Genomic DNA, 57,671 nt, shown 5'->3' on the forward strand with positions numbered 1-57,671 from the left:
AGGGGGTAAACCTTCATTACTATTGTAATATTATGTTCAATTATGACATTCCCTGGTCTTTAATTACTCTGGAGCAGCGGAATGGTAGAATAGATAGATACGGGCAGACCAAAACGCCGTATATCTATTATCTCCTGGGAACTTCAGAAACAGAAGGCTTAAAAACCGATTTACATATCATTGAAAACCTCACCAAAAAAGAGGAGGAGGTTCATAAAACTCTCGGAGATGTCGGTTCGGTCATGAATCTATATGATTCCAATGCGGAAGAGAAGCGAACAGAGAAAGCTATAGCAGAACAAAATGAAAAATTCCTCGAAGATGAGTTTGATCTTGATGTACTTTTTGGCGGGGAGTCTGATGTTACTGATTCCAAAATAGAAGAAGATCCTATTGAGGAAGAATATTCCCTGTATAAAAATGATTCAGATTATTACAGAGACCTGATAGATCAGTTGAAATCTGAACAATTAATGCAGTCTAATGATGCCACTTTTGTTGATGATACTTATCTGGAAATAAAAAATACGAAGGAACTACATCGTGTTTTATTTGATCTTCCCAAAACCGCGAAACCAGGCCTGAATGATATTTATCGGCTTTCCCTGGATAAAGACAAGGTTCAGAAATCTATCGAAGAGGCCCGAAAGAAAAAAGGGGAATGGTCAAAATTCCAAATGTTGTATGATCTGCATCCGGTAATGAAATATTTGATGACCAAACTGGAGGCCAGTGTAGATAAAGACGTAGCTCTTGCTGCACGAATTTCCAGGCTTCCTGAAAAGTCGGCGTGGTTTATAGTACACGGCCAGGTTGCTAATAATATTGGGCAATCGGTGATTTCAGACTTCTTTGTGATACCTGTCAACTTTGAAGGTGGGCTCCTTAAAAAGCCTATGCCGCTGAAGGATTTCATCGCGGAATATCAAATAGACAAGGAGCTCGCAACACAACATATTTCAGAAGAGATTTTACATCAGCTGGAAGGGTTGCTTCCTGACGTGATTGACTTTGCCAATGAGATGCATATGCACCAACTTCAACAGGTAAGGCAACTGGAAATGGAAAGGCATATCGCGGTTTATGAAGAAAATCTTAAGCATTGGACCAAAACTGCCAAAGATCAATTACAGGCAGATCTTGATGAAAAAGGAGAAAGTAATTACTGGAAAGGAAAGCTCAGAGAACGCGAAAGAGAAATAGATACGATTATCAGCGATACCAGTCAGTTTTATAAAGACCTTAAATCACTGGACCAGGACCCATATCTGAAGGTGATTTCAGTTTTTTACAATTAAAAGCAATAGCAGGGAATGATTAAATTCATACAGAATACAGGCGATTTTTTTTCTTCCAATTATTTCGATGAGGATTTTCCGAAGAAGGTGCTTGAGAAAACCGGTTATGCGGCAGAAGATCAGAAATTTTTTCAGAAAAGAATCAGCGGATTAAAGGATAAATATTTTCGCTATAAACAACTTCTTATTGACGGGAAATTACGGACAAAAGACCGGATTACCGAAACTCATAATTTTCATACTTCAGTTTTAAATGCTTTGGGGTATCCCGGAGATCATCCGGAGTACGATAGTCTTTTTCACGTAAATGAAACTGTCGTGCTGCCTGTTCGAAATACACTTTACCGTGGGGAGCAGCCTCACCTGATGGTTATGGAAATGCAGCCTTTGTTTAAGGATGGAGATGAAGATCCTGATGGACTTTTTGAACAGCAATACCACTCTGAGGAGGAGAGCAGCCAGAATCCTCCGCAGAAATATCACCGCTCTCAATGGAGTAATGTTTTTAAAGTTCCTGAAGGCCTGAAGATCTCTCCTATGGTGGTGAATGAAGCTGTTTCTAAACTGTTTCTAATGGAAATGCACCAGCGGCCAAAATTTATCTTGCTGATGGCCGGGAACCGCTATTTTCTTTTAGAACAGGAGAAATGGTTTAGAGGAAGTTACCTGGAGTTTGATCTGGAAGAACTTTTTAATGAAACTGTAGTAAAAAAGGATTATTACGCATTGTTTTATGCCCTGCTTGCCAAAGAAACTCTTGCCCCCGGAAGTGAGATTGTTTTGATGGAACAATTAGAGGAAGATTCGCATAAGAGTGCCTATGAGGTTACTAAAGATCTTAAGGAAGGAGTTATTCACGCTGTAGAGGCTTTGGCCAATGAAGCGGTGTTCTCCTGGAAAGATCAAAATCTTGACCTGGAAGAGATAGATGCCGATACCCTTAAAAATGAATGCCTGAATTATGTGTACAGGCTGTTGTTTTTGTTTTATGCCGAGTCCCGCAGTGATCTTGATATACTTCCGGCCGATGATGCCGTTTATCAACACGGATATTCCCTAGAAATGCTCAGGGACCTGGAACAGGTACCCCTCAATACCGCCAGTAGTCAGAATGGCTATTTCTTCCACGAATCGCTTAGCCGTCTTTTTTATCTCTTAAGTACGGGATATCGCGAGAAAGATGGACAAAACCGGAGTTTTAAAGTAAGGCATTTAGATTCGCCATTATTTGATGAGAGTAAATTAAGCATTCTTCCCAGGGTACAGATTAGAAATGTGATCTGGCAGGATATTATTTTGCAACTATCGCTTTCCCGAAAGAAAAAAGGTAAAACCAGGGGACGTATTTCTTATGCTAACCTTGGGATTAACCAGTTGGGGAGTGTTTATGAGAGCTTGCTAGCTTTTAGAGGGTTCTTTGCAGATTCCGATTATATAGAGGTGCATCGGAAGCGTAAAGGAAATGAGACTTCAGCGAGAGTCGCGCAGAAAGATGGATCTTACCTGGTGCCCCGTTCCCGACGGGACGATTTTCACGAAGATGAGGTTTATATAGAGAAAACGGGAGAGATGAAGGTTATTAAAAAGGGAACCTTTATCTATCGATTAAGCGGTAGGGACCGGCAGAAATCTGCTTCCTATTATACCCCGGAGGTGCTAACCCAAACTACAGTAAAGTACACCCTAAAGCCCATTTTGGAACGGGTGAAGAATGGTGAAATGAAGGCGGGGGAGTTACTGGAGTTAAAAATTCTGGAACCGGCAATGGGCGCTGCGGCTTTTCACAATGAGGTAATCAACCAACTGGCGGAAGCATACCTTTTGTACCGGCAAGAGGAGAAGAAAGAAAAAGTAGCCCCAGACAAGTACAGGGAAGAACTACAAAAAATCAAGGCTTATATAGCTCTAAACAATGTTTATGGAGTGGATCTAAATCCTACCGCGGTGGAGTTGGGTAAACTTTCGCTTTGGCTTAATGTGATTCATAAAGATATGCAAACCCCTTTCTTTGGCTATCGCCTGGGCGTGGGGAATGCTGTGGTTGGTGCCTGGTTAAAAGTTTTTAGAAGCAAGGACTTTTTATTTGACACAAACGATAAGCGAGCAAAAAAAAGATGGTGGGAAAAAGCTCCGAAACATTTGCAATTTGGTGTTACAAAAATTAAGCGAAGGGATGATGAAATTTACCATTTTCTATTGCCCGATGCCAATATGGTACCCTCGGCAGGGATAAAATTGTTGAAAGGAGAATATCCCGATGAAGCCAAACACGTGAGTGATTGGAAAAAAGATTTTTGTGCTCCAATACGTGGGAATGAATTTGAGCGGCTACAAAAGATCTCCGAAGCCATTGATTATTTACTGGAGGAACATTACCTGATTCAGAGCTCTATTAATCGGGAAACTCAGATAAAAGAGGAGTTTTTTGGAGCTTATGAAACCGATGAGCAAATCAAGCTGAAGGCCAAGAGTTACGATGAAAAAGAACAGCTGGCCAAAAAGAGAAACCAAACCAACGCGCCTTATTACAAGTTGAAACTGATTATGGACTATTGGTGTAGCCTTTGGTTTTGGGATGTAAGGAATGCTACTCATTTACCCAGCCGTACCGAGTGGTATGATGATATAGACAATATATTGAATGTAGACCTGGAAGCTTTGGAGGAAGCTCAGCGTAAAAAAGAAGAAAAAGAGGTTTTTGAAGAGTTACCAATTCAGGGAAGACTTTTTGGAGAAGAAGCTCACGAGCCCAGTCTTAAAAATTATAAAAAGGATAAAACTTTTGTGCAGGCTTCAATGCTGGCCCTGTTAAAAAAACGTCCCACATCTCTATTTACCAACCGGCGCAGTGAGATAGTTAATGAGCTGGCTGAAAAACACCGGTATTTTCATTATCAGCTCGAATTTATTGAGGTGTTCAAGGAACGGGGTGGGTTTGATGTAGCTGTAGGAAACCCGCCCTGGTTGAAAGTTACCTTTGAAGAAAAAGGTTTAATGAGTGAAGTTTTTCCGGAACTGGAAATTCGTAAAACTTCAGCGCCTAAAGTTAGAAAGCTTCAGGAGGAATTTTTACAAGTAGAGGATCAAAAAAGTGCATACTACGAGGAAAATATAGCTACTGAATCGGCGGGAGATTTTATGAATGCTTTTCAAAATTACCCGCTTCTAAAAGGACAGCAAACCAATTTGTACAAATGTGTTCTGGAAAATGGTTTTCATTGGATTTCAGAAAATGGATATTTAGGGCTCTTGCACCCTGAAGGTGTATATGATGATCCCAAAGGTCAGTATTTGAGAAGAGAGGTATATAAAAGATTAAAATATCATTTTCAGTTTATCAATGTATTTAACCTTTTTGCTGAAGTCCATCATCGTCTTACTTATTCCATAAATATCTATCGAGGAAGAATTAAACAGCCTGATTTCTATTCAATAAATAATTTATTAATTCCTCAAGCCATTGATCTTTACTTTAGATCTGAAGAGGAAGTAGATTTATCTCCAATGATATATGATGAACAGACGAGAAAGTATAGGTGGAATCTGAATGGTAATAAAAAAAGAATCATTCGCATTACAGAAAAAGAACTTAGGTCAATAGGTGAAGTTTTTGAAAATACGAAGGACTACTCTTCTATTAAATTGGTAACTATTCATTCCAGTGCGGTTTTAAAAGTAATAGAAAAATTTAGTGATTGGAGCCAAAAACTAAAATTTAAAAATCCTGCTTTCAGCGAGGGTTTCCATGAAACGAGTGATATAACTAAACATATAATAAGTCGAGAAACAAAGTTTCCGAATGTTATAAAAAATGAACTAATTTTTTCCGGTCCTCATATCACGGTCAGTAACCCTCTATTTAAAACTCCACAAGTCAATTGTTCCGAAAATTCACATTATGATTATATTGATTTGGAAGAAGAGAATCTTCAATTTCTACCAAGAACCAATTATGTTCCTGATATAGCTTTTTTGGAAAAAATGGAGAACGATCGAAAATTTAAGAACTGGTTAGAATCTTATAAAATTGGTTTTCGTAAAATGTTAAGTCTGGAAAGTGAGCGTACTCTCCAACCAGCATTACTGCCAAGAAAATCGGGACACGTCAATGGAGTGCTTTCTCTTTCTCTAAATAAGTCAGAAGATTTATTGGAATTTTTAGGTCTTTCAAGTTCTATCATTTATGACTTCTTAATTAAAACAATTGGATCAACCAATTTGTACGGAAGCAGGTTGGAAAATCTACCTGTTGCTATTAATGAGGATGTATTCCAACATATTGCTATAAGAACACTTAAATTAAATTGTGTTAATGACTTATATAGTGATTTCTGGAAGGAAAACTTAAGATTAACTTCTACAAAAGGTGGTTGGAGTAAAGAAGATGAAAGGCTGGAAAATATTACTTCTGATCGGAAAGATTTAGTTCAGCCTCTACGGAATCTTTATTCTAGAAGACAGGCATTAGTTGAAATTGATGTCTTAACTGCAATCGCTTTAAACTTAGACTTAGAGGATTTAATAGAAATTTATAATATTCAATTTCCTATTTCTAAAAAATTCGAAAAAGATACTTGGTATGATAAAAAAGGAAAGATTGTGTTCACTCCAAGTAGTAAGACCTTAAAAGGTGTCGGTCTGGATCGTAAAGAGTGGGAGAGCATCAAGGAAATGAAAGCCGGTGAGACCTACGAACATACCATAGAAAAAAGCGAACTCTACCACGGCAAAAAAGTCACTTACTACGCTCCCTTTGATAAGTGTGACCGCGTAGCAGATTATAAACTGGCCTGGGCGCATTTTGAGAAAATTTTTGAAACAGACAACCAAACTAAGAATGAAGAATAAACTACAGTTATATTTTGATTATTTTAAAGAGCATTATGGGGCCAGGGAATGGAGATGGTATAAAACCCTTGCTTATCGAATAGATATAATTCAAAGGATTAGGGCAGAACTTAAAAAAATAGCTAATTACGAAAGTTTAAGTGAAGAGGAAAAAACTGCAGAATTAAATAATGTATTTAATAATGCCTCTTTTCCACCACCAGAGAATCTTTCTAAAAGATATGTTTATGAAATAGAGTCACTTGAAGACTTTCTTAATGCCTATTTTTTTGATCAGGACAATGGTGTTGGTAATGTTCAACAAGGGTCGGTTTGGGACACTAGTGATAACCCTCATAAAACTGAAGTTATAGATAATGCCAATTCTTCATTAATTTTTAAAGTGTTGACCTCGAAGAAGGATGAAGCTTTTGATCTACTATCTAATAATCTTTTAAGAGTGAAGAATGGGAAATCCTATAAAGCTGTGATTTTCCGATTTTTGCGGGTTCTGTTTCCAGAAGATTTTGTTTCACCCGATGCTCCGGGGAAATTAGAGGATCTAAAAAAGGCTATAGCATCTAAATTAAACATCAAGGTTGATGGAGATTATTTAAATCAACATTTGGAGTTAAGCAATTTGGTAGACACCGAAGATTTTGTTTTAAAACAGATGTTTTTCTGGGTATTACCGGATATGTTGGACAATGAAATAAATTTGAAAAAAGGGCTTATATATTACGGAGCTCCGGGAACCGGGAAAACGTATAGATCTGAAATAAGAGCAAAGGAAATAATCGATGCGCATCGCATTAAGATTGGAAAAGAAATAGGTAAGAATTACGCTATACAAACTGTCCAGTTCCATCCCAGTTATTCCTATGAAGATTTCTTTGAAGGGATAAGACCAAATAATGGTGGCGGTTTAAAGCTATTTAATGGTTCGTTTAAACACTTCTGCAAAAAAAACGGGGAAAAGGAGTTAGCATTATTCAGGGATGAGGATTTTCTCCATAACGAGGATTTTAAAAGAAAAGATTTTGATTTTTCCCGTATCAGGATTAATGACCTAAATAAAGAACAGAAAGAAATTTTAGGAATAAGTAATTTGGATCTTGCACCAGGTATAACTATTCAGGAGGTCATTGAACCTGCTTTCTTTATCATAGATGAGATTAACCGTGCGGAACTGTCAAAGGTCTTTGGCGAATTAATGCTGAGTTTAGAATATCGTGGTTATAAGGGTAGAATTAAGACACAATACTCACATTTATGTGAAGATGATGGCAGTGATTCAGCCTTCTTATGGGAAGAAGGAGAAAACTGGTTCTTTGTGCCTCAAAACATTTATCTGCTTGGTACAATGAATACCATAGACAGATCTGTAGACGCATTTGACTTTGCTCTACGCCGTCGCTTTATGTGGGAAGAAGTAGAACCTGATTACGAAGTTGTGGTTAGAGAACTTTCTAAAGCCGGATGGAATGATTGGGCTGAAAAACTTTCGAATTCTCTTCAGGCATTAAATGAGAAAATTGAAAATGATGAGGTCTTGGATAAACACTATAAAATTGGTCACGCTTATGTGCTGGAGTTAATAAAGTTGAGGCCTGAGAAATTTAATAATCTAAACCACGTGAAAGGCTTTTTATGGGGTAATTTTATTAACCCACTTCTTGAAGAGTATCTCAGAGGGCTGGGAGATGATAAAAAGACTAGTGAAAAAATAAAAACCTTTAAAACGTCTTTTCATTGATGCTAGCTTCAGAATATTTTAATAGTGAAATAAAAGATAACAGCTTTAAGCCGTACCAACCTGCAGGCTCAATTTCTTTGGATCAAGACTTCAACTGTAGTACCTATCGAAAAAAGAAACTAGATATACCATTTATAAGACAAAGAGGTATAATTGATTTTATGCATTCTATAAAACAGCATATTGAGCAAGTTGACCTAAGTTCTTTTAAGCTAAATTATATTTTAGAAGACCACGAGTTTGATGCGAATAGAGATCAAAAGATCCTTGAAATCACCGGTAGTAAGTATGACGAGATAGATATTAAAACATTTAATATAGTTGGTTCCTTTTTTTACAAAAACCATCAGTTAAATATCAATTGTCGTTTTGGGAATTCTTTTCTTGAATATATGATTGCTAATACCAGCGGGTTTATAGAATTGGAAAACCTTGGAGGTGTAAGTAAGGATGTAGGTTTTGGAGAGTGGATCTTAATACTATACTGGAAAATGCAAATCAAAAAAGCATTTGCGATGGGTCTTTACAAAACCTATAAGAAGAGAAGTGAAGAACTTTCCACAATAAGAGGAAGTATTGATATCAATGCTTATATAAAAAAGCAATATTTTGATGGTAAGACTCAGTGTGCTTTTAACGAACACAGTTATGATAATCATCTTAATTATACCATTCAGAAAGCGTTTAAGAAAATTGCGCGTTCAAAAAGCAATTTCCTTTTAAAAGATATACAGGAGATCAAACGCACTTTTGACAATTTATATTTTTCACGTACTTCCCAAACTACCTTAAGTACGAAAGTCTCAAACCCATTTTATCATAAGTATAATGAAGTTTATGAATTGTCCAGAAAGATTATTAATGATGAGTTTCTAAGTTTTCGAAACCCCGACTCCGAGTTTTCTGCCTTTGTTTTTGATATTTCTCTTTTATTCGAACATCATATTCGGAAAATATTAAAGGGGAGATTTGAATTAGCTGAAAAAAATAAGACGGAGTTTAAGGTACCAAATGGTATAAGTGAAAATCATTTATTTCCTGATGTAGTTATTGAACATACTGAAAAGGAAATAAGTTTATTTGATGTTAAGTATAAACGGTTTTATACAGAAGGGAATTTCGCCGGGGTCCTTCGGGAAGACAGGTTTCAGCTTATTAGTTATTTAGCCTATTACAGCAGCAGATACAATATAAGAAAATGCGGTTTTATCTATTCTTGTGATGAAGAGGATTATGATAAGCTTGTTAACTCCATCAATAGGAATCAATCTATAAAGGTTGGGGAAAAAGAAATTTCTTTTGAGGTTCATTTTTATAAAGTAAGTAAGGATTTAAATCTACAGAGGGATTTTGATAAGAAATTTCAACGAAATTTTGATTTGAAAATGAAAATATGTGCCTAGCCTATGCAAGTAATTCAAATAGAAGTTCCTGTAAGACTAATCAGTAGTTTGAAAGTTTTTGATAAGCAAAACTTAAAACAGGCCTGGTCGCATTTTGAGAAAATTTTTGAGCAGAAATGATAGTACAGGAAGGTGACATATATAATGCGGTAATCAGTTACGTGGGTGATAAAATGAATCACGGGTATGTTGTACTCGTGGATAAGTTGGAAGACCTCAACAAACAATTTATTTATGATCGCAACCGTCCCAGCTTTAAGTTTCACCCCGCAAAGGATACTGCTCCGGAGAAATGGCAACTCGTTGAGGTACAGATCGTAAAAAAGAAATATGGCAAAATAGCGACTATTACCAGGAACACTTATTTTGGGTTAAAGGAAGATGGTGAGGTGGTTAATCCTGTAGGGGAGTTCTTAAGAGAAAAAAACCAACTGGAGATCAGGAAACCCGAAGAAGACTATCCGGCCCTTGAGGTGAATGCGCCCGTAGATTTCTTTTTGTATTATGATGAAAGAAGGCGTCGATTGCTTGCGGAGAACCCGGCGGGAGTAGCCAATGAAGAATCGTTTTACGAAGAATTAAAATCAGATTTTACGCATTTTACCAATCAGCTTGATTCCAAAGGGATAATCAAAGCGGGAGAGATAGCGCCACTATTATTAAAGCGAGATAGAGGAGAACTTCTTGTAAAGTACCAATTAGATTTTCTGATTAAAAATCTGGAAGCCGAGCAGAATGCTATTTTGAGTCAGTTATTTATTAGCACTTTCATAAATCTTAATCTCGAAAAACCCGATACTGAAACCTGTATAAGGCTATTAGGAGGTGATAGTTTAGCACTGGTAAGGCTGTGGTTAAAAAAGGATTTGCCAGTAGCATTTTTAGATCCAAAGGCAATTAAGAAATGGCATTTGGAACAGCAACTTTTCAATAAACTGGAACCAAAAGAATTCGTTGGTTTTTTTCAAAAAATCCAGGATTTCAAGGAGTATTCTCAGCTTCTGGAATTTGGCCTGGAATCGCTGGAGAACATTTCAGAGCAGGCCCTGCCACACTTCAATAAACTTATAAAGTTTGCCGATAATCAAAACAATTTAAGAAGTATTCTTTATCAAAATCTGGCTTTTGATAGTTTACTGGATCTATGGCGAAAAGAGGAAATTTCTGAAATTCCCGGAGAGCGGTTAAAAGAGAATTTTAGTTCATTAAAAGAAGAGGATCGAATAAAATATCTTCAACAAACAGGATGGCCGGAATACTTAAAACTTGTTGAAGAAAAAGAGTCTTCTCAAGTAATCATTGAGAATTATTTTGTGCATTTTAAGGAGTATTTAAAGAAGGAAATCAATTATTGCTGTTTTGACCTGGAGGTAAATCCGCAAACAAAAAAAATCGAGGAACTTGCTTTCCGCAATAACAAGGAAATTTTTGAGGAGCTGGATCCCACTGAGGATGATATCAGGCAATTAAAAAACGCCCTCGAACGGGCAGATGTGGTAATAGGTCAGAACATCAGGGAATTTGATCTGGAAAAACTCTATGGAGATGAGGTGCCGGATCTGGTAATCTGGGACAGCCTGGAAATTGAAGCGATCCTAAGACCTGATGCACATTCTTTAGCCCTAAATACCGAACACTATGCTTTAGAAGATGTTGAGCATACCCTCTCATTATTTTACTATCAGTTATACCGAATCTTAGGAGATGAGTCTCTTCGGAAGTCGATTAAAATTCTGTATAATTTCCACTTTTTAGAAGATCATCAAGCAGCTGCTATTCCTTATTTGAAAATTAAGGATGTTGCGATTGAAAAACCGGTAAAGAAGCTATTTCATTCAGAAGTATCAGGGATCAATAAAGTGGTTGGAACTATGGTTCCTAAAACCGCAGGGTTAGTCATTTGCCCAGAACCATTCTGGCCACATTTCAGGGATGATGCTAATTATCATTTTGAAGCAGAAAATCACTTATACAGTCTAAGCCTTGAAAGAGCGAAATGGGAAGAAAAGCTAGCAGATTTAGCTTTTCTAAGAACTTCTTTAGATCAATTCCATAAATCCTGTGAAACAAAAGGGCATAATCCATACGTGCGGCTTTTAAGTTCCTATCTGGTACAACAAATCCAGGAACATTTTCCAATTGAACAGATCTGCACTCCATTAAAGTCATTAGGAAAGAAAAGCATCGTTTCGGAATGGGATTTTGAGAAAAACTCAGAAGCATTACTCGAAGGAAGAAGTGAGAAAGAAGTGGTGCAGTTGGGAAGCGATCTTTGGCCTTTCACTTCAAAACGAAATTTTGGCGAATTCACGCAGCAGGAACTTTCTGTTACCGAAGAAGGGAATGCCTTATGGGTTCGATTTTCCAACGGCAGGTCTTATGCGCCTATCAGTAAAAAACTGGCTGAGGGGCTTGCTAAGGAGGTTTCCGGAGATCATTTCTGGATTGAACGGGAAGGCCTGGATAAATATATTCTTTGGGGGAGCAACGCAGGTGTTTTAGATGAGAGATTTGCCAGCGTGAAAGCAGGGGATTTTTATACGAAAGGCAGCGGAATGGGTGCTAAGGATGCAAGATTTATAAAATACTCCAATAATGCCAGTAGCCGGTTAATGGATCTTAATCCTGAAACTCTCTACAGGGATAAATACTGGGATGTTAAGCTCAAAACATTGATACAACTTCTTGGCAGCGGAAGGTTAGAAAAGGATAAATGTGTTTTAATTGTCTCGAGACCGGAAGAGGTAGATACCTTAACTAAAATCATAAGAAAGCTGGGAGGTTGGTTTTCCCCTAGTTTGAAATCAAATTTAAGGCGGCGATTAGAGCGGTTAGTTGAGGAGGAAAAAGGAATAATGATAGTGGCCCAGGAAGATTTTGAGCAACTATTAAGTTACCCACTTAGTGAAGGAATTCTATATGTTATAGAATCGCTTTCCCTGGAGGAATTAAAAGAAATTTCCGGAATTAACCGGGCAAACGAACTTACCGCTTCTATTGATGATGAAGAAGGAGACACAGAAAGTGAAGGGATGGAATTACCTCATCTTTCGAGTGTAGCAGGATCAATGGCCAGGCTGAATAAATATTATGATTGGATGATGTTCCGAATGGCGCTTCAGCACCAGCAAAATGAATTGCTGGTGATGGATCCACGGGCAAATTCCAGTTTATTTGACAGTTTTAAATGCAAAGCACTACCGGTAGATTTTAAAGAAATCGTTGAAGGGAAAAGTCGAGTATTTGAAATAATCAGGGAGCTAACCAGCTCGTGGCTGTATGCACCAAGAGAATTTGAGTATGGAAGTCTACAGGAGCATTTAGACAGAATTTCAGCAGCCTTAATAGACGGTTACGCTTTTAAACCAGAGCAAAAAGATTATTTGGATATTATTTTCCCGGCAAAAGATGATGTATTGGTAACCTTACCTACCGGAGTTGGGAAATCGGTTTTATTCCAGGGGCCTGCTCTCTACAGATCGAGTTTTACCGGAAAGATGAGTATAGTCGTTACTCCGTTGAAAGCCTTAATGGAAGATCACGTGATGGGATTATGGAAAAAAGGATTTTGGAATGGGGTTGAATACATCAATGCTGATAAAGGAGCGGAGGTTAAGGATATTTACAGGAAGATAGCCGGGGGGCAGTTATTGATGGTTTTTGTAACACCGGAGCGCTTCAGGTCTAAAGGTTTTGTATGGGCTTTAGAACAGCGGATGAAAATTGACGGAGGGCTTGAGTATTTTATTTTTGATGAGGCCCACTGTATTTCTCAATGGGGTAGTGAATTCAGACCAGATTATTTTTATTGTGCCCAACAGATAAAGCAAATTCGTAAAACCTATCCTTCGCCATTATTGCTTTTATCGGCCACAGTTACCAAGCAAGTTGCCTCACATTTAGAACACGCCTTGTATGAAGAAGTTTAAGGAATTAGATAAATATTCGGAATTAAACCCTATTCGGGATCATATTAAGCTTGAGTTTCGGGAGACAGAGCCGGGGAAGGAGTTGAAAGCCATAAAAAAGGATCTTGCTGAGTCTTTGAAACCTGAATATAGTAGGGCAATAGTATTTTGTACCAGCAGGAAACTCACCGAAGAGGCGGCAGCTGAGGTTAATAGTGAATTTAAGGAGAATGATACCCTGGCAAATAAGGCAGGTTTTTATCACGCAGGGATGGATTCGGATGCCCGGGAAAGAACATTTGAGCAGTATAAAACCGGTTCCTTAGCTATATTATTTGCCACCAAGGCCTTTGGGATGGGAATGGATATTCGCAATATACATCATGTATATCATCTGGGGCCTTCAGGGTCTTTCGAAGATTATTTACAGGAAGTGGGAAGGGCCGGCCGAAATGAAGATGACCTGAAAAAAGCAGGATATTCATCTGAAAATCCTATTCAGGCTATTTGTTTTCACTCGAAAGACTCCTTTCCGAGCTACAGGGATTGGATTCAAAGAACACAGATTTCCTGGAATGACATCTGTAATGTTTATGAAGTTTTTAAAGAATATAGGGCCCAATTTATAACAGGAAAAGAGGAAAGGCAAAACCGGGAATTTCTTCCTATTCCGTTGAATACGCTTAGTACCAGTTTAAAGTATATGGACACAGAGAGTGACCTGGGCTCGCTTTTCAGGTTGTCGCTGTACTGGTTACAACAAGCAGATCGTATACACTCCAGATTCTATGTACCTGCTTTTCTTGAATTTCAGAATGAAGGATTCTTCGACAGGGAAACCGAACCTAATATTGCTGATGATGACTTGAAAAAGCTATTTGGTTATGTTTTTAAAATCTATGATGAGGAGTTTAGAGATGCAGATTCCACTTTGGTAGATGGTACCGGATTGATGAAGTATATGGAGGTGAACAGAGAAAAAATGTTTCTGTTGATTTTAAAAGCTCAGAAGAAGGGATTGTTGAAATTAGTAAATGAACTCAATGTTAAGCCTACTGAGAATAGCAGACATGATGAGGCAATTCAGAAGATAGCGCGAGATAGCGAGTTTCAATTTCTTGAAGCGGTAAATGAAATAGCATTAAAGTTAGTAGAAGAATTCAGAAGAAATGAGGAAGTTGAATTATTAAATGAGACTTTACAAAGATTAATTCAGGAGGTTGAAGAAAGCGTTTTGTTTGAGAAGTTTCTTGATAAATTGAGTTCATACGCCGATCGCGAGTATTGTGAAATATATTTGAGATCTAAAGATTTAAGAAAAGAGAGAAAAAAGCAACCGGAGTTCGCTTCTTTTATGAACACCGCCCGGAGAACACAGCCTGAGCTTCTGGAAATACTAGAAAAACAGCGTAGGATACTTAAAAGTGATAAATCATCGGGAATATTAAAGACTGCTTTTTTTGTATTAAATCTTCATCCTGAAATTAGTATTACTTCAAAATTTTCAGAGGATTCCAAAGCTATAATACAGGTAGTCAAACTTGAGGCCACTAAAACAGCATTAGGAAAATTTGTTACCAGCTTTTGCAAGGATGGTCGTTCTCTTTTAATTGAATTAATGAAGGAGGAATCCAGGGTGGTAGATATCAACGAACTACTACTAAGATTACCTTTTAAAGAACCGAAATACAGCGAAGTAGAAAATCTTTTTTATCTCTTAAGAAAAGTGGGGTATATACGCTTTCAGGGAGGTCTGATACCTATGGCCATTGAAATGAAATTTGATAAACTGGAGGCCCTAGGGGATTTACCGGAAGATGAGAAGTTGGGATTCACTTATGTTGAAACCATAAGGATGAAGAAACTCCGTTTAATTGTTCTTGAATGCTTTAGTGAATTAGAAGATAAGGATAAACAAACCGATTTAATACGAGATTATTTTCAGGGAAAAGATTCCAAGGAAATTATAAAACTCATCGAGACGTATTCCAAAAACCATGAAAAGCTGCTTGGACCATATAGAGCTGAAGCTTTAAAAGAAAGAGTAAGTGGTTTAAATCCCAATCAATTATCGGTATACAAAGCGGGGATGAGATCTCATGTTTCGGTATTAGCCGGCCCGGGAACAGGAAAAACCCATACCCTTGTTTTAAGGGTAGCACGTCTTATTCAGGAAGAGAATATCCCCCCTCATAAAATTCTTGTGCTCGCTTATAACCGTGCAGTTGTGGAGGAATTAAAAATGAGGTTGAAAAGTCTTTTTGTGGAGTTGGGCTATAAAAAACTAATTAATTCTTTACAGGTATATACCTTCTCAGCATTAACCGGATCGGTTTTACAGCAAAACGGAGTACAAGAGAATGATCTAAATGTTTGGGAGAAAAAATTTCTCGAATTGTACCGGGAAAGAGGGCGCTCTATTCTGGGAAGATTTGCTGATGTGGAGTATGTTTTTATAGATGAGTTCCAGGATATCACTAACAGACGTTTAGAAATAATAAAAATAGTTGCTCCTAAATTCAGGAGTTTTATAACTGCGATTGGAGATCCAAATCAGAGTATCTATGGTTTTGACAGGGTAAAAGAAAATGGGGAACGTGGACCGGAGGCTTATTATGCATTATTTAATGAGGAGTACAGCCCCGAGGAGAAAATGCTAACCATAAATTACCGGTCTACTCCTGAAATTATTGAGACGAGTAAATTGGCACTACCCGGCAGCGCCAGAAACCTACCTATAGAACCTAATCCAGAGACAGAAAAGTTTGAAGGAGTGGTTGATATTTACGAAGGTAGCGGAGAGTGGCTTTCCAGATTCTATAGATTGTTACAGGAGGAAGGTAATAATGAGATAGCCATTTTATTCAGGACAAATGAAGAGTTGTATAAAGACTATGAGCTAATAAATGAACTTGTAGAGACTGCAGGTTATAAGTTAGAAATTAAAGGTAGTTCAACATCTTTTATAAGACAAAGAGAGATAGCTTATATCCTGAATGTAATAATCAGAAATAGAGCCGGTGCTTTGATTGAAGATAAAGAAGGTATTGGTGCCTATGTTAATGATATAATCAAACCAAAATTTCCAAACTGGGATAAAGATTTACTGGATGATTTTGTAAGACTTTTTAATTACTACTACGATCAGTATAATGAAAATCATACTTACGGAGACTTTGTTGATTTCGTTAAGGAAATCACTGCTAAAGATGACGGCCAATTATTTAAAATCTTAAAGACCCAGAGAAATATTACAACTCCGACGGTAATTCTCACAACTATTCACAGGGTAAAAGGAATGGAATATCAAAATGTTATTGTGCCTGCTTCGACGGCCAAATTGCCTTTTGAACCCAGGACACGGGAATACAGCGAGGTGGAACTTCAGGAAATTATCGATGAGGAGAAAAGGTTAAGGTATGTAGCTTATTCCCGAGCTAAATCGAATCTAATAGTAGAGATTAGTGCACGTGAAAAAAGTTTAGAAGCAGGGGAATGCTATTTGGAAGCCGGTAATGTTAACAACGGTATTCCTGTGAAAAGTGGAGATAATAATATTGTTATTTCCTGGAAGGCAGGAAATGATCCCAATTCAATTATACATGAAACAATACATACCCAGCTTAAAATTGGGGATCAACTTAGTATAAGAAGAAATGATTTTAACAACTGGGGGGTATGGTATGGGAATGTTAAGGTAGAGAGGTTCATAGGAAATTATGCTGGCAGATTTAATGGAAGTAATTTGAAGGGAATTTTTGTCGATTCCATCACCAGATATACTGCAGAGGAATGTCAACTTTATGATGAAAGACATGGTGCAAATTATTATACCCGATGGTCGCAAGATGCTCAAAACCGAGGATTTATTTATTTGGTTAACTTTTTCGGTTACGCAGCGCCTGAGAATGAAATAGAAGATTTACATCGGGAAAGGATAAAAGGAATAATTGAATATGGAGAAATGTTATTGGAAAACAGTTTTAAAAATTAAGTAATACATGCTCAGTTTACAACAGGCCATTGAAATAAAGGAATCTATTTTAGCTTATCTAAAGGCTACATTTAGTTTTCAGGATCGCAGAGTGCATAAAGCATTTTATGACTTTGTAAACGATGAGCAAAATGGGATGTTCAAGGGGCCTTATTTGTCTTTGAAACTGCCATTTGTTACTGCTGCCGAGGCGGAGAGGAAGGAAATTCCACTCGAAATAAAACCAGATTGGCCACCCTATGATCACCAGGTTAAATCCTGGCATCGCTTAAGTACAGAAAAAAAACCACCTCAACCAACAATTATAACCACAGGAACCGGTTCGGGAAAGACGGAATCATTCATGTATCCGGTTTTGGATTATTGCTATAAAAACCAAAATCGTCAAGGGATAAAAGTTATTATTCTTTATCCTATGAATGCCCTGGCGACAGATCAAGCTAAGCGTTTGGCTGAGGCTATTTTTGAGGATGAGCGATTGAAGGGTAAAATAACAGCCGGTCTTTTCCTGGGAGAGGGCGAGAATTCAGCTTCTTATCCCAAAAGTATGGGGACTGATCATATAATAGAAAACAGAGGTTCAATTATAGATTCTCCACCTGATATTCTTTTGACCAATTTCAAAATGCTTGATTATGGGTTGATGAAGAGTGGATATCAGGAGCTTTGGACTGGGAATCTTAAGGATTCCAATTTATTACAGTTCCTTGTTTTGGATGAATTGCATACTTATGATGGAGCCCAGGGAACCGATGTGGCTAACCTTATAAGGCGCTTAAAGCTTAAAATTAAAATCCCTCAAGACCATTTATGTGCCGTTGGAACTTCTGCTACTATTGGAAGCGGGAAGGAAGCTCCAGGTTTACTTGCAGACTATGCTTCGAAAATTTTCGGAGAGAAAATTACGGAAGAATGTGTAATTACTGAAAACAGATTAAGTTCGGAAGAGTTTTTTGGTAATGATGAAGATCTAAGATTATTTATACCGGAAGTTGAAAATTTAAACAGCCTTAAGCCAATAGCCAACGAAGGCTATGAAAAGTATTTAGAGAGGTTATTAAAGGCCTGGGGCTTATCACTGTCCAATCTTGCATCGGAACTAAAAGACTTGAAAATTGTAAAAGACCTGGTAGCTGTTACTAACGAGGGTGCGGGACTGCATACTTTATCTGAAATCAACCAGAGATTAAATTCCGTTAATAAGGAATTCAGAAAAGTTCCGCAGTGGGATGAGGAATTCAGGTTTAATCCTAAAGAAATCCTTGTTCAATCATTATTTAGTTTGATCTCTGAGGCTAAAGTGGGCGAAAAGAAAAAGTCTCCATTTTTATTTACCCAGGCTCAGATTTGGATTCGGGAGCTAAGCGGCATTTTGAGAGAGATGCAAACAGAACCTAGTTTCACGTGGAAGGATGAGAAGGATGAGGATGAAAGGTTAGCATTGCCCCCGTGGTTCTGCAGAGAGTGCGGAGCGTCGGGATGGATTGGTATTAAACACGATAATAAGGAGCGATTTGAAAAGGATGTACAGGATACCTATTCTAAATTCTTTGAAAATCACAAGCATATTTATTTCGCAAATCTTACCGAGTGGTTTTCTTCTCTGGATGCTGCGAATGCGGGGTATGAGGCTTCCAATCAATTCAGAAAATTCGTGTACAATAGGAATCTTGAATTCTATGATGATGAAGATGAAGGAAGAGTTGATATTACAGCATTCAGGAAATTAACGAATAGTGGGTATAATGATCATGTTTGCCCGGAATGCAATACCAGAAATACGGTCTCTATTATTGGAACACGTACTGCAACTTTAAGCAGCATAGGGGTTAGTCAAATTCTTTCGACTGACCTGGATAATCAGGATGAAAAACAAAGGAAAGTTCTGGCGTTTACCAATTCAGTACAGGATGCAGCGCACCAGGCAGGTTTTGTAGAAGCCAGGAATTACAGGTTTACTTTCCGTTCATCTTTACAAAAAGTCCTTAATTCCCAAGGAGAACCAAAGAATTTAAAAGAGGTTGCAGATCTCTTTAAAGATTTCTGGAAGAAGAATGCAGATCAAAGTGGGAATAAACCCATAGACGCTTATTACTACAGGTTCTATCCAACGGACTATTTAGGCAAGTCAAATCCGGAAGATTACAAGGAAAACAAGAGATATGATGCACACTTTCAAAAGGAATTTGATCATCGAATGGATTGGGAGGTTTTTTCTGAATTTGGTTACAATTCCTTAATAGGTAGAACTCTAGAGAAAACTGGATCTTCAGCTGTATATTTTGATTCCCAAAGTATTGAGGAGGTATGGGAGAAATTAAAACCCTGGTTAGATAAAAATGAACCAAGTGGAACTATCAAAAAAGATGAGTTTATAACATTTGTTCATTTGATATTGCATCGAATAAGGAGTCGGGGAGCCATCAATCATCCCTACCTGGAAAAATTCAGAACAGGGAACCTGAAACGATGGGATCTCAACTGGATGAAGGATTCTAGACATTTTCTAAACAGGCAATTTGGTCCCCAAACCCGTATGCCTAAACCCGTAACCTTTCAAAAGGAAGGCAGAGGGATTTTGGACAGTACTTATTCCCAAAGTACCAATTGGTTTCACGTTTATTATAAGAAGAGCTTTCAACAGTCGAATAATCATGCCGATTATTTAAATGACTTCTATGAAAAGCTATTAATAGCCCTAAATGAAACTGGTGTCCTGGACAGAAAGGAGTCTAAGGAGATTTCAAATTTTGTGCTGAATCCTGAGAAAATTTACGTAAATACTAAGGTGTTTGACTTAGGATGCAATAAATGCGGTCACAATCTACACACTTCAGACCCTAAATTAACTGCAGAGGGAGGGGAATGTTTAATTTATCGTTGTAACGGTAAATATAGCGCTATCCTAAATGATGATAATCTTAACTATTATCAGATGGTGTATAACCGCAACAGATCTCCCCGAATTTATGCAGCCGATCATACCGGGTTATTAGCAAGAGAAAAAAGAGAAAAACTAGAAATTGACTTTAAATGTAGACCGGATTTCAATTCTAAAAATGCAATGGTTGCCACGAGCACACTTGAAATGGGAATTGATATAGGGACATTGAATACAGCTTTCAATAATTCTGTGCCTCCTATGCCCTCTAATTTTCTCCAACGAGTAGGTCGGGCAGGTAGGGCCAGTGGATCAGCCTTACTTGTAAACTTCGCCCAGAGTAAATCACATGATTTATTCTATTATAGAGAACCACTTGATATGATGGCGGGTGAGGTTTCTACCCCGGGATGTTATCTGGAGGCAATGGAGATCCTGAAAAGACATTTTTTTGCATACTGCCTGGATAGCTGGGCATCAGAAAAACCTAAAGAAAATAAGATTCCTCCAAGAATCTCAATTTTAAAACTACACACTACAGATTTGAATTCGAGAGAGTTCTTTTTAAACAGAATTCTCCATTTTATAAAGGTTAACGAAAAAACATTATTTGAAGATTTTGTGTCCTGTTACAGAAGGGATATAAAACTGGAGGTAATCGATGAACTAAAGGCATACTTAGAGAATGAACAATTTTATTCGTTTCATAGAAAGATCTTTCCCAAATTAAAAGAGGAAATATTATTCATTGAGGAGAAACGTAAAGAAGTTTTTGCTAGAATAGAGGAGCTTAATCTCGGTAAGGAGGATCCTGAGTTAATTGAACTCGAGAATGAGAAGAAGAACCTTGGAGGGATTATAAGAAGTATAAAAAACAGGCTTACGTTAGAACATTTAACGAATATTGGAGCTTTACCCAATTATGCTTTTCCTGAAACCGGAGTAACTCTCAACGCTAAGGTTTTAGGGAATAAGCCAGAAGGTAGTGACAAATTCCCCTTAAGTGAAGAGTTTGAGATAGTACGAGCAGCAAGCATAGCTATTAGAGAATTTGCCCCCGATAACCATTTCTATTCACAAGGTTATAAATTCAAAATCACTGGAGTTAATACCTTTGACTGGTCGGATAAGGGCAATTTTTACGATAAACGTTTTTGTTCCAATTGTGATCATATAGAAAGGGCAGATCTAAATAAAACTAAGTGTTGTCCTAAGTGTGGACATCCTTCCTGGGGTGCATCTTCAAACATTCATAAGTACGCCAAGTTACTATCGGTTAAGTCGTTTAACAATAAATCGGATGCTTCAATTAATGATTCAAAAGATGAAAGAGATCAGGAGAATTATACCATACTGAAGCATTTTAATTTTAAGGACTCAATATCGGGAGGGGCCTGGGCAATGAAGGAGGTGCCTTTCGGGATTGAATACGTTAAAAACGTTACCATTACTGATTCCAATTTGGGACGTTCGGATATTGGCAGTTCCCGAAAGATAAAAATTAATGATTTAGATGTCCCCGCCCACGGTTTTATAACTTGTAGACATTGCGGGAAATCATCTTCTCATATTCATCAGAAAGATTATAAACAGCATTACGGATATTGTAAGTATAAGGAGGAAACCTATGATGGTAAATCCAATGATATATTTGAAGAGGTTTTCTTCTTTAGAGAAGTAAAAACAGAGGCCTTAAAAATACTATTACCAATTCAGGATTTTAATAGTGAGGCTGAAATTAAAATGTTTAGGTCAGGGATTGAACTCGGATTAAAAAAATACTTCAAAGGGAATCCTCAACATATAATGCTTTCAGATTATCGGGAATACAATCAAAGAACAAGCAAATTTGACAGATATTTAATTCTGTACGATACAATTCCTGGTGGTACTGGATATTTGGAGAAGTTATTTGATTTAGCCGTATTTAATGAAGTTCTTCAACAGGCCTATGAAGGTATTGCAAACTGCACATGCCAACACCAGGGAAAAGATGGGTGCTACAGATGTATTTATTCATACTCCAATCAGTATTACCAAACTGAATTAAGCAGGGAAAGAGCAGAAAAGCGATTTGAAAGCATAATAAAAAAGAAGGCATCCTGGGAGAATTTCCCTTCCGGTTTAGGGAATATTACCAATAAGGGACAAATTGAGGAGTCTGAACTTGAAGAACGATTTATAAGAAGTTTTCGGATTTTAGGTAACAATAACGAAGATTGGGAATTTGGAAGACATAATCAAGATGGTATAATTAATTATTCCCTTAAGTATTCAAAAGGAGAGGATGTGATTCATTATCATATACGTCCCCAGGTTGATCTGGGAAATGTAGATGGGGTGGAGTACCATACCCGTTGTGATTTTCTGTTTATATGTACTTATTGTAAGGTCAGTGGCAAAGAAGTCGATGCCCTTGAAACTATCCCTAAAACTGCAATTTACCTAGATGGGTATCAATTTCACGCATCTAAAGAAAACAACAGATTTTTAAATGATTTTCAAAAACGAGCAGCCATAACCAGAAGCGCAGAATACCAGACATGGACGCTTAGCTGGGAGGATTTAGACAGGTTTGACGAAAGCTTCTTAAAGGAGAAGGATCAGGAGAATAGAGCTGACTTTTTAGAGCAAATACTTAGGGAAGATGGATATAAGGATAGTAGGAAACTACTATTACAATCGAAACCGCTTGGGCTTCTAAATGTTCATCTTGCACAAAATAACTTTGAAAGGTTTCTGGAAGTTTTAAAATATCCTCTCGTTGACTCAAAATACCTGAAAAGCTGGGCATTTTACCTTGGTATGTTTCAAAAGAAACTATTTTCTCCCTCATATAGCCCTAATGATGTAGAAGCTGCTTTAACTCAGGAGAAATTTGATGAATACTGCAAAAGCAATAGGACCCTGGATGGTTTAGTCGTTTTTTCGGGGATGCCTAAAAATGCGCTTTTAAATTTAGCGGCCGTTGTAAATATTCAACGAAATGAAGTTTTGGCTAGTTTAAGTTTTCTTGATACTGAAGAGATTAACAAGGATGATTGGACCCATTTCTGGACTTTATATAATTTACTCCAATTTTATGATTTGAAGGATGAAACACTGGGTACAGAGGAGGAAAAATATTCTTTAGAAGATTTGCTAGGTGTATTTGAAGAGGAATTACATCCCTATTTAATAGAAATATTTGATAGAGGAGAAGTGAAAAATGAAGAAGATGAAATTAGACTCAACAATTTGTTCGAACAAGGAAAAGTAAAGGCAGAAGCTGAATTAATAATACATAACTCTAAACAAGTTATAAATCCTAATTCTTTGGAGGATGAACAAGTCTTTATAAAGAAGGGGTTTGAAATAATCAAAATTTAATTAACTATGGAAGGAATTAAGATTTTACATTATCATAAGTTTTGGAATAGTTTTGTAGATCTGCCAAAAGGAATTCAAAAAAAGGTAGTTGATTTTCAGGAGAAATTTAGAAAGGATTCCAAGTCTGCTGCAATTCATTTAGAACCAATATCAACATTCAAAGATCCTACTCTTAGATCTGCCAGGATTGATCAAACTTACCGAGCAATTTTGAAATCATTTAATGATGGTAATATCTTTTACCTGCTTTGGGTGGACCACCATGATAAAGCTTATCAATGGGCTGAAAATAAGGTTATCGACTGGAATGTTGATACGCAAGCACTACAAATTTTCGATAACCCGGAGGTCACTCCTTTACCTAATTTTAAAACAGAAAATTTTGATATCCCCGGTCTTTTTGCAGAATATTCAGATAAAGACTTAAAAAGGTTAGGTCTGCCGGAAATTATTTTGCCATCGGTACGGAAAATTAAAGTGGATCAAGATTTATATCAGTTAGAAGACTTTTTACCAGAAGGGGTTTATGAACAATTGTTTTACTTGGCGGCTGATGGGGATATTGAAAAGCTTATATCAGAAGTTGAAGAAGGCAAGGTCAAAGCGGAGGAGCTTGAAAAGCAAGCAGAAAGTTTTAATAACCAGAGAAGTTTTATTGAGTTCACTGATAATAATGTATTTAATGAAGTATTGGAAGGAGGATTGGATAAGTGGAAATACTATTTACATCCGGAACAGAGAAAGATTGTAACCAATAATTTTCCTGGCTCTGCAAAAATTACTGGGGGTGCAGGTACTGGGAAGACTGTAGCTGCGATGCATCGGTTAAAGTATTTGGTGGAAAACAGTAGGCCGGGAGAAAAGATTTTATTTACCACCTTTACAAGAGCCCTTACAAACAACTTATTGGAATCTACAAGAGGTTTAAACTTTCATCTCTCCAATGTAAGCATTCGAAATATTGATGCTCTTGCACTGGATTTAGCAAAAGAATATGGATTGGTGCCTTCAGATGCAAAAATTCTGGAGTATGATAATCAAGCGGCGAATAGATTATGGGAAAAACTTCTCAATGAGAATCTAATCTCCTATGGGGCTGATTTTCTTGAAAAAGAATATTGCGATGTGATACTCAACAATAATGTATCTAATCTTAAAGATTATCTTAAAACCTATCGCACTGGGATGGGTAAGCCCATTTCCAGAAGACAGAAAAAAGGACTATGGGATCATTTTGAAAAGTTCAGAGAAATAAAAAATAGAGAGAATTATTTCTATAAGGCCGAACTATATAATACTCTAAGTGATTATCTAAATGAGAAAGAGATAAGGCCATATTCACATTGCCTGGTTGATGAGTTACAGGATTTTTCAAATGCTGAGCTAAGGTTAGTGCGAGCATTAGTGGAAGAAAAACCTAATGATTTGTTTATGGTAGGAGATCCGCTTCAGAAAATTTATGACCGAAGGATTAATTTTTCCCGAGGAGCAAGAATAAATGTTAGAGGAAAGAAGAGTAGACGCTTACGAGTGAATTATCGTACTTCAGAAGAAATTAAAAGATTAGCAATATCTATTATTAAGGATATATCCTATGATGATTTCGATGGAGAAGAGGAGGAAAAAGCCGGTTATATCTCTCTGTTTCACGGTGTAGATCCAAGTTATACTACATTTAAGACAAAAGATCAGGAGATAAATCATTTAATAGAGAGGGTTCAAACTTTAATTAACCAGGGCTATTCGCTATCGGAATTAGCTATAACCTCACGAACCAAAAACGGGTATAAAGATTTCAGAAGCGGTTTACATAATGCCGGGATTCCCTATTGTGAGTTTCAAGGAGGAAATAGAATTGGGGATGCTGAAGGTATACCTTTATTGACATTTCATAATATAAAAGGGCTTGAATTCAAACAAGTCTTTTTAGTGGATGTAAACGAAAGAACCTGTCCATTCCTGCCTCGTGGATTTGAATATTATACTGATGAAGAGAAAGAAAGCCATTTGAGAAGTGAGAGATCATTGGTTTACGTGGCTATTTCCAGGGCTATTCAAAATGTTGAGATTTCCGGGGTAGGAAATAAGTCGGAAATGATAAATATATAATTCTATTAAAAATTTTCATTCGTAAAATCTTCAGCCATGCTAGTCAACGTACAGGAAAAAATTAAGGGACTTTTAATTAATAAGTTAAATAAATACTCTAATTCGAAAGCCATAATTTCAATAAAAGGATTGCCATTTGAACTTGTGAAGGAAACAATTGGGGCAAAATTTATTGAAGAAGAATATATTGAAGACAGGAAACTCAATATCAATAAACTGGACAGTAAGGAGGGGAAGAAATTGATTCTACAACAAATGATGACGTCTGGAGAGAAAAATAGATTTATATCCTATGAAGCATTATTATACTCATATAGACTAACTAAAGAAATTGGCATTGATGATGACATTATAGTTATAGATTTTAGTATTCACCCTTATAGTTATTCTGCACTAAAGGAAGATTTACCCTTACTTGAAGACTTAAGTGAGAAAGGGGATAAAATTGAGGAAAACCTGATTACTTCGTTATATGCTTCTGTAGTAAAAATTGGTGAAAATAAATATGTTCAATTTCGGGACCAGGAAATATTGAATGATGCAACAGTAGACTATGCTTTTCATATTGATTACTGGTCTTATAAAGAATTGCCGGCCATATCGAATTCAGATAAGACTGGAAGGGATCTCGTCTTTAATTATGAAGCAAGGGATTACGTAGATTTTATTCATCAGTTAATAGTTAATGAAGGAAATGAAAAGCAGCGAATATTAGTTGATACAAGTGTAAAAGCAAATTCTTCAGCCCAGGAACAGCTTGGAAAAATAATTGATTTTTTTGGTCGTATAGGCATCGAGCCACAATTATTAAAAATTAAATATGATCTTACTATTTCTGCAAGAAAGGAAATTCAGGAAAAGTTGAAAGAGGTGTGGGGCTACGATGGTTTTAGATCACTAAAAGTATACGCTGATCCGGAAATTTCCAATGATACTATCGAAATAAGCCAAGCAGATATAATTGAAACAATTGTTGAGGAATATGAAAAAGCGGCTTACGGTGAAAATTTTGATGACGTTTTTGTAACAGCTCCGACCGGAGCAGGAAAATCTATAATGTTTCAGTTACCCGCCATTTATCTTGGTGAAAAATTTGAGACTATAAGTATTGTTATTACTCCACTTAAGTCTTTGATGGTTGATCAGGTAAATAACCTTAAAGAAACAGGCTACAGTAAAGTGGCCTACATCAATTCTGATATTACGATCATTCAAAGAGATGAAATTTATGACCAAATCAAAAACAGCGAAATAGATTTGCTGTACTTGGCGCCGGAATCATTACTTTCCTATGATATCAGTCATTTTCTACAGGGGCGAAAATTAGGTCTTTATATTGTTGATGAGGCGCATACGGTAACAACATGGGGTAGAGATTTCCGGGTTGATTATTGGTATCTAGGTGCTCATATAAGTAAAGTGAGGAAATACTACCGAGATGAAGATAATAACCCTTTAAAGTTTCCTGTAGTGGCTTTTACGGCAACAGCACCTTATGATGGGATACACGATGTAGTCTTTGAAACCCTTAGCAGCTTAAAAATCGTCAGTGCAAAACAATTTATCGGTTATGTTAGACGTGAAAATATTGATTTTAATATTAACCGAGTGGAATTGGAGGGTAACCTCCAAACCAGAAAGACCGAGCTTAGCGTTCAAAGAATGGTGCAATTTTCGAAAGAAAAGAAAAAAGCTATTATCTATTGCCCTTATACTAACCAAGTAGATGAGGTACATAAAGCGGCGAGAAAAAAGGATCTTCCGGTGCAGAAATATCATGGAGGCTTAACGGGAGAGGATCGAAATATTTCTCAGGAACAATTCAAAAATATTCCAGAGGGAAACATGGTAGCAACTAAAGCTTTCGGAATGGGTGTGGACATACCTGATATTGATCAAGTTTATCATTTTGCACCAACCGGATTATTGACAGACTATGTTCAAGAAGTTGGACGGGCAGCGAGAAAAGCCGAAATACAGGGAGAGGCCTTAGTGGACTATTCTACAAGGGATTTTCAATTTATCAATGTTCTTCATGGCCTCAACAGAACTCACAATTGGCAACTTGTGGAGGTAATGAAGCGATTGTGGAGATTCTATGATGATAATAAGAGACAAAATCAACTAATTTCGGCAGAAGATTTTGCCTATATTTTTAATTCAGAAGATGAGGGACGGCTGCAAAATTCAGTTAAAAATGCCTTGATGTTATTGGAGAAGGATCTTAATAAAAAGGCAAATATCCCCGTTCTTATTGCAAGACCTAAAAATCTGTTTGCAACCGTGTATGCTAGTATTAGTAATGAAGACCTCCCTATTCTAAGAAGTTTAATTCCTAAGAATAGTTTTAAAGAAATTCATTACCTACAACTTGACCAGCATAACCGGAAAGTTGTACAATTAAAACTGAACAAAATATGGGAGAAAAAATTTAGTGATAAAAGCTTTGGGGTAATTAAGAGAGAGTTCTTTATGGAAGAACTCTTTCCAGAAGTAAAACTTAGGCCAAAGCTAAAGATTCATCTCGTAATCAACGAGAGTAGTAATAAAGTTCTGGAAGAATTAAAAAATAATTTTAATACATTAAACATTGCTTTAAACAATTTAAAGGGCACCTTTTTTACAAAAAATGAATTTGTAATTCAACTATCTCTACTCGGTCGCGATATTAATTGGTCAAAAAGAGTGGCCGAATTTGTTTTACCCTTGTTTAGTCAAAGGAGTAAAAAAGGGCAAATGTCATTAACCCAAGATGATGTAAGGAAATATGCAAATTTTTTGCAGTCCAGGAGAGATAAGAAAAAAAATGAAATAACCTACAGAGTTATTGATGGTGCTGTAAATCACTTAAGATCGAAAATAAGAAGAAAAGTAAATACTGCATTTTTTTCCTTGCGCACCGTCACCCGTTATGTTGATAAAGACGGGGCTGAGAAACATCTATATATCAAAATAGGACAATTGTTTGAAATATTTGAATTGGGAACCTACGAGGTAAACGGGGGGGAAAATCCTAAAATCTTCATTAGAATAAATGATCCATTTAGACTAAGAGTTGAGGCCTACGGATTCTACCAAAATGATATTTTACAAAATATCAGGGATCGTCATACTACAGGAGTAGAATTAATGAAAGAATTTTTTGAGTCAGATTTAACATCTGCGGAACGGTGGGATTTTATTGAAAATTTTTTTCTTGGAAGAAAACAATAATAGGGATCGAAGATTTGTAGAAAAAATACATATTGCTTCAACCCAGGATCTCATGCAGATGTTCGTTTACAATGACTATTGGAAATCTGTACAGGCAATGCTTTTGTATCCTTCTATGGATACAGTGGCACCCGATTTCAAAAGTTTTAAGGATCGAAAACATCAATGTGCTGTTGGAAGATTGAATATTCTCAAAGAAGGGAAATTGAAGACTGAAATTGGTAGGGAAATATTAGACTAGTTTCCAAAAATTACTTTAACACAGACCATATAATTTATAAGATAATTGCGTTACTCATTTGATTATCTTCATTAAATGAGACCCCTATTTTTTATTTTTCTGTTTTGTATAACTTCAATTGGCTGGGGACAGGCGACATTTACTTCAAAGTTAACAGAATATATCACCGTTCCCGCTTCTGCTGCCTCACCGCATAAATGGATAGATCGGGAAATTATCCTTAAAGATGACAGGATTTTAATCAAAACTTACCGAACAGAAGGTGACACAGATATTGAAATTTGGGATAAAATAGATCCTGAAGTAAACTTTTCGAGAAGCGAAAATAACTTAATCAAAACCTTTTACACTTACTTGATTTTTGATAATGTAAGGTTAGAAAGTATATTTAGATTTGTTGGTAATACAGAAGAGATGATCTTTTTAATTGAAAGAGAGTTATTATTACCGGAAGGCAGTAAAGATAAACGCTTAATAACCAGGTATCATGTGGATTAAATGGGAGAAGTTTAAAATATCTCCTGTTTAGGCCTTGATAATAATTACTTCATCAAGCCGAGTAGAATACCTTTTTGAAAGTCTTTCCTGTTTCATTTTCCAGGTGCGGCCAAGATCCTGGCCGCCAAATTTTATTTTACCGTTTTCTGATTTATTAAGTCGATCAATGGTTTTCATTAAGATCTGATGTCTTGGATCTTCGCTGGTAAATAAATCAAATTGCCGCTGGTTTTCAGGAGTTAGGTCCATTACAATAATTCCGGCTTTCTTGTATTGATATCCCTGCTTATAGATTTTAGATAGTCCAAGCAAGGCAGTTTTTATTAAATCTATACTGGAATTAGTGGGGAAGGGGGTATGTAAAGTAATATTTGCTCGATACTGTGGCAGATCCATTCGAAATGGATTTGTGAGTAAAAAAACATGTATTATGGCACAGTTGGAATTCTGGAGACGAAGTTTTTCAGCTGCTTTAACGGCATAGGTAGATACCCGTTCTCTTAAATCATTGTAATTTGAATACATTTTCTCAAAAGCCCTGGTAACAGCGATATTTTTTTTGGTTGAAACCTCCTCCAGAGCTAAGGTGGGAAGACCCGATAAATCCTTTTTAAGCCTTAATCCTACAATACTCATTTCTTTTTTTACATATTCATCGGGTAGTTGGGTGAATTTATAAGCATCATCAATATTCAATTTTAACAGTCGTTTTTCATGTTGTCTTCCAATTCCCCATACATCACCTATTTTAGTCCATTTCAGGGCTTTTATCCTTTTTTCATCAGTGTCTATAACATACACTCCCTCGGTGCGGTCTGAGAATTTCTTTGCGATTTTATTAGCAACCTTTGCCAGGGCTTTCGTAGGAGCTATTCCAATACTGATAGGTATTCCGGTAGAAATCTTGACTTTCTGAATAATATCTTTACTGTATTTCTCCAAATCGAAAAATTCACTAAACCCGTCGAATAACAGGAATGCTTCATCTATGGAATAAATTTCAATATCGGGTGTATAGTTAGAAAGAATATTCATCACCCGGCTACTCATATCGCCATAAAGCGCATAATTAGAGGAGAAAACATGCACATTGTTCTCATTAAAAATCTTTTCATAATGAAAGGCTGGTGCACCCATAGGAATATTTAAAGCCTTTGCTTCATTACTGCGGGCTATTACACATCCATCATTATTCGAAAGTACCACCACAGGTTTATTATTTAGATCAGGATTGAATACCCTTTCACAGGAAGCATAAAAGTTGTTGCAGTCTATCAGGGCGTACATTAGAAATATTTTATCACGTTAGTTACAATCCCCCAAATAAGAAAATCATTATCCTTACCTACCTTAACGGGAGGGTAATTTTTATTTTCAGCAATTAGCCAGACAATTTCCTTTTCTATTTTTATTCTTTTAACCGTAAATTCTCCATCTATGAAACACACGGCAATCTTTCCATTTCTGGGTTCTAAACTTTTATTTATGATTAGAAGATCTCCATGATCTATTCCGGCACCGGTCATTGAATCACCCTGAACCCTTCCAAAAAACGTAGCGTCCTTATCTTTAATTAATTCAATATTCAAGTCTATATTTGAATCCAAATGATCATCGGCAGGAGAGGGAAATCCGGCAGTTATTCCACCAATAAATGGGCGAACATAAGAAATAGGGAATAATGAAATTTTAAATATCTCAATCATTCCACAAAGTTATTAAAAGGATATTATCCATAAAATAGGAATAAATCCATATTTTATTATTATGAGCTATTCTTTAATAGGTTTTTCATTCTTACACATGAGTCGAACCTCCCGGTATATTTTAATATAATTCGCATTGATTTCGTCTTCTGAAAAAAACTGATCATTTTTTGGCAGTTGCCTTTGAATATTTTGATGTTGGAAATAAATCTTTTCATCTTTTCCGTCGGCATAGGTAATAAATTCACCTTGTTTTAATCCAAAAAAAGTGTTGGCGCGAACTTTATAAATCTCCTTTTCACCGGTAGAAATTTTCGTGTCAAAATCCAATCCCGTGCCGCGCATCACCGTTTTTGTTTCATCTTTTATAATTTCAAAAAAACGTTCGTAATACCTTGCGGTATCGGGGTCGTTTACTTTACCGAAAAATTGATAGGATAAGTTGCTCAATATCGCTTTGCTGGCTTTATCTCCATACATCATATCGTTCTGTACCTTATCCTGCATCACATAAATTGTTGCGATGTCATAGCTTCTTAAAGTGGCGGGAACGCGATGCATATTCAATAATCTAATGGTGGGTGCCTCCTCAATAAGTAGGAAAGATGGCTGGGCATGACGAACGCTCATCTGCTTTACGACGGTGTGCATAACCGTCGCAATAATGGGCGAATAAACGGTATCATATTTGGGATTGTTCACCAAGGAAATTACTGCCGGATTTTCAGGGGCATTGATATTGAGTGGGATATCATCAGCTGCAAGAGCCATAAAAATTCGCTTACTGCTAATCTTCATAAGAGCATTGGAAATGGTGCTTTTTACTCCAGCGGTTTGCCTGTCAGAGTCCTTTCCGCTTATAAATGCATCTGCAAAAGCCCTTGAAATTTGATTGGATTTTAAAAAATTAATAAGCTCATCGGTATTTAGATATTGATAAACTGCTATAAGGTGGGGTAGTGTACAATATTGAGGAAATGAAACTTTCAATTTCCAGATCAAACCGCTAATCAATCCCTGAGCGGCATCGTTAAAAAATTTACCTGTACCTGTAGCGCCTGTTTCCTTTTGCTCCAACAAGTTTTCCAACAGCACACGGGATATTTCATTTATATCCTCTTCATTTTCCATATACTTAGGTGCGATGGGGTTGACACGATGAAAAATTCTATCAAATGATAAAATGTAAAATGGGATATGGGGATTTTTGAATAGGGGGTAAGCCATTTCGGTGATTTCGTAATCCTTATAATCGTGGATCACCCCACAAAAGGAATGCTTACTGAAATGTTCCAGCAAATTATAAACAACGCTTTCTGTCTTGCCACTCCCTGCAGCGCCAATAATAGATACTCCTCGCTTTATATTCCCGATTTTAAATTTTGATTTTATTGTTTTGAAATGGACTTCGTATTTGGCAGGGATATTCGTATTCTCCTTTTTAGGCAGGAATACATACATTATCGTATTGCCGAGAATTAAAGGGCAACCTAAATAAAGTGCTACTTTGGCTATTTCATTAAAAGATGGAGTAGCGGCTAAAATTCCCCAAAGAAGAATACCGGTAAACAAAGTATTGATGAGGAAAGCGTAAGCAGATATTTTATAGACACAATAAAAAATCACAAATACAGCTAAAAGGAGAAAAATAATTGAGTAGAGGTTAATGGTTTCCATAATAGCCTGAATTAAATTCCAATTGAACCGGATCTTAGTGCAACGCCAATACTTTTTTGTAAAGATTTGATCAGTTTTACCGTTAGCTGAGCCTGGGATATGGGAATGACGGGAAGCAATGGCAGCCCGCTTTCCCGGAGCATTTTCAAGGCCAGGGCTTTTTCAGAAGCTGGAAGACCGATTACCGCTGAAAAATATAATTTGGGATTTTGGATATAGGTTTTACGGGCCTGGTAAGTCTCCACAAAATTACGCTGGTATCCGAAATTTTTATCAAAAGTCTGTTCTGCCTTCTGAAAGAATGCATCTCTGTCAAAACCTCTTTTCACCATCTTACCCTTTATTTCAACTTCGGAAGATTTATATTTGCTACCCGGGGACAGGCTGACTGAGTTCGAAATATCCTTTCGACTTACGATAATATGTATATGGCTTTGATTACCTTCTTTGAACATTCCCTGTACGATTCGCTTTCCGTTCTGTTGATGAGGAGCCGCTTTTTCCAGACGATTAATTTCCAACTCAATTTTCTTGATATTTCCTTCTTTTTCACCTCTTTGTATTTTCTGGATTTCATTTTTTAATTGAAGTATTTTAGTAGCATAAACCTGGTTCTCCTTCACCTGGAAATCGTTTCCTTTAAAAGTCCGATGATGTTCGACCTTAGCATAATACTTTATATCGTTAACACTAATTGGGCGACCATTAATTTCACGGTTAAAGCAGGAAGCGTAATCTTTCATAAGTTCCCTTGTATAGCGTCTTAAAGCCTCACTATTGTCTTCCAGTCTTCTAAGCTCATATTGGGATGGATTTACGGTAATAGAGTAAAATTTAGGTTCAATTTTCTTTAATTTGGAAGTATTTGCATCTATTTCCTGTATCACTTCTGCCGGGCTTATATCATCTTCATACTGGTTAAAGAAATTTTCAAATTTCTGACCTTGTTCTCGTTCGGGCATCTGGTTCTCTTTTTCCAAATAATCGACATAGCCTGCTACACTTGGTGAATAATTCCCTCCTAATTTTTGTGCTGAAATAGTGATATACATAATACGTTATTTGTAGAAATCGGGATGAGTATCATCTTCTTCGTAATCCCTTATCTGATTTTTATTTTTGGGATCGGCGGCTTCCATAAGGGATTCCAAGATTGCAAGTGTAGGATTTGCTTTGTTCTTTTCTACATCCTTCATTATGGCGATTACTGCATTTATTCTTTTCTTGAAAGTATTTTCAAGCCTTCTTCCTGTAGGGCCGAAATTTTCTTTAGGGGAGATTTCATTGTAATAGAAAAAGTCCAACATACCCGCTAAAGTTTCAGTGTGGGTTCTGTAATGTTTTTTAGAAAACTCCTTAAAGCGTTCTGCAATTTTCTTCTTTATCCGAATACCTATAAACTCATCCATAATTTTAAATTTGTCGCATTTAAATGCCATTTTACTGTGGTTTTGGGCCCATTTGTCGCAAATAGCAATGATTAATAATTCTGAATAAATTTTAAAAAATTGATAATCAATGTTTTAAAAATAGAAAGGCATGCTTAACCTCGCTTTGCGGGTTATCCTCTTGCTTTGCCTTTTCGTCCCGCAGGGACAAAATTTCAAACTATTAAACAGAATTTAATAGCCTTTTAGCAGTTCGAATAATGAATTGTATTTTTTAAGAAGTAGAAGTTTATCTTCTTAAATTAATCTCACGAATGGAGAAAATTGATTGCGAAATTTATAAATGAAAACGGGCCTTGAAGATTAAGACCCGGTTAAAATTTTGATATGATGGTTTACAAAAGACCCTCATCGGCAAAACTAAAATAATCGCCATCTGGAGTTATTATAAGATGATCAAGGACTTTAATATCAAAAAGGATCGCTGCATTTTTTATTTTTTCGGTTAGTCTTTTATCAGCTTCACTTGGTTTTAAGGTTCCAGACGGATGATTATGGGCAAGTATTAAATTCACCGCCAATGACTTTAAGACAACTGCAAATAGGATGCGTAAATCTACTAGTGTTCCGGTGATTCCGCCGGTAGAGACTTCAAATATTCCTTTTACTTTATTGGCATTATTTAAAAGCATAACCTTAAAACATTCCTGCAGCCCTATTTGATCCTTGTTCCAGGAACAGAATAAAAGTTCGGTGGCACTTTGGGAAGAAGTTACTTTAGGTGCCTGGCTTATTTTAAAATTCCCCTGATATTTTATCGATATTTCATTAACTTTGGTTTTCATATTGATCTTGTTTAATTGGATTAATAATGAAAAGAGGGCGAAACTTTGAACGAGGTCGCCCTCTTTAATTTTAGAGATTAATTGCTGCCATTACTGGCATTTCCTCCCAGCAAAAGAATTTCACTGGCTAAAATTTCGGTCACATATCGTTTCTCACCATCTTCAGTTTTATAGGTTCGGGAAGTAAGCTTTCCTTCGATAGCGATTTCTTTTCCCTTACCAACATAGTTTTCAACGATTTCTGCAGTTTTGCCCCATGCGACAATACTATGCCATTGTGTGTTTTGCACTTTCTCACCATTGGAATTTTTATAAAATTCGTTAGTGGCAATTGAAAAACTGGCTACTTTTTTGCCGCTTTCAAGGTTCTTGATTTCGGGAGCGTTCCCTACATTTCCGATTAACTGTACTTTGTTTCTAAGTATACTCATGATTGAAAAAAATTTAAGTTGAAATATTTATGTTTCCCGCCTTCACCCACGGGTAGGTTAAAAAATTTACTTATTGTATCCTGAGCGTTTTCCTTTTTTGATTTTTTAACTTTCTTTCCGCTTCAGTTTTATGGATTTGATACGATTTCATGATTTCTGATTTATAATTTACTTCCCGTAGAGCCGTCGCTGTTACCTTTTTTGATGCCAATACAGTTTCATGATTTAGAATTAGAGAGGAGTTATAAAAGGGAAAGCGTAGTTGACCGGTTATGCACTCCGGCTAACTTCTAAATCATGGTATTTTGCATTATAAAAAAGGTGAAACGGCTAGGCTGGGATGGAGTTTTAATAAATTATGAGAAGTAAAAAGAAGTTGAAGTGGAAGAAAGATTATTATAATATACCAATCTGGCGGACTCCGTTCCTTTATAAAATTGAAAGATGGCTAAACTATTTCAGCCGCAATTCTGAATAATGAGCGTTTCAGAAGTTGAAAAAGGGAACGATGTCTAAGATTTTTTAAGTGAAGCTCTTTTCCCGGAATGTAGTGATAACGAAATGCAGGGGAATGTGCTGAACTATTGTTTGAATAAATATTTTCAATTAATCTATGAAAAGATCACGATTTAAATTTAAGATATCTAAATGTAGGTGTTTGTCTTAAAAAAAAGTTAAATATTAATTAGTGTGCGTAAAGTGTGCGTTTTTAAGAAATTTGACATAAAAAATGGTTTTGGAAAAATGTATATAAGGATAATAAATAGTGTGCGGAGAGGTGTGCGTTTTGATTCATAAAAAAAGGGGTAACCATGTGGAAACCCCTTTATTTATGGTGATGGCACCAGGATTCGAACCTGGGACCGCCTGCTTAGAAGGCAGGTGCTCTATCCAGCTGAGCTATGCCACCATTGTTATTTTCATTATTTCAAATCGTCTGCTTAGAAGGCAGGTGCTCTATCCAGCTGAGCTATGCGACCTTTTTTGCGGTTGCAAATATAAACCTCTTTGAGTATAAAACAATAAATTTCTAAAAAATAAACTTATATTAAAAAAGAAAACTTCCGCGAGGGAAGTTTTCTTTTTATTGAGTTTGATTAACAGCTATTTAGTCTAAAAAAATAAGTTCACGTTCCAGCGTATTGGCAATGATCACAAGCTGATTCATTTTACTAGGAGAATCATCTCCCTGCAAAAAAACTTCAGCATACAATTTATTAAACCTTCTTATTAATTCGAGGGTTTTTAATTGAAGGCTAAAAAATGTACCCTTTTTATGAACCTCATCCACGAGTTCTTTAACTGATTGGATCTGATCGATCTCCTCCTCAGTATTCAGAATATTTTCTAATTGCTTTAGCATAACTTTTTTGTGGTTATTGCCAAGCAGGTCTTAATAGATTGGGTTTTCCAAATATATAATTAAAAGGGGGGCGTAAGTCCCCTTCTTCAGGATTTTCTATATAAACATAGTTTTAACCGTTAAAATGCATGGTGCGGTATTAATCAAATTATATTAATTTAGCCGGGATTTTAAATCTATCAAAATTTTAAAAAAAGCCTGTTGTTTTATGCCCGAGCCATTTTTAATAATTTCACTATTCGAGGAGTTTTTCCTTAGTTTTTACTTGGGCATACTTACGTTTGAATTTAGGCTGAGATGATCAAGGATTTTACCATTATTGTGCCTGTCTTTAACGAAGAAGCGTGTTTACCGGAACTTTTTCAGGAATTAAAAAACTATATTGAAATTTCCGCAGTTAAATCAGAGGTTCTGTTTGTTGATGATGGCTCAACAGATAATAGCCCACAACTTATCGAAACATATTGCCTTGATAACCCGGATTTTAATTTTTTATTATTTGATAAAAACTACGGAAAAGGCGCAGCATTAAAAGCAGGTTTTGATCTATGTAAAACCTCTATTCTGGGGTATATGGACGCCGATTTACAAACACATCCGGAAGATTTTGAAAAGCTTCTTCCCTATATTGAAGAATATGATTTGGTGACCGGGTGGAGAAAAGATCGTAAGGATTCTGGTTTTAAAAAGATCTCTTCAAAAATAGGAAATGCTGTAAGAAAAGTATTTACAAAAGATCATATACACGATACAGGTTGCCCTTTAAAAATCATTAAAACTACAAGTGCGAAGAGAATCCCCATGTTCAAAGGCCTGCAACGCTTTCTTCCAGCCATGATCCTTTTACAAAACGGAAAAATTAAAGAAGTCCCCATCCCGCATTATCCAAGAATTGCAGGATTTTCGAAATATAGCCTAAAGAATAGGTTTATGGGGCCTTTACTTGACTGTTTTGCCTTTCTCTGGATGCGCAAATCGTATATCAATTATAAAATTGATGAAAAAGGATGAAAGAATGGGTGATTTTTCTTTTAGGATTTGTTGCTCAAATTCTTTTTACCTCAAGAATGGTGGTGCAGTGGATCTTATCTGAAAAATCACGCAAAGTTATAACGCCCTCCTTCTTTTGGCACCTTAGCCTTATAGCTTCTTTTTTATTGTTTGTCTATGGATATTTAAGGAATGATTTTGCCATTATGTTAGGTCAAACCCTTACGTACTTTATCTATATCAGGAACTTACAATTACAGGGAGAGTGGAAAAAACTAAACCTTGTACTCCGCATCTTTATCCTTATTTTTCCATTGATAATTGTTCTTTATGGGTTTAACAACAACGTTTACAACGCTGAGTTACTTTTTAGAAATGTAAATATTCCGGCTTGGTTGTTAGCGCTTGGTATCATTTCTCAGGTCGTTTTTATTTTCCGGTTTATCTATCAATTATTTTATTCTGAAAAACGTAAAATATCAAGTTTGCCGGTAATGTTCTGGATACTGAGTTTGTTGGGTTCAGCCCTTATTTTTATTTATGCTATCTTCAGAAGGGATCCTGTTCTAATGATCGCACATGGATTTGGGGCGGTGATGTATATTCGAAACATTTTAATTCATAAAAATGAAGTTAAGGAATAACTATTTTCTAATTCTTATCCTTACCTGTATCGCAATTTTCTTTGTAAACCTGGATGCTATTTATGTAAATATCATGGAAGCTAGGAATTTCATTACGGCGCGTGAAATGGTAGATCTTGATCATTGGATCTTCACGACCATGAACGATGAACCAAGATATGAAAAACCGCCTTTGCCCACATGGCTTACAGCTATTTCGATGATGCTTTTTGGCATGAAAAGTCTTTTTGCCCTGAGACTTCCGGCCGCCATTATGGGAACCATTGGCGTTTTGGGAATTTATAAAATTGGGGATCAAATTACCGGAAATAAGAAATTCGGATTTATCTCTGCACTTATCGCGGCGACCTCCTTCTATATTTTATATTCCGGGAGGGATGGCCAATGGGATATTCATACCCACGCCTGGATGGTGCTTGCCATCATTGGTTTCTTTAAGATCTTTTCTGAAAATTCAAAAGCAATAGGTACATCAATTCTGGTAGGAATTTGTCTTGGTTTTTCATTTTTAAGCAAAGGCCCTGTTTCCATGTATGCATTGCTTTTACCATTTTTAATAGCCTACGGATGTACTTTTAAATTTAAAAAGGTTCAGAAAAAATGGCCTGAAATTTTAATTCTTGTGCTCATTGCATTTTTAATTTCGGCATCGTGGAGCTGGTATGTGTATTATTTTGATACCAAACATGTGATGGAAATCACCAATACTGAAGCTGGTCGCTGGATAGATTATAATGTACGGCCCTTTTATTATTACTGGAGTTTCTTTATCCAGTCTGGAATTTGGACAATCCCGGCATTTATTAGTTTGCTTTATCCTTATTTGAAGAACAGGGTTTTTCATAAAAAAGGCTATCAATTCACGTTACTATGGACATTAGCTTCCGTTGTGTTACTTTCCATAATTCCGGAGAAAAAATCGAGGTATCTGTTACCGGTTTTAATTCCGCTAGCTTTAAATACAGGTTTTTATATTGAATTTCTTTTCCGAAGTTTTAAGAACCTGAATAATAAAGAGCGTTGGCCGGTTTATTTCAATTTTGGACTTATTGCGCTTATAGGAATTATATTTCCATTTGCAGGCTATTATTACTTTCAGGAAAAACTGGAGGGAATGTTAGTTTGGTTTGTTTTAACCGCTATTTCCCTCCTGTTTATTGGAATTTTTATATTGTTTTTTCTGAAGAAAAAAGAGTTTAACAAGGTTTTTTACCTCACAATTGAATTTACCATCGCTATTATATTCTTTGGATTTCCTATGGCGAAAAAGATTGAAGTAAATCCATATTACACCAGTATTACTGAAGTTGATAAAATAGTAGAAGGTCGTAAATGGCCATTATTCGAATACGAAAGTTTTAGTCCGGAGATGGTTTGGGAATATGGTAAACCGGTGGAAAGGCTTCATGAAAATGAAAATTTAAAAATACCGGAAGCGGAAAATTTTCTACTTTTAGCGACAGAAGAACAGGAGGAAGAAATCAGGCGTCAATTTTGGAATTATCGTATCCAAAAAGTGATGGAAATTGATATGAATCCCGTGGGAAATAAACACAAAGGTCGTTTGTACCGGGATCTTTATAAACTTGAAAAACAATAACATGATCGATTACCCAATAAAATTCAGGCCCATACTTCAGGATAAGATCTGGGGGGGCGATAAGCTAAAAAAGATTTTCAATAAATCGACCAATTCCAATAGTGTAGGGGAGAGCTGGGAAATTAGCGGAGTTAAAGATTTTGTTTCTGTAGTGTGCAATGGAAGTGAGGAAGGTAAAACCCTCACAGAAATCATTGCGGAATTTAAAGGGGACCTGGTAGGGGAAAAAATATATGAAAAATTCGGAAATGATTTTCCCTTGTTGATCAAGTTTATCGATGCCAAAACCGATCTTTCGGTACAATTGCACCCTAATGACGAATTGGCTAAAGAACGTCATGATTCCTTCGGAAAAACGGAAATGTGGTATATCCTTCAGGCTGATGAGAAAGCACGACTGAATATTGGATTTAAAGAGACTATTTCAAAAGAAACATATCTGGATCATCTTGAAAATGGTAAAATAACTGATATTCTTAATTTTGAAGAGGTGAAAAAGGGTGATTCGGTTTTTATCAATACCGGAAAAGTTCACGCCATTGGAGCAGGCGTCATGTTGGCAGAAATTCAGCAGACTTCAGATATCACTTATCGAATTTATGATTGGGATCGGGTAGATGATCAGGGAAATTCAAGAGAATTGCATACCGAACAAGCTTTGGATGCCATCGATTTTGAAAAGAAAGATGATTATCAACTAAGTTATACCAAAGTGCTGAATGAATCTTCAGAAATTGCCAGTTGTGAATATTTCACCACTAATTTTTTACCGGTTCAGGGGAAACTGGAAAAAGATTATTCAGCGCTGGATTCTTTTGTGATCTATATGTGTGTCGAGGGGAATGGCATTATTCACCTGAACGACCATATGGAAACAATTGCCCAGGGACAAAGTATTTTGATCCCGGCCAATGCTGAATGTGTAAAAATTGAAGCTGAAAATATTGAATTACTGGAGGTGTATATCCAATAATTATTTCAGAATTGAATTGATCTTGTCAAGTTCAACTTCAGTAAAATTGATATTATGAATGGCGGCAATGTTATCTTCCAATTGAGAAACCTTGCTAACTCCTACCAAAACCGAAGTTACACGATCATCTTTTAATAACCAGGCCACAGCCATTTGGGCCAGGCTCTGGTTTCGGGATTCAGCGATATCATTTAGCGCACCAATCTTTTCTACGAGTTGTGGTGTGATTTGTGATTTATCTAGGTAGCTCCCTTCAGTTGCTGCCCTGGAATCTTCCGGAATTCCTTTTAAATATTTCGAAGTAAGAATTCCCTGTTCCAAAGGAGAGAAAACAATGCTCCCAATTCCTACTTTTTCCAAAGTATCCAGCAAACCGTCCTCAACCCAACGATCCATCATGTTATATCGTGGTTGATGAATTAGAAATGGAGTGCCCTGAGCTTTTAAAATCTCTGCAGCTTTTGCGGTATCTTCAGCATTATATTGAGAAACACCTACATACAATGCCTTTCCAGAACGCACAATTTGATCTAAAGCTCCCATGGTTTCTTCCAAAGGGGTTTTAGGATCTGGGCGGTGATGATAGAAAATATCCACATAGTCCAAGCCCATTCTTTTTAAAGACTGGTCCAGACTGGCAATCAAATATTTTCTGGATCCAAAATTTCCATAAGGTCCGGGCCACATATCCCATCCAGCCTTCGTAGAAATGATCAATTCATCCCGATAATGAGCGAAATCTTCTTTAAAGATCTCCCCGAAATTTGATTCAGCCGAGCCGTATGGAGGGCCATAATTGTTTGCAAGGTCAAAATGGGTAATTCCATTATCAAAAGCAGTTCGAAGAATATTCCGGGCATTTCCAAAATCATCATGATCCCCGAAATTATGCCATAAACCTAAAGAAATAAGGGGAAGCTCAATCCCGCTTTTTCCACATCTGCGATACTGCATTTTTTCGTAGCGATCTTCAGCCGCTTTGTAATTCAACATTTGCAAAACAAGAAATTTTAAAATTCGTAGAGCTAATATAATGGTTTTCCAATATTATTGTTTCTAATAATAAATGATTATGTTTGGTGTATTAAGGAAAGAATTACTAACCGCCTTCCCATATTTCATCCTTAAATATGAAAGAGAGAATTATAATTTTCTTCAGCATTCTTATGGCAGCACATTCATTTGCCCAGGAAAATGTAAATGCTGAATTACTCACTGCTTTAAATATCAGGTCAGGTTATAAAAATCTAGGCCTGGTAAATGGCGTGGAATATATCGAAACTTATAGAAGCATCAATGCTGAACATCAGTTTTTGATTGGAAGGGATTTTTATAAAGGAACTTTGGAATATCAGGGTCAGTTTTACAAGGATATTGAATTAAAATATGATATTTTCCGGGATATTCTGGTCGCTAAATTACAACGCGGAGTACAGGGAACTCTTATACTGGAGCTTATTAAAGATCACGTAACCCGGTTCAGCTTAGAAGACAAGAAATTTCTAAATGTTCAGGATACTGATTTGAATCTTTCAAAAGGATTTTATGAAGTAATTTTAGAAGAAAGCAATTTAAAACTTCTCAAAAAACATCGCCTTAATGCCAGGGAAAAACAGGATCGAAGTATGGCCTATTATGAATTTGAAAAGCTGGATAGCGAATATTATTATGTTTTAAATAATGGTGGTTATATTGCTGCAGATCGATCTGACTTACTAGAAATACTCCCAGATTGCAAAAACGAAATAAGCAAACAATTTAAAGCTAACCGAAGTTTGAAAAGAAAAAACCCGGATCAATTTTGGAAAGAGCTGGGAGTAAGTCTGAATATTGCTGAATGCATAAAGAATTGATTGCATGAAGAACTTAGTGCTTTTAGTTTTATTCGTTTTTTTAAGCCTTAGCGTTCGTTCCCAGGAGCAAACAAGGCTTGATTTTTCATATGCTGATGAAACCGTGGAAGATGTTTTATTACAACTGGAAGAAGCCAGCGGCTTATCCTTTTTTTATCTGAAGAATTGGTTACCGAAAGATAGATTTTCTGGAGAATTTAAAGATGCGGAATTGGAGGATATCCTGGATGATTTATTTCAAAATACGGTGATCAATTATTATATCATGGATGATCGGGTTATTTTAACTGAAAACAGCATTATTTATGATAATTTCTCTCAGGGATTTTTAAAACGAACAGATACTTCAGCAACTACAATAACTTCCATCCCTACGAGGGAAAAAGCGCCAATATTTTATGAAGAAAATGTCGCTCAGCGTCGCATCCTAACTTACAAGATTGGCCGCGAGAACACAGGAATTCGCAAAAGAAGCTATAGTCTTTCCGGTAATGTGATTGATGTCATTTCAGAAGAACCTTTAAGCAACGTCGCAATTTTAGTTGAAAATGAACGAACCGGAACCGCCACCGATGTTAATGGGAATTATACCATTCAATTAAGTCCCGGGGAACATTTAATCACTACACAGTCTTTAGGAAATGCCAGTATCACAAAAAGAGTGATTATATATAACGATGGTTCACTTGATTTTCAACTCGATCAGGATTTAGAACAATTAAGTGAAGTTTTGCTCGATTCAAAATCTAATGAGAATGTAAAGGAAGTTTTTACGGGTACCTCGCAAATTGATGTGCAACGAATAAAAACAATTCCTTTAGTGCTTGGGGAGCGTGATCTTTTAAAAGTTGCGGCAACCTTGCCCGGTATTTCTAAGGCCGGTGAAGGTTCATTAGGCTACAATGTCCGGGGGGGAAGGGAAGACCAAAATTTGATATTATTGGATAATGGCCTCATCTATAATCCCAATCATTTCTTCGGAATATTTTCTGCATTAAATCCTTTTACAACCGGAAGCGTAGATATTTATAAAGGCAGTATTCCCACAAAATTTGGAGGCAGACTTTCTTCCGTATTCGATATTAAAACGAAAAAAGGCAATCCGAATGAATTTTCTGGTGAAGGTTCCATTGGTCCTGTAACTGGAAACCTTGCTTTGGAAATTCCCATTGTTAAAGAAAAATCTTCCCTAATCGTGGGAGGAAGGGCAACTTATTCAGATTGGATCTTAAATGCTCTGGACGATCCTTCCCTGAGCAATAGTGAAGCTTCTTTTTATGATGTGATCGCTAAATACAACCATCAGTTCGACGCAAAGAATGAGTTGAACGCCACCGCCTATTTTAGTAATGATCAATATAGCATTACTTCAGATTCCTTATATAGATATCAAAATCGCATGTTTTCCCTTACATATGACAGGAAACTAAATAGCAATATGGATGCTACGCTTATTTTTTCTAATAGTAATTATGATTTTAATATCGATTATAATACTGAATTTGCGAATAGTTTTACTTCGGGTTACATTATAAAAGATTCAAAGATAAAGCTGGACATTGCACATGAAATAAATAAAAAACACACGCTTAATTATGGATTATCTTCCAAATATTATGTGGTTGATCCCGGAAAGATAGAGGCATTGGGAAATGAATCTTTGGTGGTAACTCAGGAATTGGCGCAAGAGAAAGGTTTGGAATCTGCCATTTATTTCTCTGATGCTTTCGAAGTGAATGAGAAGTTGCTCATCAACGGTGGATTGAGATTTTCCATATTTAATTCTCTGGGACCAGATCTGGTTAACTCTTACGCGCCAGATTCTCCAAAAAATGAATCTTCTATCCTAAGCCAGACTCAGTATGGTGATAATGAATTTATAAAAACCTATTCGGGGCTCGAGTACAGGCTGGCAGCGAGATATTTTTTGCTGGAAGATTTTTCAATAAAGGCGGGCTATAGCAGTACACTCCAGTATATTCATACGCTTTCCAACAATACCACCGCTGCTCCCACTGATATTTATAAACTTTCAGATGCCAATATTGTTCCGCAAAAAGCTACGCAGTACTCTATAGGTTTTTTCAAAAACTTCCTGGATAATGAATATGAGTTGAGTCTTGAAGGTTATTATAAAGCATCTAAAGATTTATTGGATTTTGAAACTGGGGCAACTTTATTTTTAAATGAAAATATTGAAACTGAAACTTTGCAGGGAGAAGGAAAATCTTATGGTGCGGAAGTATTACTAAGGAAAAATTTTGGTGATCTTAATGGCTGGTTAGGATATACCTATTCCAGATCCCTGATAAGGCTGGATAGTCCTTATGCTAGTCAACGAGTGAATGAGGGGGAATATTTTGCTTCAAATTTTGACAAGCCTCATGATTTTTCAGCGATTCTTAATTACAAATTAACTCAAAGATTCAGTTTCTCGGCTAACCTGGTTTATCAAACCGGGCGTCCCGTCACCTATCCCATAGGAAAATATGTTTTTAATAACGCGGAATATGTTGTGTATAGTGAACGTAATAAATTCAGAATACCCGATTATTACCGGCTGGATTTAAGTTTTAGTGCTGAAGGAAATCATAAGATTGAAAAACTGGCACATAGTTTCTGGAATATCTCCGTTTATAATGTTTTGGGACGGAATAATCCATATTCCGTGTTCTTTGTAACCACTGATGGGGAAGTTAAAGCATATCAGAGTTCAGTGTTTTCCGTGCCTATTCCCACCATAACTTATAATTTCAAATTTTGAGGATGATGAAAATGAAATTGAGGATTTTAAATAACTTTATTTGCCTTCTCTTTCTTGTGAATATTTCCTGCGTGGAAGAAATTCCCATTGAAGCTGAAACTTTTGAAAGTTTACTGGTGATCGAAGGGATCGTGACCGATGAATTAAAAACGCAGCAAATAAAAATAAGCAAAACCTATCCCGTAGATGAAGACTTTCCGGAATCATTATCAGGCGCAAATGTTCGGGTTCGTAATTCCAATGGTTCAATTTTCTCATTCAGTGAAACTTCGCCCGGAATCTATGAATCTACAGATCCTTTTCAGGCGCAAATAGGCATTGCCTATGTTCTTGAAGTAGAAACTCCAACGGGCTTTTATGAATCCACGCCTTCCCAGGTTGATGGAAAATCACAGATTGATGAGCTTAAAAGTTTTAAGACCACTAATAATTTTGGGGAAGTTGGAGTTGGAATTTCAGTGAGTAGTAGTGGGGCAGGAGCCGTAAACAAATATTATAAAATTGAATATGAAGAAACGTATAAAATACAGGCTCCCTATTGGAAATGTTGTGATTTGATCATTGATGAGAACGATGAAATAGTTTCGGTACCAAAAACAAGAGAGGAATATATTTGCTATAATACCTTAAAATCTCAAAATATCAATCTTGCGACCACAAACGGACTTTCAGAAAATAATCTGGATAATTATCTGGTAAATTTTATTTCGAAGGAGGATGTTAAGCTGGCTTACCGTTATAGCCTTCTGGTTAAACAGCTGGAAATTGGTGAAGAGGCTTATTCCTATTATGAGACTTTGAGCAACCTTTCCGAGAATGAAAGTATTTTTTCACAATATCAACCGGGATTCTTAAGCGGAAACATTAAGAGCTCCAATACTTCGGAAAATGTTATTGGATTTTTTACGGTAGCAACAGTAGATACAGAGCGCATCTTTTATAATTATACAGATTATTTTGATCCCACTGAAGATTTTAGACCTTTAATAACGGCGCCTTGCGATGTGCAATTTTACGAAGATAAAGAAGTCTTAAAACAACTAATAAAAGACGGACGGGTAAAATATTTTAGTGAAGACCCGCCTGGTGTTTTTAAGGTGATTAGGCCGGCCTGTGTGGATTGTAACTACTTTGGAACTAATCAAGTTCCTGAATTTTGGACAGAAGAATGATTAAAAAACTCTGCATAGTACTATTCTTTTGCTTCGGGCTGAACGTCTGGGCACAGGAAATCGAGAATATTCCGAATAAAAATGAGGAACAGGCATTTTTACATGTAAATACGAACGTACTCGTTCCCGGTGAATCATTGAATTATGTGTTTTATAATTTGCTGAGTTCCAAACATGCCATAAGTGATCTTAGTAAAATTGCCCACGTAAAACTCATAAATTCTAATGCTGAAACAATCTTTTCTCATATCGTTAACCTGAAAAATGGAATTGGATATTCAGATTATTTGATCCCTTCTACTTTACCAAGCGGAACGTATAATTTGGTTGGTCATACCACCTGGATGGAAAATTTTAGTGAACCCGGCTATTTTCAGGTTCCAGTGATTATTCTTAATCCATATCAAAAAGAGGAAAATAATGTGTTTGAATTTAGTGAAAGTGATTTCAAAGGCCCAGCCCAAAATTCAGAAAATATCAAATTAGATCTCAACAAATCTGAATTTGGATTGCGCGAAATGGTGCAGGTTCAGTTAAATGGTTTAAAAAATTTAGACGATTATTGTCTTTCTATTTCTGTTAGAAAAATTGATTCATTAATTGAATTAGAATTACCTAAAGCTTCAGAATTAAAAAAAAGTAATTCTTCAAATTTCAGTTTTAAGAATACGCCGGAGTATGAAGGCCGTTTGATAAAAGGAAAGGTGGAGAATGTCCAAAATTCAAACCTTAGTGTAGCTATTCCGGGAGCACCAGGGCAATTCAGAACCTATCCATTAGATGTCGATGGAAATTTCGAAATCAGCATTCCACCTTCGCAGCAAACTGAAGTTGCTTACCTGAATGTTTTATCTGCAAATGAAAATTCCGAATTAAATTTCGAGTTCCAAAATGATAATTTCCAATTAACGCATTTTCTTTCACCTAAAATTCAGCTTAATCAAAATCAAAAAAAATCTCTCAAGCAAAGATCATTACATGCTCAAATTGAACAGGCCTATCGGGAATCAAAAAAGGATTCGGTTTTAATTGTAAACCCTTCTAAGCCTATTTATGGCTCCAGGGGGATAGATTATATTCTGGATGAATTTACACGTTTTCCCACCATGGATGAAACATTTGTGGAGATTATTCAATATACCTCTTTTCGTGGGAAAGCAAATGAACACAGGATTAATGTGTTTGTATACAGTACAGAAACCAATTTTGGGGATGCACCGTTGGTGCTAGTAGATGGTTTGATGACTCATGACCATGAATATATTTATAATCTTGACCCGAAAACAATCAATTCGATTCATATAGTTCGTGATAAATACTTTTTGGGCGGCGCAACGTTTCAGGGGATTGTAGATATTAAAACCTTTAATACTGAAATTAGCCCTGCATTAACCTTCAATCAATATGCTTTGGAGCTTCAAAAAACCGAACCGCAAAAGATCTATTTCTCAGAAAAATATACTTCTGAAAATGAAAAAATCCGGAAAAATAGAATTCCGGATTTTAGATATCAATTATTATGGTTGCCAAAATTAACGCAACCAGCATTTGAATTTTTCACTTCAGATGTAAAAGGAGTATATGAAATAAATATCCAGGGTTTTCAAGCAAATGGAACCGCAGTGTCTCTTTCTAAAACCTTTAAAGTCGACTAGTTCTTACTGAAAGTAAGTGAAGACGCCAATTCACCATCAACAGTCATTTTGTTTAATTCTATTTTAGAATTTGTGGCCTTTTTTACATCATATTCACTGGTAAGCTCGCCAAATTTTCCCTGAGAATTAAAATATAGCGCGAAGTCAACATCATAATAAGAGTCGAATTCTCCGCCCATATCATTATTTATTCTCCACGTACCAATCATTTCTTCCGAATTATTTTCGGCTGAAATATTGTTGTTTTCCTTAAACTTAAAAAAATAATCGGAGTAATAAGCAGTCTTGTCTTCACCGTTGATAACAAAAGAAGACACTTTCCATTCGCCTTGTTTTACCATCTCGTTCAAAGCGTTAGACTCTGCCTTGGAAAGAAGGATATCATCATTATCCTTATCACAGCTCACTATAAATACAAATAGTAACAGTAGGGGAATTACTTTTTTCATGGGGATTTTTTTGTTTGGTTCTATTTTAACGTGAATTTAAAGAACCTATTGCGTTAAATTATCATAAAATTAAGAATTAACAGTATTTAATCGGAAAAGCACTACACTTAGTCCTTGATGGAGAGGGAGTTATATAAATGAGAAAAAATTTTCAGGAATTGCCTATGTTAAGAAAAGTATTACAAAAAAAGGCGGAAATAGTAGAATTAGCGACAATCACTTCGAGGTAGTTCATTGTTTTCAGGCGATATAGAAAGTGGATTGGTAATAAATTTCACTTGCTTATCCAGTAATTCAAATGCAATTTCAGAAGTATCAGCAATTCCTTCCTGCATGGAAATATAGGTGCCGTTTACGATGCCATCTTTGAGAACAGCTGAAATTGTTCCTAATCTTCTGTCTTTTTCCATGGGTAGCCAGTTATAATTTCCTTCTACAAGATGATTGGTGATCTCCAGGTTCATTTCAATAATATCCCGGGTCGAAGTAAATGCATCTCCAAATTCTTTTTTAAAACAATAGAAACTTTTTTCTACGGCTTTGGTTTCTACCAGCTCTTTGCGATCTTCCATGTCCAGATCTGTAGCCGAACTGTCAGCAACTTTTGTCTTATTACAGGAAACAGTCAATAAGAACATAGAGAATGCATACAATAATTTTCTAAACAGAAATGCTGAAAGTTGAGATCTCATAGGAAATGTTTTCGGTTACAAATTAATGGAAACCCCGGGAATAAATATATTTCTTAGCACAAAAAAGAAGTTAAATCTCAATTTTTAAATATATAATCACATTTTGATTGATTGGGGACATGAATACCAGTCAAAAGAAAAATAATATCAGGACAGTAAACCTGAAAATTAATAGAAAGAATATTGCTTTAGATGGAAAGAATGTAAATTCCTGTCTTTACCTGGCGATCATGCAGGAAGATTAGGAAAAATCATAAATCCAAAAACCGCTGAAAGCCAAATTTTAGGAGGGATTACCTGGGAAATTGGAATGGCTTTGGAAGGGGAAGGAAATGATGGATAATCAGTTTGGAAGGATTATGAATTCCAACCTCGCGGAATATCATGTTGCTGTGAATGCTGATATTCAGGATTTGAAGCTAATATTTGTGGAAGAACATGATGAATTTGTAAATCCTTTAGGCGCTAAAGGTCTTGGGGAAATAGGAATCGTTGGTGTTGCTGCGGCTATTGGAAATGCTATTTATAATGCCACCGGAAAGCGAATAAGGGAACTTCCGTTTACCCTGGACAAAGTTATATAATCAATCGAAGTGAATGTATGTAAATTCTTTATTATCAGAATGTTTTGAATTAGGGTTTACTTTTATAACTCCCGAGGATTTGCTAAGGCTAATAAGATCCCCGGAACCATTTCCGTTGATTAATTCAGCAGTTAATATTCCGGCTGAATTTTCAACTTTTACAAGCAGGAACTTTGTGAGATTGGAAAGATTTTCTATCGCACTTTTTAGCACCACTTTTTGATCTTGTGGATGAATCCCACTTCCTGCTAACAACCAGTCCCGGAAATACAAATGGAAATTCACAAAGGTGCTTACCGGATTTCCCGGAAATGAAAAAACATGTGTCCCGGTTTCCTTGGATTCTCCAAACCAAAAAGGTTTTCCCGGTTGCTGTGCCACGCGATGCAGTAGTTTTTCTACCTTAAGCTTTTCAAAAACTTCAGGCAAAAAATCATATTTGCCTTTGGAAACGCCACCGCTTAAAAGCAATACATCGAACTTATTTAGAGCTTCCCTAATCTTTACTTCTAATACGTCTTTTTCGTCGGGAAGGTGAAGAATTTCACTTTCAATTTTTCTTTGATCCAGGAGTGCCTTTAAGGTCAGACTATTCGACATCCTAATTTGGTGGGGCAAAGGAGTTTCATTAATATCAACCAATTCATTTCCCGTAGAAATAATGGCGATTTTAGGCAGTTTTTGAACTTTTACTATAGATTTTCCCACCGTGGCCAGAATGCCAATTTCCCCGGCACTAATGAATGTATTACTTCGTAAAATAATCTCACCTTTTTTTTGATCGCTACCCTTTTTATGGATATTCTGATCCTTTTTGAAAGGTTTGGTAATAGTCACAAAATCTCCTGTAATATCAATCTCTTCATACATGATTACCGCATCAGTATTTTGCGGTAATACTGCACCGGTCATGATTTCCATACAGTTTTCAGCATTTTCCAACGTTTTTTGTGTACTTCCTGCGGCACAAACACCTTCAATTTTTATAGGCTTATGTAACCTAATTTCTTCGGAATTTACCGCGATGCCATCTTTGGTCGAGCGGTTGAAAGGAGGGAAGTCCCTATCGGCTTTAATGTCTTCAGCCAGCACCCGTCCGGTTGATTCCAATAGTTCCACCTCTTCAATCCCAAAATTGGTTTTGGTAGCGATTACAATTTTATATGCTTCCTGATAGCTGATCATTTTCTAAAAAAATTGAATTCCGTTTACGATTAAAACGCGCATGCCCACAATGAAAACAAGCATGGCGGTGAATAATTTTATGCTTTTTCCGGTTAGTTTCTTCAAACTTAAGCGAATTCCTAATTGCCCGCCTAAAAATACAGCCACGGCTAAAAATAGAATTTCAGGAAGAGGGATTTCCAGAGTATTGTTGGAGATGAGTCCACCTAATCCTGAGACGGAATTGACCAGAATAAAAAAGCTGGCTAAAGCCGCTATAGTGATAGATTTATCCCATTTTAAATGGTTAAGGACCGGGGCAAGAAATATTCCGCCGCCAATACCCACTAAACCAGAAAGTAGGCCTATTGCGCCTCCGATAAGATATGGAAAAAATGCAGGATATTTTTTAATTTTCTCATCTGTATTCTTGTCGTTAAGTGTTTGCCAGGTTAGGAAAATTGCTGAAAATACAAGGGCCACTCCTAAAATACTAAAAAATACTTCTTCCTTTAACCTAAACGTGGCGCCCAGAAATGCCAGAGGTATACTGGTGATAATAAAAGGCAGGAATTTCTTCAGATTAAAATAGCCATTTTTGTAATAGAGAAAGGTGCTCCCGCTTACAACGATAAGATTACAAATGAGTCCGGATGATCGTATGGTAAAAAAACTTACGAAAAAGAGTGTAAGCAAGGCCAGGTAACTGGAACCGCCTCCAAAACCAATAGAAGAATAAAGCGTGGCGATCACAAAAAAACCTAAACAAATTAATAAAAGATCAGCGTTGGCTAGCGACATGCGTTTTATAATTATTCATTCCCCCCGGGAAATTCTTAAGCGCCTTAAATCCTATATTTTTTAAGATCTCTGTTCCTTTTAAACTCCGCACGCCGCTTTGGCAAACCAGTAAGATTTGGGTATTCTTATTTATTTCAGAAGCAGAATTTTCCAGATTTTCCAGAGGAATATTAATGGAATTGGGTAAATGCTCTTTCTCAAATTCATTTGGTGAGCGCACATCAATGATCATTTCTGAAGAAAGCAATTTTTCCAGATCCAAATTTTCTTCTGAAATATGGTAAGAATGAGATAAAGCTTTTATTTTCAGATTTTTGGGATCCAGTTTAAATCCAATTTTTTGGATGGATTGATTTAGTCCGTCATATATCATCAATTTTCCCGAAAGCGGCTTTCCAAGTCCGGTTATGATCTTTATAGTTTCCAGCGCCTGAAAATTTCCAATAATTCCCGGAATAATCCCTAAAACCCCATTAACATTACAATCGGGGATTTCTGAAAAAGTTGGTTGGTTGGGAAAAAGACAACGGTAGGTTGGCCCTCCCTTGAAATTAAACACGGAAACCTGACCTTCAAACGCATGTAAAGCTCCATATACAAAAGATTTCTGCTGTAAAATACAAACATCATTGATCAAATAGCGCGTTTCAAAATTATCACTGCAATCCACGATAATATCAAAATCTTTAGCGATTCGTTCCGCGTTATTTTTATTAAAAAATTCAGCAAAAGGAATAATTGAAGTTTGGCTATTCTGGGCTTCTAATTTTTTTACGATAACCTCAATTTTTGGCTTGCCAATATCGGTTTCCGCATACCAGGTTTGGCGTTGCAGGTTAGATATATCTATCCTGTCATTTTCAACAATCCCCAGTGTTCCCACGCCCATGGCGTTTAAATACTGCAAAACCGGAATTCCGAGTCCGCCTGCGCCAACGATCAGAACTTTGGAATAGGCCAGTTTTGCCTGACCTTCTTTACCAAAAGATGGGAGTGTGGTTTGCCTTATGTAACGGTCATCGTTCAAGATTTTGCTATGATTTTTTGTGCTTCTGCAAGGTCCTGTAAACTATTGGCATTGATTAAAACCTGATCATTTTCCGGAAAGACCAGTTTTATATCAGAATTGATGAGAAATTTACGCGGACAGGAATTTATTCCATTTTCCAGATATTTTTTACCTTTTTCCAATCCGTGCGGTTCCCAGATCGCGCATAGCGGTTCCGGTAATCCAGATTCCCTGGTGGCGAAGGCTGTTGCGGGTTTGGCAGGATCCCGTTCTGCAATTAATTTTTTGATATGTTTTAAGTCAATGAGTGGGAGATCTGTAGCCAGCACGAGCCAGGCTACATCGGGATATTTTTGATGCGCACTTTGCAAGCCGTTAAAGGGGCCCCGAAATTCATTCGTATCAATAATGCTTTTAAAATTTTGAGCTAGTTCTTTAGTTTGTTCCTCACGTATGCTCATAAAAACCTCTTCACAAACTTCTTTGAGCAAATTGTATAAATGTTCCCTATGGGGTTGGGAATGATAGGCGATATTTCCCTTATCCTTGCCCATACGCGTACTTTTGCCGCCGGCAAGAATGAGTCCGAAAATTTTAGTTTTCATAATCACTTTTTCCTCCTGTTTTTAAATCCAGTTTTATATCGGTAATCTGTATATCGTGAGAAAGGGCTTTGGTCATATCATAAATGGTAAGAGCTGCCACAGAGACGCCGGTGAGCGCTTCCATTTCCACCCCGGTTTGCGAGGTACATTTTACCTCACACCTAATTTCCAGCAAATTTGTACCCGGAATGATATCGATATCAACTTTGGAAACGGGAAGGGGATGACAAAGCGGAATTAAATCTGAAGTTTTCTTAACCGCCTGGATACCTGCAATAATGCTGGTTTGCATAATGCTACCCTTCTTTCCCAAAAAATTGTCCCTGCTTAATTGTTCAAAAATCTCTTGTGGAAAAATTACTTTCCCGGACGCCTTAGCGGTTCGGGTGCTTATTTTTTTTTCGGAAACATCCACCATTTGCGGATTCCCTTCTTTGTTGATATGTGTAAGTGCTTTATCCACCAATACTTGTCATTGAATTTGAAAAGATTTTGTCACTTTTTGCTTCAGCTTCGTAACCGTCTTTAGCGCGACTGCCCACCGCTTTTAAAATTTCATAGCGAACGGTCTTTTCAGCAAAAGGACTGCGTAAGATATCGCGTAGATTCGTACTGGCCTGGGCATATAAGCATGTAATCACATCGCCTGTAGCAGTAACCCTTAAGCGATTGCAACTTCCGCAGAAATTTCGGGTAAAGGAAGGGATGATCCCAAAACTGCCTTTATATCCCTCGATTTTATAATTGTTGGAGGTAGAAGTCTTTTCCGAAATGAGCGGGGTGATATTTTTAAAATTCTCAGAGATATAATCGTAGATCTTCTTATGGTTCCACTTGATGCTTTGAAAAGTTTTACTCCCACCATTAAACGGCATTTCTTCTAAAAACCGAACCGCAACCGGATAATCCTTAACTAGCGTATTTAAAACGGGAATCATGTCCTGAATATTTTGCTCATCCAGAACGATATAATTGATCTTTACCGTAAAACCTTCTTCGATCAATCTGTAAAGATTTTTCTGAACGACTTTAAACTGCTTGCGTCGTGTAATTTTATTAAAAGTTTCTTCCTGAATGGCATCCAGGCTCACATTGATATTTTTGATCCCAAGCGACTTTAATTCTTCAATATGATCGCCAATAAGTGTGGCGTTGGTTGTAATACTGATATCTTCAAGTTCCGGCAGGGTTTTCAGCTTTCTAAGCAACTGCATAAGATCCTTCCGCATAAAAGGTTCACCACCCGTAATACGGATCTTTCTAATTCCCTGTTCTACCAGAATCTTACTCAAACTAAACAACTCATCTAAGCTTAGAAGATCTTTCCTATCCGCAAAATCAATGCCTTCCGCAGGCATACAATAATTGCAGCGCAGGTTACAACGATCTGTCACCGCGAGGCGCAAATAATCTACAACACGATTGTGGTTATCTATGAGCATTCAATTCTTCATTTAAGGATGGGAACTCACCCAAACTTCGTCATTTTCAAAAAATTCTTTTTTCCAGATAGGAACATTTTCTTTTAGGGTATCGATTAGAAATCTACAGGCTTTAAAACAATCATCCCGATGGGCAGAGGAAGCCCCTACTATCACCACTGGTTCTTCAATATTTTTCTTTCCCACCGCATGTTTCATGACCAGTTTGTTCAGGTTCCATTTCTCTTTGGCTTCATCGGCGATCTTTTGCATTTCCTTTAAAGCCATACTTTTATAGGCTTCAAAAAAGAGTGAGGTCACCTTTTCCTTTTTGGTTACTCCACGCACGGCACCTACAAATACACAAATCCCGCCGCTTTCGGGATGGGAAAGTTCGCTATATACTGTTGACGGATCGATATGTTCCGAAATTTCTAAAATTGTCTCCATTATCCTCCGCTTACAGGTGGGATCAATGCGATCTCGTCCCGGCCTGAGATTATAAATGAATCTTCCCTCATCTCCTCATTTACAGCAATATTCAATGAGGAAAGTTTCTGTAAATCAGGATATTTTTGCTGCAGATGATTTCTTAAATCCCCCACCGTACTAAGGTCTTTAAATTCTTCGCCATCAAGTTGATGCCTGCCCACAATATCCCTGGTGATTCCAAATAGAAGAATGTTCATTTTCGTTTTTTTAAATGTAGTAAAAACTGTAGGGAAAACCTGTATTTTTAGTGCATTATTAATGCTTCCCGCAATCTTTTTTTTACAAGTTGAAGCTACTCAAGTTTTAAGTTCTTTCAAAAGAAAGGGCACAGGATTTCTAACAGATTTTAAAATTAGCTATTTTGCATTAGCTTTTGAGCAGAAATACTAATCTATGACCCACGAGTTTAAAAAACTTATCTATACCGCTTTTCAGAATAGCCGCGATAAGATTAGGAATGTGATGGCCAGCGTGGTTGCCCTGAAGGGTTCTTCTTATAGAAAACCGGGGGTGCGTATGCTGATTAGCGAAAATGGAAAAATGGCCGGAGCAGTAAGCGGTGGTTGCGTGGAGAAGGAAATCTTTTTACAGGCACAGGAAGTTTTTAAAACCGGAATACCAAAAATGATGGCCTATGATGGTCGTTACAAGCTTGGTTGTGAAGGAATCCTCTATATTTTACTGGAACCTTTTGAAGTTTCTGAAAAGGAATTAAAACTCTTTGAAGCCCATTTTGAAGCGAGGATTTCATTTAAGCTCTATGCGGCATTTAGCCGAAATATTGAAAATAACAAGAAGCTGGGAACAATTGCAGAATTCGAGAATGGTGAAAATATAAGTTTTGCTGAAAACTTTCCACTGAAGGAATCTTCAGAGGTTGAGATTTTTATAGAAGAATTGTCGCCACTTTTTAAACTGGTTATTATTGGAGCTGAACATGACGCGGTACAACTATGTTCTATGGCCGCGATGATGGGCTGGGAGGTGAGTATCGTAGATTCGCCGAAAGATCCAAAACTTGCTGAAAACTTTCCGGGTTCAAAAGAGATCTTGCACTTGTTTCCTGAACAATTGCATCAACTTAAGATCGATGAAAATACCGCCGTGGTCTTGATGAACCACAGTTATGTGACCGATCTTAAATTCCTCATGCCTTTACGCGATAAGAATCCCTGTTATATTGGTATTCTGGGTTCGGTGACCCGAAGGGAAAAACTTTTTGAGGAATTACTGGAACTTGAACCCGAAACCGATGCGGAATTTCTGGATAAAATTTACAGTCCGGCGGGATTACCTATTGGTGCTGAAACTCCACAGGAAATTGCCAATTCCATCATTGCTGAAATATTAAGCGTGATTCGCGAAAAAGAGATCGCCCATCTTCGCGAGATCAACGGAAAAATACATGAAGACGTTGAATGAAATTAGTATTCTGATATTGGCCGCCGGTGAGGCTTCCCGCATGCAGGAAGTCAAACAATTATTGCCCTTAGGCCAAACTAATTTGCTGGAACATGCTGTGCAAACTGCTCGAAATTCTGATGCTGCTGCTACTAAAGTGGTTTTGGGGGCTAACCGGGAAAAAATTCAGCAGCAGATAGCATTTCATAATGCTGAAGTTGTGGTCAACCCACATTGGAAAGAAGGTTTGGGAACTTCAATTTCCGCGGGAATTTCAGCGATACTTCAGGATAGAAATCAACCGGAAGCAGTACTGGTGATGCTGGCAGATCAACCCCTGGTAGATTCAGAACATTTAAATCTATTAATAAAAACTTCCGCAGGGAATAAAGAAAAGATCATTGCCAGTGATTATGGAAAGCACCCGGGAGTTCCGGCTGTCTTTCCGCCGCATTTTTTTAAAGAATTACTTACTTTAAAAGGAGATAGCGGGGC

42 protein-coding genes and 1 tRNA gene (2 of these 43 running past the window's edge) are annotated in these 57,671 nt (G+C 36.8%); 23 read left to right on the forward strand and 20 right to left on the reverse strand.

The features are described from left to right. From DHD80_RS09140 to DHD80_RS09190, 11 genes are all read left to right on the forward strand, one after another. On the forward strand, positions 1–1,298 hold the 3' portion of the coding sequence (locus tag DHD80_RS09140; RefSeq protein ID WP_251740860.1) for a helicase-related protein. The gene continues 1,573 nt to the left of window position 1, outside the view; 1,298 of the gene's 2,871 nt are visible here — the last part of the coding sequence; its start codon lies beyond the left edge, outside the window; it ends in the stop codon at positions 1,296–1,298. A gap of 15 nt (positions 1,299–1,313) precedes the next feature. Beyond that, on the forward strand, positions 1,314–6,146 hold the full coding sequence (locus tag DHD80_RS09145) for a hypothetical protein (protein WP_251740861.1): 4,833 nt from the start codon (positions 1,314–1,316) through the stop codon (positions 6,144–6,146). Next, positions 6,136–7,881, forward strand: a complete 1,746-nt coding sequence (locus DHD80_RS09150) for an AAA family ATPase (RefSeq protein WP_251740862.1) — start codon at positions 6,136–6,138, stop codon at positions 7,879–7,881. The genes DHD80_RS09145 and DHD80_RS09150 overlap by 11 nt, the downstream gene beginning before the upstream one ends. Positions 7,882–8,042: 161 nt before the next feature. Then, entirely contained in the window at positions 8,043–9,284 is a 1,242-nt protein-coding gene (locus DHD80_RS09155; RefSeq protein WP_251740863.1) for a hypothetical protein, read from the forward strand. Between the two features lie 116 nt (positions 9,285–9,400). Continuing rightward, entirely contained in the window at positions 9,401–13,213 is a 3,813-nt protein-coding gene (locus DHD80_RS09160) for a DEAD/DEAH box helicase (RefSeq protein ID WP_251740864.1), read from the forward strand. After that, on the forward strand, positions 13,200–17,186 hold the full coding sequence (locus DHD80_RS09165) for a UvrD-helicase domain-containing protein (RefSeq protein ID WP_251740865.1): 3,987 nt from the start codon (positions 13,200–13,202) through the stop codon (positions 17,184–17,186). The genes DHD80_RS09160 and DHD80_RS09165 overlap by 14 nt, the downstream gene beginning before the upstream one ends. A 7-nt stretch (positions 17,187–17,193) precedes the next feature. Then, entirely contained in the window at positions 17,194–23,436 is a 6,243-nt protein-coding gene (locus DHD80_RS09170) for a DEAD/DEAH box helicase (protein ID WP_251740866.1), read from the forward strand. A gap of 6 nt (positions 23,437–23,442) precedes the next feature. Further along, a complete protein-coding gene (locus DHD80_RS09175; protein WP_251740867.1) occupies positions 23,443–25,545 on the forward strand; it encodes a UvrD-helicase domain-containing protein in 2,103 nt (700 codons plus the stop codon). A gap of 36 nt (positions 25,546–25,581) precedes the next feature. Continuing rightward, positions 25,582–28,758, forward strand: a complete 3,177-nt coding sequence (locus tag DHD80_RS09180) for a DEAD/DEAH box helicase (RefSeq protein WP_251740868.1) — start codon at positions 25,582–25,584, stop codon at positions 28,756–28,758. Further along, positions 28,742–28,999 carry a hypothetical protein gene (locus tag DHD80_RS09185; RefSeq protein WP_251740869.1) on the forward strand — a complete coding sequence of 86 codons (258 nt, stop codon included), beginning with the start codon at positions 28,742–28,744 and terminating at the stop codon, positions 28,997–28,999. Before DHD80_RS09180 ends, DHD80_RS09185 begins: the two co-directional genes overlap by 17 nt. 75 nt (positions 29,000–29,074) lie before the next feature. Further along, positions 29,075–29,497 carry a hypothetical protein gene (locus DHD80_RS09190; protein ID WP_251740870.1) on the forward strand — a complete coding sequence of 141 codons (423 nt, stop codon included), beginning with the start codon at positions 29,075–29,077 and terminating at the stop codon, positions 29,495–29,497. A gap of 27 nt (positions 29,498–29,524) precedes the next feature. Here the strand turns inward: DHD80_RS09190 and DHD80_RS09195 are convergent, their stop codons facing one another. The 9 genes from DHD80_RS09195 to DHD80_RS09235 all read right to left on the reverse strand — a co-directional run bounded on the left by DHD80_RS09195 (position 29,525) and on the right by DHD80_RS09235 (position 36,907). Then, positions 29,525–30,784 (reverse strand): Y-family DNA polymerase, encoded by a 1,260-nt coding sequence (locus DHD80_RS09195; protein ID WP_251740871.1) that lies wholly within the window; start codon positions 30,782–30,784, stop codon positions 29,525–29,527. Continuing rightward, positions 30,784–31,203 (reverse strand): translesion error-prone DNA polymerase V autoproteolytic subunit, encoded by a 420-nt coding sequence (gene umuD / locus DHD80_RS09200; RefSeq protein WP_251740872.1) that lies wholly within the window; start codon positions 31,201–31,203, stop codon positions 30,784–30,786. The genes DHD80_RS09195 and umuD overlap by 1 nt, the downstream gene beginning before the upstream one ends. Before the next feature lie 66 nt (positions 31,204–31,269). Next, the gene (locus DHD80_RS09205; RefSeq protein ID WP_251740873.1) at positions 31,270–32,880 is read right to left on the reverse strand and encodes a type IV secretory system conjugative DNA transfer family protein; all 1,611 of its coding nucleotides are present in this window, start codon (positions 32,878–32,880) and stop codon (positions 31,270–31,272) included. Between the two features lie 11 nt (positions 32,881–32,891). Next, positions 32,892–33,932 (reverse strand): MobB family relaxase, encoded by a 1,041-nt coding sequence (gene mobB, locus DHD80_RS09210; protein WP_251740874.1) that lies wholly within the window; start codon positions 33,930–33,932, stop codon positions 32,892–32,894. A gap of 6 nt (positions 33,933–33,938) precedes the next feature. Further along, entirely contained in the window at positions 33,939–34,319 is a 381-nt protein-coding gene (locus DHD80_RS09215; protein WP_347709965.1) for a BfmA/BtgA family mobilization protein, read from the reverse strand. Between the two features lie 344 nt (positions 34,320–34,663). Continuing rightward, on the reverse strand, positions 34,664–35,113 hold the full coding sequence (locus tag DHD80_RS09220; RefSeq protein ID WP_251740875.1) for a JAB domain-containing protein: 450 nt from the start codon (positions 35,111–35,113) through the stop codon (positions 34,664–34,666). A gap of 77 nt (positions 35,114–35,190) precedes the next feature. Next, the gene (ssb, locus tag DHD80_RS09225; RefSeq protein WP_251740876.1) at positions 35,191–35,544 is read right to left on the reverse strand and encodes a single-stranded DNA-binding protein; all 354 of its coding nucleotides are present in this window, start codon (positions 35,542–35,544) and stop codon (positions 35,191–35,193) included. Between the two features lie 833 nt (positions 35,545–36,377). Next, positions 36,378–36,454: transfer RNA gene (locus DHD80_RS09230), tRNA-Arg, on the reverse strand. Between the two features lie 198 nt (positions 36,455–36,652). Continuing rightward, a complete protein-coding gene (locus DHD80_RS09235) occupies positions 36,653–36,907 on the reverse strand; it encodes a hypothetical protein (RefSeq protein ID WP_251740877.1) in 255 nt (84 codons plus the stop codon). A gap of 297 nt (positions 36,908–37,204) precedes the next feature. On the opposite strand from DHD80_RS09235, the gene DHD80_RS09240 reads away from it, so the two are divergent. Genes DHD80_RS09240 through DHD80_RS09255 form a run of 4 tightly spaced genes read left to right on the forward strand, consistent with a single transcriptional unit; the run spans position 37,205 to position 41,114 of the window. Beyond that, the gene (locus DHD80_RS09240) at positions 37,205–37,918 is read left to right on the forward strand and encodes a glycosyltransferase family 2 protein (RefSeq protein WP_251740878.1); all 714 of its coding nucleotides are present in this window, start codon (positions 37,205–37,207) and stop codon (positions 37,916–37,918) included. After that, the gene (locus DHD80_RS09245) at positions 37,915–38,541 is read left to right on the forward strand and encodes a lipid-A-disaccharide synthase N-terminal domain-containing protein (RefSeq protein ID WP_251740879.1); all 627 of its coding nucleotides are present in this window, start codon (positions 37,915–37,917) and stop codon (positions 38,539–38,541) included. The genes DHD80_RS09240 and DHD80_RS09245 overlap by 4 nt, the downstream gene beginning before the upstream one ends. Further along, positions 38,525–40,141 (forward strand): glycosyltransferase family 39 protein, encoded by a 1,617-nt coding sequence (locus tag DHD80_RS09250; RefSeq protein ID WP_251740880.1) that lies wholly within the window; start codon positions 38,525–38,527, stop codon positions 40,139–40,141. The genes DHD80_RS09245 and DHD80_RS09250 overlap by 17 nt, the downstream gene beginning before the upstream one ends. Position 40,142: 1 nt before the next feature. Next, entirely contained in the window at positions 40,143–41,114 is a 972-nt protein-coding gene (locus DHD80_RS09255; RefSeq protein ID WP_251740881.1) for a type I phosphomannose isomerase catalytic subunit, read from the forward strand. On the opposite strand, the gene mgrA is transcribed toward DHD80_RS09255, so the two are convergent. Then, complete coding sequence (mgrA, locus tag DHD80_RS09260; protein WP_251740882.1) at positions 41,115–42,107, reverse strand: L-glyceraldehyde 3-phosphate reductase; 993 nt, start codon at positions 42,105–42,107, stop codon at positions 41,115–41,117. Between the two features lie 137 nt (positions 42,108–42,244). Here mgrA and DHD80_RS09265 point away from each other — a divergent pair, with 137 nt between their 5' ends. From DHD80_RS09265 to DHD80_RS09280, 4 genes are read left to right on the forward strand one after another with little or no spacing between them, the layout of a single operon-like run. Then, positions 42,245–42,967, forward strand: coding sequence for a hypothetical protein (locus DHD80_RS09265; RefSeq protein ID WP_251740883.1), 723 nt, complete (start codon positions 42,245–42,247; stop codon positions 42,965–42,967). Positions 42,968–42,971: 4 nt separating this feature from the next. Further along, on the forward strand, positions 42,972–45,731 hold the full coding sequence (locus DHD80_RS09270; RefSeq protein WP_251740884.1) for a carboxypeptidase-like regulatory domain-containing protein: 2,760 nt from the start codon (positions 42,972–42,974) through the stop codon (positions 45,729–45,731). A gap of 2 nt (positions 45,732–45,733) precedes the next feature. After that, complete coding sequence (locus DHD80_RS09275) at positions 45,734–46,903, forward strand: DUF4249 domain-containing protein (RefSeq protein ID WP_251740885.1); 1,170 nt, start codon at positions 45,734–45,736, stop codon at positions 46,901–46,903. Further along, positions 46,900–48,558, forward strand: a complete 1,659-nt coding sequence (locus DHD80_RS09280) for a hypothetical protein (protein ID WP_251740886.1) — start codon at positions 46,900–46,902, stop codon at positions 48,556–48,558. The genes DHD80_RS09275 and DHD80_RS09280 overlap by 4 nt, the downstream gene beginning before the upstream one ends. Here the strand turns inward: DHD80_RS09280 and DHD80_RS09285 are convergent. Together DHD80_RS09285 and DHD80_RS09290 are read right to left on the reverse strand one after the other, a co-directional pair. Beyond that, positions 48,555–49,007, reverse strand: a complete 453-nt coding sequence (locus DHD80_RS09285) for a hypothetical protein (protein ID WP_251740887.1) — start codon at positions 49,005–49,007, stop codon at positions 48,555–48,557. The genes DHD80_RS09280 and DHD80_RS09285 overlap by 4 nt on opposite strands. A gap of 206 nt (positions 49,008–49,213) precedes the next feature. Then, positions 49,214–49,699: a hypothetical protein gene (locus DHD80_RS09290; RefSeq protein WP_251740888.1), complete on the reverse strand. Its 486-nt coding sequence runs from the start codon at positions 49,697–49,699 to the stop codon at positions 49,214–49,216. A gap of 107 nt (positions 49,700–49,806) precedes the next feature. Between DHD80_RS09290 and DHD80_RS09295 the strand changes: the two genes are divergently transcribed. Both DHD80_RS09295 and DHD80_RS09300 read left to right on the forward strand, forming a co-directional pair. Then, positions 49,807–49,944 carry a hypothetical protein gene (locus DHD80_RS09295; RefSeq protein ID WP_251740889.1) on the forward strand — a complete coding sequence of 46 codons (138 nt, stop codon included), beginning with the start codon at positions 49,807–49,809 and terminating at the stop codon, positions 49,942–49,944. Between the two features lie 87 nt (positions 49,945–50,031). Continuing rightward, complete coding sequence (locus tag DHD80_RS09300) at positions 50,032–50,283, forward strand: hypothetical protein (protein WP_251740890.1); 252 nt, start codon at positions 50,032–50,034, stop codon at positions 50,281–50,283. Here the strand turns inward: DHD80_RS09300 and DHD80_RS09305 are convergent, their stop codons facing one another. From DHD80_RS09305 to DHD80_RS09340, 8 genes are read right to left on the reverse strand one after another with little or no spacing between them, the layout of a single operon-like run. Further along, positions 50,284–51,468, reverse strand: a complete 1,185-nt coding sequence (locus tag DHD80_RS09305) for a molybdopterin molybdotransferase MoeA (protein WP_251740891.1) — start codon at positions 51,466–51,468, stop codon at positions 50,284–50,286. Positions 51,469–51,471: 3 nt separating this feature from the next. Continuing rightward, positions 51,472–52,248 (reverse strand): sulfite exporter TauE/SafE family protein, encoded by a 777-nt coding sequence (locus DHD80_RS09310; protein WP_251740892.1) that lies wholly within the window; start codon positions 52,246–52,248, stop codon positions 51,472–51,474. Further along, complete coding sequence (locus DHD80_RS09315; RefSeq protein ID WP_251740893.1) at positions 52,229–53,275, reverse strand: HesA/MoeB/ThiF family protein; 1,047 nt, start codon at positions 53,273–53,275, stop codon at positions 52,229–52,231. Before DHD80_RS09315 ends, DHD80_RS09310 begins: the two co-directional genes overlap by 20 nt. Next, positions 53,272–53,862, reverse strand: coding sequence for an NTP transferase domain-containing protein (locus DHD80_RS09320; RefSeq protein ID WP_251740894.1), 591 nt, complete (start codon positions 53,860–53,862; stop codon positions 53,272–53,274). Before DHD80_RS09320 ends, DHD80_RS09315 begins: the two co-directional genes overlap by 4 nt. Further along, positions 53,852–54,325, reverse strand: coding sequence for a cyclic pyranopterin monophosphate synthase MoaC (gene moaC / locus DHD80_RS09325; protein ID WP_251740909.1), 474 nt, complete (start codon positions 54,323–54,325; stop codon positions 53,852–53,854). The genes DHD80_RS09320 and moaC overlap by 11 nt, the downstream gene beginning before the upstream one ends. Next, on the reverse strand, positions 54,318–55,304 hold the full coding sequence (gene moaA / locus DHD80_RS09330) for a GTP 3',8-cyclase MoaA (protein WP_251740895.1): 987 nt from the start codon (positions 55,302–55,304) through the stop codon (positions 54,318–54,320). The genes moaC and moaA overlap by 8 nt, the downstream gene beginning before the upstream one ends. A 12-nt stretch (positions 55,305–55,316) precedes the next feature. Then, positions 55,317–55,733 (reverse strand): molybdenum cofactor biosynthesis protein MoaE, encoded by a 417-nt coding sequence (locus DHD80_RS09335; RefSeq protein WP_251740896.1) that lies wholly within the window; start codon positions 55,731–55,733, stop codon positions 55,317–55,319. After that, positions 55,733–55,972 carry a MoaD/ThiS family protein gene (locus DHD80_RS09340; protein ID WP_251740897.1) on the reverse strand — a complete coding sequence of 80 codons (240 nt, stop codon included), beginning with the start codon at positions 55,970–55,972 and terminating at the stop codon, positions 55,733–55,735. The genes DHD80_RS09335 and DHD80_RS09340 overlap by 1 nt, the downstream gene beginning before the upstream one ends. 196 nt (positions 55,973–56,168) lie before the next feature. On the opposite strand from DHD80_RS09340, the gene DHD80_RS09345 reads away from it, so the two are divergent. After that, complete coding sequence (locus DHD80_RS09345; protein ID WP_251740898.1) at positions 56,169–57,197, forward strand: XdhC/CoxI family protein; 1,029 nt, start codon at positions 56,169–56,171, stop codon at positions 57,195–57,197. Beyond that, on the forward strand, positions 57,181–57,671 hold the 5' portion of the coding sequence (locus tag DHD80_RS09350) for a nucleotidyltransferase family protein (protein WP_251740899.1). It continues 121 nt past the right edge of the window; the window shows 491 of its 612 coding nt (coding positions 1–491); the start codon lies at positions 57,181–57,183; the stop codon falls past the right edge of the window. Before DHD80_RS09345 ends, DHD80_RS09350 begins: the two co-directional genes overlap by 17 nt.

Origin of the sequence: Gramella sp. AN32, from assembly GCF_023718305.1 — a bacterium.
GTDB classification, from domain to species: domain Bacteria; phylum Bacteroidota; class Bacteroidia; order Flavobacteriales; family Flavobacteriaceae; genus Christiangramia; species Christiangramia antarctica.

Excerpts from the sequence above, each read along its gene's own strand:
- DHD80_RS09145 (WP_251740861.1), top strand. The coding sequence starts at position 1,314 with ATGATTAAATTCATACAGAATACAGGCGATTTTTTTTCTTCCAATTAT.
- DHD80_RS09150 (WP_251740862.1), top strand. The coding sequence starts at position 6,136 with ATGAAGAATAAACTACAGTTATATTTTGATTATTTTAAAGAGCATTAT.
- DHD80_RS09155 (WP_251740863.1), top strand. The coding sequence starts at position 8,043 with ATGCATTCTATAAAACAGCATATTGAGCAAGTTGACCTAAGTTCTTTT.
- DHD80_RS09160 (WP_251740864.1), top strand. The coding sequence starts at position 9,401 with ATGATAGTACAGGAAGGTGACATATATAATGCGGTAATCAGTTACGTG.
- DHD80_RS09165 (WP_251740865.1), top strand. The coding sequence starts at position 13,200 with ATGAAGAAGTTTAAGGAATTAGATAAATATTCGGAATTAAACCCTATT.
- DHD80_RS09170 (WP_251740866.1), top strand. The coding sequence starts at position 17,194 with ATGCTCAGTTTACAACAGGCCATTGAAATAAAGGAATCTATTTTAGCT.
- DHD80_RS09175 (WP_251740867.1), top strand. The coding sequence starts at position 23,443 with ATGGAAGGAATTAAGATTTTACATTATCATAAGTTTTGGAATAGTTTT.
- DHD80_RS09180 (WP_251740868.1), top strand. The coding sequence starts at position 25,582 with ATGCTAGTCAACGTACAGGAAAAAATTAAGGGACTTTTAATTAATAAG.
- DHD80_RS09190 (WP_251740870.1), top strand. The coding sequence starts at position 29,075 with ATGAGACCCCTATTTTTTATTTTTCTGTTTTGTATAACTTCAATTGGC.
- DHD80_RS09195 (WP_251740871.1), bottom strand. The coding sequence starts at position 30,784 with ATGTACGCCCTGATAGACTGCAACAACTTTTATGCTTCCTGTGAAAGG.
- umuD (WP_251740872.1), bottom strand. The coding sequence starts at position 31,203 with ATGATTGAGATATTTAAAATTTCATTATTCCCTATTTCTTATGTTCGC.
- DHD80_RS09205 (WP_251740873.1), bottom strand. The coding sequence starts at position 32,880 with ATGGAAACCATTAACCTCTACTCAATTATTTTTCTCCTTTTAGCTGTA.
- mobB (WP_251740874.1), bottom strand. The coding sequence starts at position 33,932 with ATGTATATCACTATTTCAGCACAAAAATTAGGAGGGAATTATTCACCA.
- DHD80_RS09215 (WP_347709965.1), bottom strand. The coding sequence starts at position 34,319 with ATGGCATTTAAATGCGACAAATTTAAAATTATGGATGAGTTTATAGGT.
- DHD80_RS09220 (WP_251740875.1), bottom strand. The coding sequence starts at position 35,113 with ATGAAAACCAAAGTTAATGAAATATCGATAAAATATCAGGGGAATTTT.
- ssb (WP_251740876.1), bottom strand. The coding sequence starts at position 35,544 with ATGAGTATACTTAGAAACAAAGTACAGTTAATCGGAAATGTAGGGAAC.
- DHD80_RS09235 (WP_251740877.1), bottom strand. The coding sequence starts at position 36,907 with ATGCTAAAGCAATTAGAAAATATTCTGAATACTGAGGAGGAGATCGAT.
- DHD80_RS09240 (WP_251740878.1), top strand. The coding sequence starts at position 37,205 with ATGATCAAGGATTTTACCATTATTGTGCCTGTCTTTAACGAAGAAGCG.
- DHD80_RS09245 (WP_251740879.1), top strand. The coding sequence starts at position 37,915 with ATGAAAGAATGGGTGATTTTTCTTTTAGGATTTGTTGCTCAAATTCTT.
- DHD80_RS09250 (WP_251740880.1), top strand. The coding sequence starts at position 38,525 with ATGAAGTTAAGGAATAACTATTTTCTAATTCTTATCCTTACCTGTATC.
- DHD80_RS09255 (WP_251740881.1), top strand. The coding sequence starts at position 40,143 with ATGATCGATTACCCAATAAAATTCAGGCCCATACTTCAGGATAAGATC.
- mgrA (WP_251740882.1), bottom strand. The coding sequence starts at position 42,107 with ATGTTGAATTACAAAGCGGCTGAAGATCGCTACGAAAAAATGCAGTAT.
- DHD80_RS09265 (WP_251740883.1), top strand. The coding sequence starts at position 42,245 with ATGAAAGAGAGAATTATAATTTTCTTCAGCATTCTTATGGCAGCACAT.
- DHD80_RS09270 (WP_251740884.1), top strand. The coding sequence starts at position 42,972 with ATGAAGAACTTAGTGCTTTTAGTTTTATTCGTTTTTTTAAGCCTTAGC.
- DHD80_RS09275 (WP_251740885.1), top strand. The coding sequence starts at position 45,734 with ATGATGAAAATGAAATTGAGGATTTTAAATAACTTTATTTGCCTTCTC.
- DHD80_RS09280 (WP_251740886.1), top strand. The coding sequence starts at position 46,900 with ATGATTAAAAAACTCTGCATAGTACTATTCTTTTGCTTCGGGCTGAAC.
- DHD80_RS09285 (WP_251740887.1), bottom strand. The coding sequence starts at position 49,007 with ATGAAAAAAGTAATTCCCCTACTGTTACTATTTGTATTTATAGTGAGC.
- DHD80_RS09290 (WP_251740888.1), bottom strand. The coding sequence starts at position 49,699 with ATGAGATCTCAACTTTCAGCATTTCTGTTTAGAAAATTATTGTATGCA.
- DHD80_RS09300 (WP_251740890.1), top strand. The coding sequence starts at position 50,032 with ATGATGGATAATCAGTTTGGAAGGATTATGAATTCCAACCTCGCGGAA.
- DHD80_RS09305 (WP_251740891.1), bottom strand. The coding sequence starts at position 51,468 with ATGATCAGCTATCAGGAAGCATATAAAATTGTAATCGCTACCAAAACC.
- DHD80_RS09310 (WP_251740892.1), bottom strand. The coding sequence starts at position 52,248 with ATGTCGCTAGCCAACGCTGATCTTTTATTAATTTGTTTAGGTTTTTTT.
- DHD80_RS09320 (WP_251740894.1), bottom strand. The coding sequence starts at position 53,862 with ATGAAAACTAAAATTTTCGGACTCATTCTTGCCGGCGGCAAAAGTACG.
- moaA (WP_251740895.1), bottom strand. The coding sequence starts at position 55,304 with ATGCTCATAGATAACCACAATCGTGTTGTAGATTATTTGCGCCTCGCG.
- DHD80_RS09335 (WP_251740896.1), bottom strand. The coding sequence starts at position 55,733 with ATGGAGACAATTTTAGAAATTTCGGAACATATCGATCCGTCAACAGTA.
- DHD80_RS09340 (WP_251740897.1), bottom strand. The coding sequence starts at position 55,972 with ATGAACATTCTTCTATTTGGAATCACCAGGGATATTGTGGGCAGGCAT.
- DHD80_RS09345 (WP_251740898.1), top strand. The coding sequence starts at position 56,169 with ATGACCCACGAGTTTAAAAAACTTATCTATACCGCTTTTCAGAATAGC.